Origin of the sequence: Aliihoeflea sp. 40Bstr573 (assembly GCF_024105655.1) — a bacterium.
GTDB lineage: Bacteria > Pseudomonadota > Alphaproteobacteria > Rhizobiales > Rhizobiaceae > Aliihoeflea.
Genome location: NZ_JAAAMH010000018.1, coordinates 1 through 54,647, shown reverse-complemented (window position 1 = coordinate 54,647; position 54,647 = coordinate 1). Strand labels below are relative to the sequence as shown.

Genomic DNA, 54,647 nt, shown 5'->3' with positions numbered 1-54,647 from the left:
AGTACGGCTCAATCCGGCGCATCTGCGCCGCCGTCAGCATCAGCAAATCACTCAAGGCAGCACCTCCTGCCACCTTGAATCACCCAACAGCCATCAACTCAACAAATTAATGGGTCCTGACCCTAGCCGCCCTCGCCGCATGGATGAGCCTCTGATGTCTGCTTTTGCTTCCCTTACGTTCCAGCCTGGTGAAATCCTGCTCAATAAGTATGAAATTATCCGGCCGCTAGGCAGCGGTCAGTTCGGCGAAGTCTTCCACGTCGTAAACCGAAACCTGAATCGCGAGTCCGCCCTGAAGCTAATCCGCGTCGCTAATCCCGTCGGCCATCGCGCCGTAGTTGAGGCGCAGGCACAAAGCCTTTGCGGTCATGATCACGTCGTGAAGGTACTCACAGCCGACGTCTTCGACGGCGCTGTACTCATCGAGATGGAGTACCTGGAAGGCGGTTCGCTGGCCGATCGGCTGCAACGGGAGTTCGTTCCAGTAATCGAAGTTATTGGCTACCTGAAACAGATCCTGTTTGCCCTGGAACACGCTCACAACCGCGGGATAGTGCACCGCGACGTCAAGCCGGGCAACATTATGCTGACGGGCGGGATCGCCAAGCTGTCGGATTTTGGCACCGTCATCCATCCGGAGAGTGGGGTTAGGGTAACTGACTACTTCTATCGTCCGCATGCCTCGCCCGAGGCCATCAACAACGAGGAGTTCTCGGCAGCCAGTGACGTGTTCGCCGCGGGAATGACCCTGCTCCGTGCCGTGAACGACATGACCGGGTGGGACGCAGTGCTGAACAACGCCACTTGGCCCACCCTCGTTATAGAAGGCAAGCTCGCAAACCTGATAGGCTACGCCGATCACATGCCACCTAAACTGAAGCGCATTATCAGGAAGGCGATCAATCCTGTCGTTGCCAGAAGGTATCCGACGGCTGCCGCCCTTCGGCAAGAGTTGGAGCGGCTTCGGCCGGCCCGGCGCTGGATCCGCTTGAACGATAATGAATGGATCTGCGCGTTTGAAGGAAGGGAGGAACGCGCCTTCTTCCAGCCACGCATCAAACCGTCAGTAGAATACATTATTGGAGGACGTCGACGTCGCCCGGACTGCAAGAGCTACAGAACTGAGTTAGAAGCGCGGACGCGTTTGGGAGAGTTGGTGGCACGGTCAACGTTGGCGTGACTGAACCAACCTGGCGAGTTCCGAAGTTGCTATGCCCAAGCATGTAGACGTAGCCTGTCATGACGGCCACGCTAGCACCGGCGACCCGAAAAACTTATCCCCCTCGCCCTAACCTCCCCCATACTCCCCCGCATCGCCCTCGTGGGAACCGGTGCGCACCGGGTGTCGGGAGGGCGGCGATGACCTCCCCCCGATGGGCGTCGGACCCCGCTGGGCACGTGAGGGCTGGGAACAGGCCGGCGCGGTCGTATGACCGTGCGGGAAAAGCCGCGGCGGCGACAATCTTCTGATCGTCTCTGCTGTGACCGGCCGAAAGCCAGACAGCCATCGGCGGGGTGCGCGGGTTCGCGCCACTCTCCTACATATCGGAAGGCACGGCCCGCGCGCCCCGCTTCCCGTTCTTCGACAATGGCCGGATGCCGAGAAGGCAGGCGCGGTGAGCGCGAGCTAATGCCTGCGCGCCTGCACGAGATAGGCGTCGATCGTCGTCTCGCCGAGAAACCTCATCGCCTCGAGCCGGTGCAGCCCCTCGACCAGAACGTAGCGCGCACCGTCCTCGCGCACCTGGATCGGCGTTTTCAGCCCGTTTTCCAGAATGTCCTCGGCGAGCACGCGCGCCGTTTCGGGATGAAGCGTCTTCTTGCGCGCCGTCGGCACGTAGACCGCGTCGATGGGGACGGGCTTGGAACGCAGCATGAAGTCTCCTCGCGGGCGCTGGGTGGACGTTGGACTAGATCAGTTCGCCCCCCGCGCGGCAAGACGAAGGAAAAGGGATGCGGCCGCCGTGGGCCGCATCCGGGCGGCGTCACAGCGTCGCGTTGATGGCGCCGCCGTCGAGCAGGATGTTCTGGCCGACGATGTAGCCCGCATACGCGCTGCAAAGGAACGCGCAGGCCGCGCCGAACTCTTCGGTCGTGCCGAAGCGGCCGGCCGGATTGGCCGCATAGGCCGCCTCGCGGGCCTCGTCGACCGTGATGCCCTTCTGCTTCGCAGTGTTGTTCATCAGCGATTCGATGCGCGCCGTCTCGTGCTGGCCGGGCAGCAGGTTGTTGATCGTCACGCCGTGCCGCGCAACCTGGCGCGAGGTGCCCGCGACGAATCCGGTCAGTCCGCTGCGCGCCGCGCCCGAAAGGCCGAGCGCCGGGATCGGCGCCTTGACGGAGCCGGAGGTGATGTTGACAATCCGGCCCCATTTGCGCTCGATCATGCCCGGCAGCACAGCGGTGATGAGGTGGATCGGCGTCAGCATGTTGGCGCGGATCGCGCCTTGCCACTCCTCCTCGCCCCACTCGTTCCACAGCCCGGGCGGGGGCCCGCCCGCATTGGTGACGAGGATGTCCGGCGCAGGCGCGACCTCGAGCAGCTTGGCGCGGCCCTCCGGCGTCGTTACGTCGGCCGCAACAGTCGTCACCTTGACGCCGTAGCGCTCGGCAATCTCGCCCGCCGTTTTCTCCAGCGGCTCGGCCGAGCGCGCATTGAGCACGATGTCGACGCCGGCTTCCGCCAGCTTTTCCGCCGACCCGCGCCCAAGCCCTTTCGACCCGCCGCAAACAATGGCCGTGCGGCCCCTGATTCCCAAATCCATCTGGCCCGTCTCTCCCGCTTGTCAATTGCGCCAAACATTCCGCCCTTCCCGAAAGAAGGTACACAAGCGCAATATACCGCCCGCGCCCGGAAGCACACCCCCCCGGCGTAAGGCGATTGGAGCAAACCTTTGCAGCCCCCCACGCCAGCTGCCCTTATGGCGGCTTGTGCGGGTGTGCTCACGGATTTGCTGAATGGATTGTGGGGGCAGGATCTGCCATTGCGTCCGTGCGTCTCATGGATCGCGGACCAAGAACTGCCGGATGCCGGATCGAGAGGCTGGCTCGGCGCGGCGCAAGTTGTGGGATTTGGGTGGTTTTGTTTGGTTGCGGGGGCTGGATCTAATCTTCACTTGCTGCCCGAACAAGTAAAGATGGTTGCGGGGACCGGCATCGATCACAACTTGCAATCAGCGCCGGTAAAGATGGTTGCGGGAGTACGCACCCATCTCTACTTGCTTTTCCAGACAGCGGCATAAGAGCCGATCCCCTTGCCAAGGTTGGAGGGCGAGGGTTCCAATACCGTTCACCAAGTTGCATCGGAACACTGCGCCGCCCCATTTACACGATCCAATAGATGCCGTTCGGCATGCACCGGCGCTCTCCGTCGCGAACGGTAAGCAGGGGCAACGGCAGTTCGAAGAGCAGACCGTCGATGACCGGCACCACCATGGCACCGATGGCGAATGTCAGGTCTGACGGATAATCGCAGCCGCGCGGTAGGAAGTCCGGCGGGCATCGAGGTCTTCAAATCATCTCCGGGTAAAGAATTGTCATCTTGCCCTCTCGCGGTTCGGTGCGGGAGAGCAAGCAGGAACACCATTCATGGGTGTTGTCACCGCAAATCACCGTTTGCCTAACGGCGTTATTCGCTGGTCTTTCCGTCGAAATGTTCATGAGCCGCGTCGGCTTCAGTCCTGGTTGGATGAACGACGCCGTCGACATGCTCGGGCGGGCTGTAGATCGTATAAAGCTTCAGCGGCTCATTGCCGGTATTCTTGACGTTATGCCGCGCCCCGGCGGGAACGATCATGGCCATATCGGCCTTGATCCTGCTCACGTTGCCCTCGATCAGGATTTCGCCTTCGCCATCCTCGACGCGGAAGAACTGGTCGCCGTCGTCATGAACCTCTTCGCCGATCTCCTCGCCGGGCTGAAGCGCCATCAGGACGAGCTGCATATTCTTTGCCGTATAAAGAACACGGCGAAAATCCGTGTTCCCTTCGGTCAGTTCCTCGATGTCATCAACAAATCCACGCATGATATACTCCTTTATTTAGTTCATTGCATAAATGTCGGCTCGTTTCGTCATCTCACTCAAAGCCGACCCATGAGATCTTCGCATGTGGCCATGTCGCCGATACGAATTCGGCGTGAATACGCAGGCCTCCCCTCCAGCAGCGGCGCATCTCACCATCAATGCATCCGCCAAGAAGTCGAAAATCGCTACCTGTGCATTCATGCACGGAAGTTCCTTTCGTTGGACAACAATTTCACCACAACTCCCAATGTGGTCGCCCGATGCACCAGAACCAAGGTAGCTTCCTGTGCATTCATGCAAGTTTGGCTTGCCGGTTTCGCCAATCGCAAGGCGGAGTCGAACCCTTAGATCAATGATGCAGGGACACCCCTCCCCATTATCGAAAGGAGCCCGATCATGACCCAGAAAACCATACTGCGCAGCGATGAGCTTTCCTGCCCATCCTGCGTGCCGAAGATCGAAAAGGCGCTCAACGCCCTTCCGGGTGTTGCAAAGGCCGAGGTGCGTTTCAACACCGGCAAGATCGAGGTCGAGCACGACCCCGCGCAATCGAGTGTCGAGGCCCTGGTCGAGGCGGTGCGCGGAACCGGCTACGAGGCGCAGCCTGCCGCCTTCTGATCGGCACTCCGCTTGTTTCGCCGCGCCGCGAGCCGGCGCGGCGGCCGTTTCCAGAGATCTGAATGAAAGGAGGATGAGATGACCAGTCTCGTCACCAGTATCAGGAGCGCCTTCGTGCATCCGGCACGGCGGCGCTTCTGGCTGACGGTCGGCAGCGGCGGGTTGATCGCGGCCGGCCTTCTGGCGCGCTACGGCTTCGGCATGATCGAGGCATGGACGGCTCTGATGGTCGCGGCGGCTTTTCTTGCCGGCTCCGACATCGCCATCCGCGCCTGGCGCTCGCTGCGTGTAAAGCATTTCAGCATCGAGCTGCTCGTCACCGTCGCGGCGGTCGGTGCGCTCATTATCGGCGAGGTCTGGGAGTCGGCGGCTGTCACATTCCTCTTCATGTTCGGCGGGTGGCTCGAGGCGCGCACCATGGGCCAGACCCGTGGCGCGCTGAAGGCGCTGCTCGATGCCGCACCCGCCACGGCAACTGTACTGCGCGACGGCGATCCCGTCGAAATACCAGCACATATGGTCGAAATCGGCGAGACCGTTCTGGTCAGAGCCGGTCAGCGCATCCCGGTGGACGGCGAGGTGACCGAAGGCACCGCCGCCGTCAGCGAGGCGGCGATTACCGGTGAGCCAATGCCCGCCGAAAAAGCGCCGGGCAGCCACGTTCATGCAGGAACGATCGCCGAGAACGGGTTGCTGCGCATCCGCGCCACCAATGTCGGCGCCGACACCACCCTTGCCCGCATCATCCAGCGCGTCGAGGAAGCGCAGGAGGAAAAGGCCCCGAGCCAGCGCATGATCGAGCGCTTCGCGCAATGGTATACGCCGTCGATCATCGGGCTCGCGATCGCCGCTTTCGCCATGACGCAGGATATCCGCCTGGCGTTGACGCTGCTGGTCGTCGGCTGCCCCGGCGCGCTGGTGATCTCGACGCCGGTTTCCATCGTCGCCGGCATCGGCCGGGCGGCGCGCAGCGGCATTCTCATCAAGGGCGGCCAGCATCTGGAAAGTGCTGGCCGGATCGACACGCTGGCGCTCGACAAGACCGGCACGTTGACGGAAGGCAAGCCGCAGCTTGCCTCTATCGTCGCGCTGGGTGGCGTTGCCGAGGCCGAGTTGCTGCATCTGGCCGCAACCGCCGAGGCCGGATCGACCCACCCGCTCGGCCGCCCGATTGTCGAGGCCGGCCGCAAGCAGGGCCCGCTTTCCACGCCCGAGGCGCTGGAGGAACATGCCGGCATGGGCCTCACCGCCCGCATCGACGGTCGGACGATTGCCGCTGGCAACCGCCGCTTGATGGATACGCTCGGCATCCCGCTGGGCCAGGAGGGCGAAGCTGCACTGGAGCGTCTGCTCTCCAACGGCCAGACGCCGATCCTCGTGGCGCGTGACGGGCAGTTGATCGGACTGCTGGGCATGTCCGACATGGCCCGCGAAGGCGCGGCGGAAGCCATCGCCCAGCTGCGCGAGATCGGCATAGGCCGCGTGGTCATGCTGACCGGCGACCAGCATGGCGCGGCCGAGGCCATCGCCCGCGAGGTCGGCATCGACGAGGTCCATGCCGGGCTGATGCCCGAGGACAAGCTGGAACTGATCCGGAAGATGAAGGCGGACGGCGCGCATGTCGCCATGGTCGGCGACGGCATCAACGATGCCCCCGCTCTCGCCGCCGCCGACACCTCGATCGCCATGGGCGCGGCCGGCAGCGACGTCGCCATCGAGACCGCCGACATCGCGCTGCTGAAGGACGATCTCGGCAAGATCCCGGAGGCGATGGCAATCTCGCGCGCCACGCTCGGCAATATGCGCCAGAACCTCGTTATCGCGCTGGTGACGGTGGCGGGATTGCTGGCGGGCGTGTTCTCCGGCAATGTCCACATGGCCGGCGGCATGCTGGTCCACCAGCTTTCGGTGCTGATCGTCATCGCCAACGGCATGCGCCTGCTGCGCGTACCGAAGGCCACCGCGCCCGGCGGGAGGGCTGCAAAAGCCGCCGCCCTTCCCGCGACCGAGGCCGCGCGCGGCTGAAGCCTCCTCGCAGACCCCGCTCCGATGCGGGGTCTGTTGTTCTTGCCGCGCCAACCCTGTCTCATCGCTGGCAACTGCCGGAAAGGATCGACATGGATACCAGCACCGCCCCATGGGCCAACGTTCTCGACTTCTGGTTTCCTGAAGGCCGCTCCTCACAGATAAAGGCCGAAACTCATCGCAATCACTGGTCGTGGCGGCTGCATGGCGGAGCGGATGACGCGATCGTCGCGCGCTTCGCCGACCTCACAAGCCGCGCAGCCTCAGGCGATCTCGACGACTGGGCCAGCGACCCCGCAGGCAGGCTGGCGCTCATTATCGTGCTCGACCAGTTCTCGCGCTCGCTGTGGCGCGGCACGCCGCGCGCTTTCGCGCAGGACCCTGCCGCGCTGTCGCTGGCGATGGAGGGGTTCTCGAACGGCCATTACGCATCGCTGCACGTGCCATGGTTCAAAATCGTCTACAGCCAGCCGCTTGGCCATTGCGAAGGCCCGGACCATCTCGCGCGCATCGACCTGCTCATCAGGCTTCGCGAGGAGATCGCAGCGCAAGCGCCCGCTTCCCTTCAGCCAACCTACCAGTCACTGGTGAAGCAGGCCGGCGACGTACGCAAGGTCATTGCCGCTTTCGGCCGCCACCCGCACCGCAATCAGGTCCTCGGCCGAGCATCGACGCCGGCGGAAGAAGCTTACATCGCCGGAGGAGATTTTCCGCACGAGAGGGCGTTTCGGGCCTGACGCCCGGCGGGCCTGGCCACAGGGGATGCTTTCGCCGGCGGTTCACGTAGACTACGGTTGTTGCGCATTCATATTCCTGGAAGGAAACATCATAGCTGACCCTTGGCTTCCCTCACTCAAGACAGTGACCCCGCAGGAGGGGTTCGACCTTGCCACCAAAATGGCGCGCGTCGGCGTCAAGGTCACCCAGCCTTCCGCCGAAATTCGCGACAAGCTGCGCGCGGCCTACGATCAGGATACCACCCAACTGATCGCCTCCTCGCAGGTGATCGCCATCCATTTCCAGACGGTCGCGGCCGCCAACAATTACTGGCGCGATTGACGCCACGGCGTTAGTCAAAGTTTCAGCCCCCGCAACCGCAGCGCGTTGGCGATGACGCTGACTGACGACAGCGACATGGCGGCCGCCGCGATGATCGGTGACAGGAGGAGACCGAAAGAGGGGTAAAGCACGCCTGCGGCAACCGGGATGCCGGCGGCATTGTAGATGAAGGCGAAGAACAGGTTCTGGCGGATGTTCGCCATGGTCGCCTCAGATAGCCGCCGCGCCTTGACGATCCCCATGAGATCGCCCTTGAGCAGGGTGACTCCGGCGCTTTCAATCGCAACATCGGTGCCCGATCCCATGGCGATGCCGACATCGGCAGCCGCCAGCGCCGGCGCGTCATTGACGCCGTCGCCCGCCATCGCCACCACCCGGCCTTCCGCCTTGAGGCGGCTCACCACGGCGCTCTTTGCATCCGGCAGAACGTCGGCCTCGACCTCGTCGATGCCCAGCTGGCGGGCGACGGCTTCGGCCGTTGTTTTATTGTCGCCGGTCAGCATGACGATGCGGATGCCCTCGCCATGCAGCGCGTTCAGCGCTGCTGTGGCTTGCCGTAGCGGACCACGTGGCCGGGGAACTGGCTATGAAATGGGAGCAGGCTCTCAATGAGACCGACGACCCTATCGATCGCGTCAAGGCGTTGATGGGCGCGCAACTGGGGCAGATCGTGGCCACACCGGCGCTGCCGATGCTGCTGTTCTCGCGCGAGCTGAATGTCGGTAACGAGGATCTGCGCGCCGCCTTTCGCGGCCTGTTGATGAAGTTTCAGGCGCTGATCGTCGCCGAACTGGCGCGTGGCCAGGACGCCGGCTCTCTTCGCCGCGAAGTTGTCCCGGAAGATGCCGCCGTTCTGCTGACGTCGCTGGTGCAGGGCATGGCGATCCGCTGGTCCCTTGGGGCGCGCAACTTCTCGCTGATCGGGGAAGGAAAGCGGCTCCTCGACGTGCAGCTGCGGCTTCTGGCCGCGAAGGAGGACTAAGTCATGCGGCGGCGGTGGATATACGGTGCGGTGGCGGTGGTTCTGGTGCTGGGCGCAGGCGTACTGTTCCTCACCGAGCGGCCACTCACGGTCAGTGTGGTGCAGCCCGAAGCTGATTGTAAAGATCGAGTGCATGAGCGGCGTTGTCGGGTGTGCCGACATCGAGCAGACAGGAGAAATGGGTGAAATAGTCGGCCATGACAGGCTCCTGAAACGACAAAGTCCGGCGCGAGGCCGGGCTGATTGAAGAAAGAAAAAGGGATCAGGCTGCTTGCGGCAGATGGAACAGCTCGGCGGCGGTCTCGCGCCAAAGCGGATCGACCAGCCGGGCTTCCAGCAGTGCCGCCCGGAACCGCAGGGCGCTGGCCGACGCATGATCGCCCCGCCCGGAGGCAGCGAATGCCAGGCCGCGCTGCCGGCTGGCTTCGATAACGATGCGGCGGGCCTCGCTGTCGCTGGCAACCGGCTGCTGCCAGAGGATGATCCCGGCACGGATTTCACCGGCGAGGACCAGGCCGAGCGCGCGGTCCTGAATGACAATAAGGCGCGGCTCGAAGCACAACCCGGTGTCGTCGCCACGGCCGATATCACCGCGCGAAACGCAGAGCCCGGCAAGAGCGATGGCACCTTCCGGCGATGCAGCCTCGCCGAGCAAGACGCTGCGGTCGCGATAATCGGCATCCGTGGCTCCGGCATAGCTGACGGCGCCAAGGCAGGAAATGCGCAATGGCAACTTCTGCGCCCGCTGATATTCGGGTAGTACCCGGCTGGCGAGAATCCGCCCGATCGGGGCCAAGGTGGATTGGCTGCTATGGATCATCTGGATCGCTCCGCGACGGGCGCCGAGAGCCTTTCTCTCAACATCCAACCCGTCACGGCCAAAGGCCCGACCTCTTCCTCTCATCTGCCGAAGGCGTCCGTTTCTGGCGATGGGCCAACCGTCGCATGGCGGAAGACCCGGATGCATCCTGCGCGTTCCGGGCCGGCGGGAATGAGGCGCTTTCGCGCCTCAGCTCCATGGGTCGAGTTCCAGTTCCACCATCTCGTCGTCGCCGTCGAATTCGTTGGCGGGCATGGCGCCGTGGGTTCCATCTCCGGCCTGGAACACGACAATCGGGACCATCAGCGTGGTGGCGAGGCTGGCGGCGAAGGCGGTGGCATCTGCATAGGACATGGGTTCCGGCTCCTGTCTTTGGGAGGCGGGGGACCATCCCCCGCGCGACAGGCGCCCGAAGTGTCTGACCGGATCTGCAATCACCCGAGGGCGTTCGGGCATGTCCCGAATCCGCGAGGGCGGCACGCTCGCGTAAGCCGACCCCTCTGGGGTTGATTGACGAAGAGACGGATCGGACCAAGGTTTGCGAATGGAAGCGGGGGTGGTTCATGGCATCTGACAGGTGCCGGACACCCGCCGCAGATGCTCTGCCACGCCAGCCTTTCCTCCGTGTCGGTCTCAACCGGACCGGTGTTTCTGGCCGGGGGAAACCAACTCTAAACAGCACCGCAAGGACGGCGGATGCGAGCATCTCCGGCATGTGCGCCTCGCTCAGGCCGTAGGCGGCCGCTAGTCCTTCCCAACTGCGCGCTGCCGGCCCGAGGGCACGGACGCGCTGGCGAAGGCGTTGCAGGAGCACTGCAAGGCGCTCACCGCTCCCTACAAATATCCGCGCGAGATCGCCTTTATCGAAGCGCTTCCAAAGACATTGACCGGAAAGATAAAGCGCAGGGAGTTGCGCGACAAAGTCGCGGCCCGCCGATCGACGTGGCCGTCGTAGTCGTCGCCGTCCGTCACCGCCGTGGTCCTGATGGAGGCGACGTCGGACCCCGCGCCGACCTCGGACACGCCGAGGCAGCCGACGAAGGCGCCGCTTATCGCCGGCGCCAAGAACTCCGCCCTCAACTCGGCGCTGCCGTGGCGGGCGAGCGCCGCCCAGCGGCGAACCGTGTCCGTGATCCGCTCATGGTCCGGCGTCAGCTTCATCGCGTTCCTCCTTGCATGGCGCGCCGGACGCTTGCCGGATAAAATGAGGCGGTCTCACTAATTCTCCCGGCAGGGAGTTGCGAAGGCCGAAATTTCATGCTTTCTAGGCGCATGACTATATCGCCACCCGATAGCGCGGGCAATCATTAATAAGGTGCACTCAATTGAGCGGCGACGTGGCAGGGAGGACATCGAGCTGGCAGCGGCGCAAGGATCATCGCCACGCCGAGATACTGGCCGCCGCCCTCGAGTGCCTGGAGGCCGGCGGCGGCGAGGATGCCTCCGTCGCGGCGATCGGCCGGCGCGCCGGCGTCTCGGAGGGCACGGTCTACAAATATTTCGGCTCGAAGGACGAGCTGATGGCGGCGGTGGTCGAGGCCTGGATGGGGCCGGTCACCACCGAATTGAAGGTCGAGCTGGAGGCGACGGTCACGCTGGAGGCGCGGCTCTTCATCCTGGCGCGGCGGCATCTGGCCGAGATGCGGCGCAAGCCGCGCCTTCACGAGCTGGTCTACCGCCAATGGCGCTGGACGAACTATCGCGGCTCGGCGTTCCATCGCCACAACCAGGCCTATGCCGGGCTTTTCCGCTCGGCGCTGGAGGAGGCTGACCGGCAGGGCGCGCTGGAACCGGGCCTCGATATCCCGATGTGCCGGGACATCTTCTATGGCGGCCTCGAGCATCTGGGAACGCGCACGGTGCTGGCGGGGCGCGAGATCGACCTCGACGAGACGGCGCGGGCCTATGTCGCGACGCTGCTGCGCGGCTGGGCGGCGCGGCGCGAGCCGGCGCAGCCGGACCATGCCGAGCGCCTGGAAAACGCGCTCGCCGCGCTCGAAAGGCTGATCGCCCGCCAGTCCCGCCCATGACTGTCGCTTGAATATCCACTGGCCCTTGAGGGGGAGGCAGGTTTGTCGGTTATCCAATCCAAGGTCATCGCGGAGAGCGCCCAGTTCAAGGCGAACCGCGAGGCCCATCTCGGCCTGATCGCCGAGTTCCGGGCGCTGGAGGCGAAGGTCAGGGAGCGGTCGCAGCAGTCGGCCGGCCGCTTCGCCGCGCGCGGCCAGCTCTTGCCGCGCGAGCGCGTCAACCTTCTGCTCGACCGCGATTCGCCCTTTCTCGAACTGTCGACGCTCTGCGGCCTCGGCATGCATGACGATGACGGCAAGGACGAGGTCTATGGCGGCGGCGCCATCGCCGGCGTCGGCTTCGTCTCCGGCGTGCGCGCGATGGTGCTGGCCAGCGATTCCGGCATCAAGGGCGGCGCCATGCATCCGCTCGGCGTCGAGAAGCTGATCCGGGCGCAGGAGATCGCGCTGGAGAACAGGCTGCCCTTCATCCAGCTGGTCGAGAGCGCCGGCGCCAATCTAGCGCGCCAGTCCGAGATTTTCGTGCGCGGCGGCAGGATGTTCGCCAATCTGGCGAAGCTCTCGGCCGCGGGTATCCCGGTCGTCGCCGTCGTCAACGGCTCGTCCACCGCGGGCGGTGCCTATCAGCCTGGCCTGTCGGATTATGTGGTGATGGTGCGCGGGCGCTCGCGCGTGTTTCTCGCCGGCCCGCCGCTGCTCAAGGCCGCGACCGGCGAGATCGCCGAGGCCGAGGCGCTGGGCGGCGCGCAGATGCACTGCGAGGTTTCGGGGCTGGGCGAATACATGGCCGAGGACGACGCCGACGGCTGCCGCATCGCCCGCGAGATCATGGCGAGCCTTGCCTGGAACGACAATCTGCCGCCGGCGGTCGAGCGCGCGTTCAAGCCGCCGCGATACGATGCCGCGGATCTGCTCGGCATCGTGCCGGTGGACTACCGCACGCCCTATGACGTGCGCGAGGTGATCGCGCGCATCGTCGACGATTCGCGATTCCTCGAGTTCAAGCCGGACTACGGTGCGATGACCGTGACCGGCCATGCGGCCATCGAGGGGCAGCAGGTGTCGATCATCGGCAATAACGGCCCGATCGACGCCAACGGCTCGGTCAAGGCAGCGCAGTTCATTCAGCTTTCCTGTCAGACCAACCGCCCGCTGGTGTTTTTGCAGAACACGACCGGCTATCTCGTCGGCATCGAGGCCGAGCGTGCCGGCATCGTCAAGCACGGCGCCAAGATGATCCAGGCCGTCACCAATGCCAGCGTGCCCAAGATCACGATCCAGATCGGCGCGTCCTTCGGCGCCGGGCACTACGGCATGTGCGGCCGCTCCTTCGACCCGCAATTCCTGTTCTCCTGGCCCAACAATCGCCTGTCGGTCATGGGCGGCGAGCAGGCGGCGAAGGTGATGACGATCGTCGGCGAGGATGCCGCCCGCGCGCAGGGGCGCGAGCCGGATCATGAGAAGCTGGCGGCCTTCGCGAAGAAGATTTCCGACGGCTATGCCCGCGAATCGACGGCGCTGTTCGCCACCGCGCGCCTGTGGGACGACGGACTGATCGACCCGCGCGACACCCGCCGCGTGCTCGCCTTCTGCCTGAAGACGGCGGTCGAGGGGCGGCGGCGCATCACCTATCCCAACAGTTTCGGCGTGGCGAGGATGTGAGCCTATGACGACCGATACCCCTTGCGTTCGGGCGAGCCGGGACAAGCATGTGCTGACGCTGGTGCTCGACGATCCGGCGACGAAGAACGCGCTCACCGCCGGACTGGCGGCCGAGCTTCGGGCGCGGCTTGAGGCGGCGCGCGAGGACCGCTCCATCCGCGCCATCGTGCTGCGCGGCGCCAATGGCGCCTTCTGCGCCGGAGCAGACCTCAAGGGCGCGCTGGCCGACCTGGCCGCGCCCGCCGCCAAGGGCGAGGCCGATCCGGTCTACCGCGCCAACCGCGCCGGCGGGGCGCTGTTTTCGGCGCTGAACAGCCAGCCGCAGACTGTAATCGCCGTAATCGAGGGTCCGGCCTTCGGCGGCGGCTTCGGCATGGTCTGCTGCGCGGACGTGGTGCTGGCCACGCCCGCCGCCCGCTTCGCGCTGTCGGAGACCAGCCTCGGCATCCCGCCGGCGCAGATCGCGCCCTATGTCGTCGCCCGCCTCGGGCTGGCGCGGGCGCGGCGGCTGGCGCTGACCGGCTCGCGCATCGACGGAAGCGAGGCGGCCAGAATCGGCCTTGCCGATTTCGTCTTCGAGGATGCGGCGGAACTGGAGGCTGCGCTGCGCGGCATCCTCAACGACATCGGCCGCTGCGCCCCGAAGGCGCTGGTGGTGACGAAGGAGCTGATCATGGCGAGCGGCGGCAGCGTGTCGCCCGACATGCTGGACCGGGCGGCGGCGGCCTTCACCGGCTGTATCCGCAGCGAGGAAGGCAGCGAAGGCATTGCGGCGTTCAACGAGAAGCGGCCGGCAGCATGGGTGGAGAAGATCGCATGAGCGGGCGCATCGAGAAGATCTTGATCGCCAATCGCGGCGAGATCGCATGCCGCGTGATCCGCAGCGCGCGGGAGAAGGGCATCGCCACGGTCGCGGTCTATTCGCAGGCGGATGAAGGCGCGCTCCACGTCGCACTCGCCGACGAGGCGGTGGAGATCGGCGCTGCGCCGGTCGGCGAAAGCTATCTCAGGGCGGACGCCATCATCGACGCGGCGCGGCGGACGGGTGCGGATGCCATCCACCCCGGCTATGGCTTCCTGTCCGAGAATGCTGGCTTCGCGCGGGCGGTGGCGGAGGTGGGGCTGATCTTCATCGGCCCGTCGCCGGAAGCCATCAGCGCCATGGGTGACAAGGCGGAATCGAAGCGGCGGATGATCGCGGCCGGCGTGCCCTGTGTGCCCGGCTATCAGGGCGAGGACCAGAGCGAGGAGCGCCTTCTCGACGAGGCGCGCGCGATCGGCTTTCCGGTGATGATCAAGGCATCGGCCGGCGGCGGCGGGCGCGGCATGCGGCTCGTCCATGACGAAGCGGCATTCACGCGCATGCTGCGCACGGCGAAGTCGGAGGCGCTGAACGCCTTCGGCGACGACCGCATGCTGATCGAGAAGGCGGTGATGCGCCCGCGCCATGTCGAGATCCAGGTGTTCGGCGACCGCCACGGCAACGTCATCCATCTGGCCGAGCGCGACTGCTCGATCCAGCGCCGCCACCAGAAGGTGGTGGAAGAGGCCCCGTCGCCGGCGGTCACGCCCGCCATCCGCGCGGCGATGGGCGATGCGGCGGTGACGGCGGCGAAGGCGCTTTCCTATGTCGGTGCCGGCACGGTCGAGTTCCTGCTCGACGGCGATGGCCGCTTCTACTTCCTCGAGATGAACACGCGGCTTCAGGTTGAGCATCCCGTGACCGAGTTGGTGACCGGGACCGATCTCGTCGCCATGCAGATCGACGTCGCCGAAGGCGCGCCGCTGCCGCTCTCGCAGGCAGATGTCGCCATTCGCGGCCACGCCATCGAGGTGCGGCTCTATGCCGAGGACCCGGCGCAGAATTTCATGCCGCAGACCGGCCGCATCGAGGGCTGGCAGGTGCCCGAGGGGCCGGGCATCAGGGCCGATCACGGCATCATCGAGGGCGGCGAGGTCAGCGCCTTCTACGACCCGATGCTGGCCAAGATCATCTCTTGGGGCGACACCCGCGAGCAGGCGCGCCGGCGTCTGGTGAAGGCGGTGGCGGACACGCGCATCTTCGGCGTCCGCACCAACCGGGCCTTTCTGTTGCAGGCGCTGGAAGCGCCGGCCTTCGCGGCCGGCGAGGCGACCACCGCCTTCGTCGAGGAGACATTCGGGGACGGATATGCGCCGCCGGCCGAGCCCGCGCTGCCGCCCGGCGCGCTGGCGGCAGCGTGGCTGTGCCGCGGTGGCAGATGGAGCAGCAGCCGCTGGACGGAGAGCCGCGTCAGGCTCGCGGTGGGTGAGGCACAGCCCGCTTGGTTCACGGTCGAGGGCGACGAGGGCGCTCTCACTGTGACGGACGCGGAAGGCGCGCGCCATGCGATCGAGATCGTCTCGGCCGAGGGCGGCGTGCTGCGCTACCGGGCCGACGGGGTCCTGCGCTCCGTGCCCTTTCATGCCGGCGACGAGGAGATCGTCTTCGAGGTCGATGCCAGCCAGTATGCCGTGCGCGACCTGACCATGGCGCCGCCGGAGGCGGCGGACGGCGCGGCCGCCGACGGGCTGGTGCGCGCGCCGATCACCGGCATGGTGATTTCCGTCGAGGTCGCCGAGGGCGAGCGCGTCGAGCGCGGGCAGGTGCTGGCCACGCTGGAGGCGATGAAGATGCAGCACATGGTGCTGGCCCCGGTCACGGGGCTGGTCGGGACGCTGGCCGTGGCGACGGGGGCGCAGATTTCCGCGCGAGACCTCATCGTCGAGATCGTGGAGGAAGGGGCATGAAAGCGATTCGTATCGGCGGGGCGACCGGCTTCTGGGGCGACACCACCACCAGCGTGCCGCAGCTCGTCAAGGGCGGCGGGCTCGACTATCTGGTGTTCGACTATCTGGCCGAGATCACCATGTCGATCATGGCGCGAGCGCGGGCCAAGGACGAGAATGCCGGCTTCGCCGCCGATTTCGTCTCGCTGGTGGCCGCGCATCTGCCCGAGATCGCGCGCCAGCGTATCAAGGTGATCAGCAATGCCGGCGGCGTCAATCCGCGCGCCTGCGGAAAGCTCCTCGAACGGGCGATCGGGAAGGCCGGGCTCGACCTCAAGGTCGCGGTCGTCACCGGCGACGACCTGATCGCGCGGCAGGAGGAATTCCGCCGTGCCGGCACGCGCGAGATGTTCACCGGCGAGCCCTTCCCGGAAAAGCTGTGGAGCTTCAACGCCTATCTCGGCGCCGGTCCCATCGCCGCCGCGCTCGATGCTGGCGCCGACATCGTGATAACCGGGCGCTGCGTCGACAGCGCGGTGACGCTGGGCACCTGCATCCACGCCTTCGGCTGGGGCGCGGACGAGTTCGACAAGCTCGCCGCCGGCTCGCTCGCCGGCCACATCCTCGAATGCGGCGCGCAGGCGTCGGGCGGCATCCATACCGATTGGGACAAGACCGGCGACTGGGCCAATATCGGCCACCCGATCGCCGAGATCGAGCCGGACGGCAGCTTCGTCGTCACCAAGCCGGCGGGCACCGGCGGGCTGGTCTCGGTCGGTACGGTGAGCGAGCAGCTGCTTTACGAGATCGGCGACCCGGCCGCCTATCTCCTGCCAGACGTCACCTGCGACTTCACCCGCGTCGAGATCGCGGAGCTCGGCCCCGACCGGGTGCGTGTGACGGGCGCGCGCGGCAGGCGGCCGACCGATACCTACAAGGCGAGCGCCACCTTTCAGGACGGTTTTCGCGTGGGCATGTACGTGACCATCGGCGGCATCGACGCCGTGGCCAAGGCCGAGAAGACGGCGGACGCGGTGCTGCGCCGCTGCGCCCGGCTGCTGGAGGATCAGGGCGTCGCGCCCTACAGCGAGACCAGCGTGGAAATCCTCGGTTCCGAATCCGCCTATGCCGAACGCTCGCGCGCCATGGGCGCGCGCGAGGTGGTGCTGAAGCTCGCCGCCAAGCATGCGGCCGAGGCGCCGCTCAACCTTCTCGTGCGCGAGCTGACCTCGTCGGGCACGTCGATGGCGCCGGGCACCGCCGGCATGGGCGGCAACCGGCCCAAGGTCTCGCCCGTGGTGCGCCTGTTCTCTTGTCTGGTGGCGAAGTCCGCCGTGCCGGCGACGGTCGAGATGGAGGGCCGCGCCTTCGACGCGCCGGCCCCAGCGGGCGGGCATGACGGTGCCTATGAACGGGACGATGCCTCGCCGGAGGAGGCCCCGGCCATGGACGATCCGGTAGCGGTGCCGTTGGTCGCGCTCGCCTATGGGCGCAGCGGCGACAAGGGCAACCACGCCAATATCGGCGTCAAGGCGCGGGAGGCGCGATTCCTGCCCTATATCCGCGCGGCGCTGATGCCCGATGTGGTCGCAGGCTATTTTGCCCATTTCGGCGTCGGCAAGGTCCGCCGCTACGAATTGCCGGGCATCCACGCCCTCAACTTCCTGCTGGAAGACGTGTTGGGCGGCGGCGGCATCGCCTCGCTGCGCAACGACCCGCAGGGCAAGGCCTATGCGCAGATCCTGCTCGACCTTCCGGTGCCGGTGCCGGCGGCATTGGCGCGCGAATTGGAGAGGCCCGACACCTGAACGGACCTCCGGTCGGCGCGGCTGACGAGGAGATGCGCCGGTTCATTTGAATGACAGGAGGAGATTGCCCGCATGGTGCACAGGCAGAACGACCCAATCGACTATCCTGATACCAGCGTCGCCGCGCTGTTCGAGCGTACGGCAGCACGGTTGCCGGATCACCCCTTCGTCGCCGTCCGCCGCGGCGGGGTCGGTGAGTTCACCGAAGTCACGTACCGGGATTTTCTGTCGGACGTCCTGGCCGCGCGCCAGGCCTATCGCGCCGCCGGCTACGGGGTCGGCACACGGGCCGCGATCCTGATCGGCAACGAGCCGGCCTTCCATCTCCACTATCTGGCGCTGAACGGCCTCGGTGTATCAATCGTCCCGCTCAACGCGGACGCGCGCCCGTCCGAGATGCTTTACCTGATCGAACACTCCGAGGCGACATTCGTCACCAGCTCGCGGCGCTGCCGTCCGATCCTCGACGAGGTCCTGGCGGGGACGTCCCTTTCCATCCCGGTGTTCGATGCCGACGATCTGCCGGCGCAGCTGCCGCCGGCATCGCGGGCGGCGGGACGTCAGCAGGCCGGCCGCGACGACGAAGCCGCCATCCTCTATACGTCTGGCACCACTGGCCGGCCGAAGGGATGCGTGCTCTCCAATCGCTACTTCCTCGAAGCGGCGGGGCTCTACGCCTCCTGGGGCGGCGGCCTCTCCCTGCGCGAGGAGACCGAGCGCCTGCTCAACCCGCTGCCGCTCTTCCACATGAACAATCTCGCGGTCACCACGACGGCGATGATCGCCAAGGGCGGTTGTAACGTCATGGTCGAACGTTTCTCGCCGTCGAGCTGGTGGGCGGATTGCCGGGATTCGAAGGCGACGCTGGTCCATTATCTGGGCGTCATGCCGGCCTTGCTTCTGGCGCGCCCGGTGGAGGAGGTCGAGCGGCAGCACACAGTGCGCGCCGGCATCGGCGCGGGCGTCGACCCCAAGCACCATTCTGCCTTCGAAGCGCGCTTCGGCTTCCCGCTTCTCGAGCTGTGGGGCATGACCGAGGTGGGGGCGGGCTTCATCGACAACCACGAGCCGCGCCAGATGGGCACGCGTGCTTTCGGACGCCCGGACAGCCTGCTCAAGGCGCGGATCGTCGACGAGAACATGAACGACGTCCAGCCCGGAACGCCGGGCGAGCTTCTCGTCCAGTCAGGCGATCCCAACCCGCGGCGCGGATTCTTCAGCGGCTATCTCAAGGACGGGAAGGCGACGGAAGCGGCCTGGCATGAGGACTGGTTCCGCACCGGCGACGTGGTGCGCCAGGACGAGACGGGCATGCTCTATTTCGTCGATCGCAGAAAGAACATCGTTCGCCGCTCCGGCGAGAACATTGCCGCGGCCGAGGTGGAGGCTTGCCTTCAGGCGCACCCGGAGGTCGTTCAGGCCGCCGTCATCGCCATGCCCGACGCGTTGCGCGAGGAAGAGGTCTTCGCCTGCGTCGTCCTGCGCGATGGCGTCGCGCAGGATCTCGCCACCGCGCGCCGGCTGTTCGACTGGGTGTTCGACCATCTCGTCTACTTCAAGGCACCGGGATATGTCAGCTTCCGTCACGCCCTGCCCACCACTGGGACGCAGAAAATCCAGAAGGGGCTGATCTTCGGCGACGGCGAGGACCCGCTCGCCCTGCCCACGACCTTCGATCTTCGCGAACTCAAGCGGCGGACCCGGACGGGGTCCGACACCGCCGCATCCGGCACGGAGCACATGCGATGAACCACTTTCTCAGGCTGGTGGACGGCCTCAACACATGGATCGGCCGCACGGTCGGTTGGGTGATGATCTTCATCATGCTGGTCACCGTCTACGACGTCGTTGCCCGCCGTCTGTTCAACGCGCCCGTCCTGTGGGCCTTCGACGTCTCCGTGCAGCTCTTTGCGCTGCACTTCATGATCGTGGCGGCCTACACGCTCCTCCACAAGGAACACGTCTCGATCTACATCTTCAAGGAGCGGCTGTCGGTGCGCAATCAGGCGCTTCTCGACATCCTCTCCTTCCTGATCTTCTTCTTCCCGTTCGTGATCGCGTTGCTGGTCTATGGATGGGAGTTCGCGGCCCGGTCATGGGCCTCGCGCGAGACGAGCTGGGGGGCGGTCGCCCTGCCTGTCTACTACATCAAGACGGTCATCCCCGTCACCGCGGCGCTGCTGATCCTCCAGGGAATCTGCACGATGATCCGCCTGGTCGACACCGTCCGCACGGGAGAAGCCAAGTGAGCAGCGAACTCCTTACCACCCTGATGTTCCTCGGCCTGCTGGCCGGGCTGTTCATGGGGCATCCCCTGGCCTTCGTGCTCGGCGGGCTGGCGATCATCTTCGCCTATCTCGGGCCCGGCCCGCAGATATTCGGCATCATCATCAACCGCATCTACAGCCAGATGGACAACTACATCCTGCTGGCCGTTCCGATGTTCATCCTGATGGCGCGGCTGTTGAGCGATTCCGGCGTGACGGAGAACATGTTCCATGCGCTGCGGCTGGTGCTCGGCCGCGTGCGGGGCGGCCTGCTGCTGGCCGTCATCGCCATCTCGGTGATCCTCGCCGCGACGACCGGCATCATCGGTGCGTCGGTCACCGTCATCGGCATGCTCGCCCTGCCGTCGATGATGCGCTACGGCTACCAGAAGGAACTGGCCACGGGCGCCATCGCAGCCGGCGGCAGCCTCGGCATCCTGATCCCGCCCAGCATCATGCTGGTCATTCTCGGCAGCTATTCGCAGATTTCGGTGGGCCAGCTTTTCGCCGCCGCGCTCATGCCGGGGCTGTTGCTGGCCGCGCTCTATGCCCTCTATGTCGGGGTGGTGACGTTCTTCAAGCCGGAATACGGCCCGCCGGTCTCGGAGGAGGAGCTCGCGCAGACCGACCGGCGCGAGATCATGCTTTCGCTTCTGAAGATGGCGGTGCCGCCGATCATGCTGATCCTCGGCGTGCTCGGCTCGATCTTCAGCGGCTGGGCCACGACCACGGAGGCCGCCTCGATCGGCGCGTTCCTTACCCTGGTCATGGTGATCGTCTATGGCAAGTTCTCGCTTTCCCTGCTTCAGGATGCCGTCATGGCGACGGCCCGCACGACCAGCATGGTCCTGTTCGTGGTGGTCGGCGCGACCGCCTTCACCGGCGTCTTCATCGCCATAGGCGGTCAGCAGGTCGTGTCGGGCTTCCTCGACGGAATGGGCCTCGGGCCGTGGGGCATCTTCATCGTGATGATGCTGATCGTCTTCGTGCTCGGCATGTTCCTCGACTGGCTCGGCATCGTGCTGATCTGCCTGCCGATCTTCCTGCCGATCGCCACAGCCGCCGGTTTCGAGCCGCTGTGGTTCGTCACCATGATCGCGGTGGTCCTGCAAACGTCGTTCCTGACGCCGCCCTTCGGCTACGCGCTGTTCTATCTGGAGGGAGTGGCGCCGAAGGAGATCACGCTCGGCCACATCTACCGGGGCATCATACCGTTCGTCATCCTCATCATCATTGGGTCCGCACTCTGTGCGATCTTCCCGCAGATCATCACCTGGTTGCCGAACCTGATCTTCGCACGCTGAGAGACGCTCCGGCCGGGACACCGGATGGAAAGGAGGGGAGCAAGCATGATGACCCAGCGCAGCCCCGCCGGCACCTGAAACCACACAACCAAGGGAGAAGACGCATGACAATTTCAAAAACCGTCAGAAACGGCCTGCTCGTAGCCGCGGGGCTGCTTGCCTTCACGGCCATCGCGCCGGCGCAGGAGCAGGAGGTCACCATCCAGATGACCTCCACCTGGCCGCCCGGGATCGACCTGATCCAGGCCGACCAGCATTTCGTCGAGATCGTCAATTCGCTCGGCGAGGGCTCGATCCAGATCCAGTTCTTCCCGGGCGAAAGCCTTATCCCGTCTACCCAGGTCTTCGACGCCGTGCGCTCGGGCAGCATCCAGGCTTCGGCCGACTGGCCCGGCTATTGGGCGGGAACCGACACGGCATTCTCGCTGATCGGCTCGTTCCCGATGTTCTTCGGCGTGGCCGACTACATATTGTGGATCCAGAGCTGGGGTGGGGCGGCCCTGTTCGACGAGGTCTACGGGAAATACGACATGAAGTACCTGCCGTACTCGCTGATCTCCACCGAATCCGGCCTGCGCGGCAACACGCCGATCGCCTCGCTCGAAGACCTCGCCGGCAAGCGCGTGCGCATGTCCGGCCGTCCGCAAGGCGCGATCCTGGCCGAGTTCGGGGCGTCGCAGATCATGCTGCCGGGCTCGGAGGTCTATCAGTCGCTCGAGCGCGGTGTGGTCGACGCGGCCGAGTTCTCAATGCCCAGCACCGATCTCGGCATGGGCTTCCAGGAAGTGACGAAGCACCAGATGTCCCCGGGCTGGCACCAGCCTGGCTCGATGAGCGGCGTCATGATCAACCAGGCGGTCTGGGACGGTCTCTCCGACAAACAGAAGAAGATTCTCGAGACCGCCGCCGCGGCGACGATGACCTGGTCGCTGGCCCACTACGAGAAGGCTTCCGTCGAGGCGGTCAAGAAGTTCGCCGAGGCGGGCACCACTGTCCACAAGCTGAGCGACGAGGACATGGCCAAGCTCCAGAGCCTGTCGAACAAGCTGCTAGTCGATGAAGCCTGCGCCAACCCGCTGTTCGCCAAGGTGGCGCTTTCGCAGCTCGAATATCTGGACGACTACTCGCAGTGGCGCGACATGCAGGGCGAGTTCTCGCTCGGCCGCAACCTGTCCGAGTTCCCGGACATCGAGGCCGTGCGCGGCTGCGCCGAATAGCACCTTGCGGGACGGCTCCGGCCGTCCCGCTCCCCTCGAACGATGCAAGGACGATGATCATGAAACCGAGCAACGATCATCCGGTCGACATCGATCTCGCGCGTCGCGCGTCCGGCCTGACGATCGGCTCCCTGTTCGCCCTGCGGGTGCGCTGCGGGCCCGAACGGGTCGCCCTCGAGCAGGGAGACCGGCGGATGACCTATGCCGAACTCGACCGGCGCGCCGACCGCCTTTGCAATCACCTGGTCTCCCTCGGCATCATGCGCGGTGACCGCGTCGCCATCCTCTCCGAGAATCGCATCGAATATATCGAGTTGCTGATCGCCGCCGCCAAGCTCGGCATCATCGCCGCCTGCCAGAACTGGCGCCTCGCCGACGAGGAGCTGCGCCATTGCCTGGGACTCGTGACGCCGAAGCTCATCCTCGCCTCGCCGCGCCACGCCGATGTCGCGCGCCGCCACGGCGAGGTTGCGCCCGTGCTGGTTTTCGGCCCGGACTACGAGCAGGCGCTCGACGCCGCTTCGGCAGAAAGGATCGAGGACGAATGCGATCCCGAGGACGGCGTCGTCATCCTCTATACCAGCGGCACCACCGGGTTGCCCAAGGGCGCGCTGATCAGCCAGCGGGCCGAGATCGCCCGGGCGATGATCCAGATGATCGACCTTCCGAACACGGCCGACGAGCATTTCGTGGCCTGGGCGCCGCTTTTCCATATGGTCTCGACCGACACGGTCTTCATGACCCTGATGCAGGGCGGCAAGGTGATCGTCACCGACGGCTTCGACGCCGACGAGCTCGCCGGGATCGTGACGCGCGAGCGGCTCGGGCGGCTGACGCTGATGCCGGGCATGATCACGCCGTTTCTTGCGGCCATGAAGCGCGCGGGCGCGTCGCCCGCCGGCGTCCGGTGGGCCGGCGTGATGGCGGACCTTGTGCCCCGCGAACAGATCGCCGAGGTCACGCAGTTGCTCGATGCGCCCTATCTCAACAGTTTCGGATCGACCGAAACGGGGCTGCCTCCGGCGTCGCTCGCCACCATCGCCGTCGGCGTCGTGCCGGCCGGCCTCGACAAGATCCAGAACTCGTTCTGCCGCATCAAGCTGGTCGATCCCGATGGCCGGGAGGTCGCGGACGGCGAGCCGGGCGAGCTTGCGATCCGCGGCCCCAGCCTGTTTTCCGGTTACTGGAACAATCCCGAGGCCAATCGCGAGGACCTCCGCGGCGGCTGGTTCCACATGGGCGACGTGTTCGTGCGCAATCCGGACGGGACCCTCTCCTTCGTCGATCGGCGGAAATACCTGATCAAGTCGGGCGGCGAGAACATCTATCCCGCCGAGATCGAGCGCGTCCTTCTGTCCGAGCCGCGCGTGGCCGACGCGGTCGTCGTGCGCAAGTCCGATCCGAAATGGGGCGAGGTTCCGGTCGCCTTCGTGGTGCGGCGCGACGAAACGCTCGACGCCGAGGCGCTGCTGACGCTCTGCCGTCGGCACATCGCCGGCTACAAGATCCCGAAGGACATACGTTTCGTTGAGGATGCCGAGCTGCCCCGAAGCACCACCGGCAAGATCAAGCGTCACGACCTCGAAAAGCGCATCGCCTGAAAATTCCGCTCCGATCTGTCGTTCGCGGCTCGAAATCCGTTCAACAGGAGAACCCAGTGTCGAAAATCCTCGTCGAAAGAAGTGAACACCTCGCGCTGGTCACTCTCAACCGGCCGGAAGTGCGCAACGCGCTCGATCCCGAGAGCATCTGCCTCCTGGCCGATATCTTTACCGAGTTGCGTGACGACGACGGCATCCGTGTCGTCATCGTCACGGGGACGGGATCGCAGGCATTCTGCGCCGGCGCCGACCTCGGCCGCCTGATTCCGCTAATGAGCGGCGCGCGTGAGCCCGAGGACGAGTGGGACCGGCGCTTCAGGGACGAGCCCAATCTGTTCAACCGCAGCATCCTGCGCGGCTACGACATCGGCAAGCCGGTGATCGCGGCGATCAACGGCGCGGCGATCGCCGGCGGGATGGAGCTCGTCCAGGGAACCGACCTGCGGATCGCTTCGGAAGCGGCCAGGTTCGGCGTTCAGGAGGTCAAGTGGGCGATATTCCCCGCCGGTGGCTCGACGGTGCGGCTGCCGCAGCAGATGACGATGCCGCGCGCCATGGAACTGCTTCTGACCGGCGATCTGATCGACGCCCGCACGGCGCTCGAATGGGGCTTCCTGAACCGCGTCGTGGCGGCCGACGACGTGCTCGACGCCGCGTTCGAGCTTGCCGGCCGCATTGCGCGCAACGGGCCGATCGCCGTCCGCGCAATTCGCCGCTCGGCGCGCGCCTGCGTCGGCTTTTCCGAAAACGAGGCGCTTGCCATGGAGCTCGAATTTGCCGCTCCCGTCTTCGCCAGCGAGGACGCCCGTGAAGGTCCCCGCAGCTTCCTCGAGAAGCGCCCGGCGGTCTTCCATGGTCGATGACAGGTTTCGGTAGGTGGAAAGCCACATGATCGAGCTCTATCACTGCGTCAACGCCCGCTCCTTCCGTCCGCTATGGACGCTGGAGGAGATGGGCCTGCCCTATTCGCTGAAGGTGTTGCCGTTCCCGCCGCGCGTATTCGCGCCGCAATACAAGGAGATCACTCCGCTCGGCACGATCCCGCTGTTCATCGACGGCGCGGTGCGGATGACGGAATCGAGCGCGATCAGCCATTATCTCGCCGTCCGCTACGGGCCGTCGCCGCTCAGCGTCGATCCGGCTGAAGAGGAGTATGGCGCGTTCCTCAACTGGACGCATTTCGGCGAGGCGACGCTGACCTTTCCGCAGACGCTGGTGCTGCGCTACGGTATCTTCGAGCCCGCCGAACGGCGGCAGCCGGCGGTGGCACAGGACTACGCGAAGTGGTTCCTGGCGCGGCTGCGCGCGGTTGAGGCCCGCCTCGACGGGCGCGACTATCTCTGCGCCGGGCGGTTCACCGTGGCCGACATCTCGGTCGGCTATGCGCTGGTGCTGGCCGGCATGATCGGGCTGTCGGAGGAGTTCGGGCCGAATGTGTCGGCCTATCGGGCGCGGCTGGAGGCCCGCGACGGCTTTCGCCGCGCGGTCAGGGCGCAGGAGGAAGCGGCCGCCGCCATCGGCACTCTCGACGGCTTCGGTCGCCCGCTGGAAGCGGAGGGCAAGCAATGAAGAACCCGTTCGAGACCGAGGCTCGCAGCGCCTTTCGCGATACCATGGCGCGCTTCGTCGCCACCGAGATCATGCCGCATGCCGACGCCTGGGACGAGGCCGGCGAGGTGCCGTGGGAACTCCACGCCAAGGTCGGCGCGCTCGGCGCCTTCGGCTTCGGCGTGCCGGAGGAATATGGCGGGCTGGGCTTCGACGATTGTTTCCTGCGGACTATCACGCTGGGCCGGCTCGCACACCCGTCGCCGTGCGTTTTGCTGACCTAGTGCTGACCCTGATTTTGGAACGCAAAAAGCCGCCCGATGGGGCGGCGTTTAAGTATCTGTATTCTTTGGGTTTATTTGGTTGCGGGGGCAGGCAACCAACGATACTTGCGATTGGTCGAACGGAATATCCCAAGACTTGCCGCTTAGCCTAACCTATTAAGACTCATAAGAAAATATCCAGTTCCGTACGTCGAACCTGCGCGCGTCCTTCGGGGCAAAACAAGGTAGCCGCAGCTAGGCAGCCTCCAATCGGCACAAGGCAGAGCATTCTTGCTATGTCTCGATTGCTACGCCCGCTGCTATCAGGTTCGCAAGCTCTGTTGCGATTGGTGTGATCAGGTCAACGTCGACATCCGGTGCCTCGATACCGACAACGAGCGCATATCGACTCTTGCTCTCGGCTCTTCCAAGCGCCTTGCGCTCGCGCCACCAACCTGAAATCGGAAACACATAGAGAAGGTCCCGCGCTGCAAGCTCAACGGCACTGCCCTCCCAAATATCCATGTGGACTGAACCGGCCGACACCGACTTCGGCCCAAAGAACCAACCATCGTTGTCTTCATTCACCGGCCGAAGATCGCCCTCATCCCGGTCGTCCTTATTGACCCGACGCATGAAATTGCGTTCTGTCTCACGCGCTCGCTTCAAGTCGAAACGCAGACCGAACGACTGGTATCGTGCAGGATCGATCGCGCTTGCGAAGCTCGGATTCGGCTCCACGAAATACGACAATGTCACCTTCAACCTGATGCGCTCGTTACCGAGGCTTTCCAGGACGTCTCGCGGCCAGGGCAAGCGGTAGACATGGGCATCACCAAACCGCACGTTTCCGCCGTCCATACGGAAGGGCTGGATGTTCCGCTGTGCGACCAGGGCAAGGTCGTCGCGCGCCGAAGCTATGCCGCGACGCAGATTGGGCACCCCATATCCATACTTTCTGGTCAGAGCCTTTCGTTCGGCCTTGCCCGCTGCTCCGGCAAACTCCGCGAGCATATGCGGCGTCCACCGCGCGCTGTGCACCATCAGGGCCCTGACGGCTTCCGGCCAGTAGTCGGGACGTTCGGCCATCATGCGCGCGGCCATCCGTCCCGCCTGGGCGGTTGCCGCGCTCGTCGCCCAGAAGGACACAATCGGCTCGGGAACAGCAGTTTTGGAAGTCGTCAGCAGAGAAAGAGACGGCAGCCCGGACACGGCCTCAATTCCTGACCTGCTGACCGCGCGGTTGCCAGCTTCAAACACGACCTCAGGTTTTATGGGGGACTGGCTCGACCGCCAGAGCGTCGTCGTCCGACTGTATGGACTCCGATCCCCCGGACGCGACCAACCGGACCAGTCCCGGTAGGCGTACTCGGCAATATCGGATTTCAGCGTGGTGCCGCCCACGGTAAGCACATTCCACGCCTGTGCCGGATCCTCGCCCGGGAAAGCGTCGGCATCGGCTATCTCGTCAGCGTGGGAACTGTCTCCAATGTTGCCGAGTGCCTGCACGAACAGTCGACGGATATGATCAGGCCCCTCCTCGACCGCATCGGCGCCGGAGGATATCTGGTCGAGTGCCGCGCTCCATCCCGTCGGCTCCGCTCCGGAACGATTCTCGTTGGTGACAGCCATGCAGAAAACTCTGGGACGCTCAGAAGCCGCGATCTCCGGCAATGCCGCCGCCGAGGTTGTGATTGCACCGTAGGAAAACGGATCATTCGGCTCAAAACTATCCGGCGGAAGGATTTTTACCGATTCCAAGCGGTGCGATAGGACTGGCCGTGATGCGTCCCCTAGTTGCGTGGTCAAGTCGCCGTGCAAAGCGAGACCAGCCATTCCTGAACCATGACCGATGTTGCTATGGTCATCAACGCCCCAGTCAGCAACCACCGTATGTAGATCACCACGGTCGAGCGCCGGCTCGATCAGGGCATGCCCGCGATTGATGCCGGTATCGAGCAGGCAGACGGCAGGCACGTCCCTGCCCGGCCAAGTGACACGCTCGGCGAGATTTTCAACGAAATCGCTTACCATACCGTGGAGCTCGTCAGTGAATACCGCAGGCGTGTCGGTCGCCCGGCGGATCTCAGCGATTCCCCCGGTCGAAAACAGCAACAACTCGATCACAGCCCGGCGGCCATGGACGGGGAGAACGATCACTTCCGGAAACCGCAATCGCGTATCGTCATCTCCGACGGTCAGCCCCAGGCGCTGCGCAAGGTCGTCAACGCGCTCGACCCGATCTCGAAAGCACCATAGTGCCCACCACATTTCCGCCTGCGGATCGTCAGGCAATGCATCCGGGTCGTCACGCCAAAAGGTCTGAAGGCGGGCAGTACGGACATGCTCGACCGGCTCGACACGGGATTTCTTCGGAATCTTCTCCCCGTCTTCCACCTCGGTGAACGCATAGTCACGAAAGACAGCGTCGAACACGTCGCGCGTATCGTCCGGCACAAAGAGCGCAATGCGCCGGGCGCCATTCGCGGTGACTGTTACGGCCCCCTGTCGCGTTCTCTCACGCTTCCGCTCGAGGGTCGTAGGTCCCACACCCGGCGCGAGTTCAACCTCAAGGTAAACCCCATCGGGGGGCGGTGCTCCATCGGGAAGATCGAGGACTTCTCGCCTCTGGTCCGTAAACTGAAGGGCGGCATTGAGTTCCCCAACCAGCCGACGACCATGCTCTTCGCGAATTCTCTGCAATGTCCTTTGGCGCGCGTTGCTGCCAGGGGATTTATAGTCGCGGACCACTCCCAATCCGCTGAGATCAATGTGACGATGCTCGTATTCAGCCAAGACGTTCTTTTTCCTCGGCGAACACAGTTTTCATGCTTTGCCGCTTGTTAAGTTGGCGGATCAAGTCAGCTGTAGAAACCTGCCCCCTTTCCGCGAGAATGGCTTCCTTGACAACTTCTTCCGCAGCATGAACAATTTCTGCCTGACTCAACCCTTCCGCCGCTGTCTCGATTGTTTTCCAGACGAGTTTAGGATACTTCATCGGCGCTAGATGTGCCTTGATGATTGCCCGCACCTCGTCAGGAGTCGGCATTTCGAACTGCAAAACCTCATCGAAACGCCGAAGCAGAGCGCGATCCAGCAGGGATGGGTGATTGGTCGCCGCCACCAGAACGCTATCGGTCGCGGATGGCTCTTCCATGAACTGAAGGAAGCTGTTCAGTACGCGACGCATCTCGGCCACATCGTTGGTTGCAAGCCGGTTGCTACCAACAGCATCAAACTCGTCGAACAGATAGACGCCCCTGCGCCGCTGTGCCTCATCAAAGACAAGTCGTAACTTGCTCGCCGTTTCCCCCATGAAGCGTGTGATCAGGCTTTCGAGTCGGATCACGAAGAGCGGCAGTCGCAGTTCCCCAGCCAGCGCCTCCGCAGTTATGGTCTTGCCCGACCCCGGCGGGCCAGCGAAAAGGATGCGGCGGCTGGGGGTCTTGCCATGTTCCCGCAACCAGTCCCGGCGTCGCTGTTGAAGCACCACAGCTTCGAGATGCCCCTTGATGTCCATGTTCAGGACGACGTCGGCGAGACGGATTCTCGCTTCCCGCAGGTCCAGCAAGTTGTCGAGATCGCCACGCGGACGCGAGAAAGAAATCGGGACCGAAGCTCTGACGCCACGCTGCGCGCGTACGGCATCTACCGCCGAACGGATTTCTTCGGCGGTCGCCCGGTGGCCCTGACGTGCTTCCCCGGCTGCAACCTGCAGCGCGATGGAGTAAAATTGCTCCTCATCGCCCTCTGCCTGGCTTCTCAGCATCGCCAGTATCTGCTTCGCATTTGACACCGCGCTGCCTCATCCGACCATGGTTTTCCTAGAATCGTAGTCTAGTCACACCGATTTGGGAAGTTTTCAATCGCTACTGGCGAGTCAGAATGGCCGGAGCGCTCACTGAAGCCGACAGAAGCCCAGAGGGCCTCCTCCGCCCAGATGTGTGCCCGACACTCGATGGGGAAGGTCGGGCACGAGAACCTCTGCATCAATCCCGCCCTTCTGGCACTGTTGTCGGAACGTGGTCAGGTAGATGCTTGCCCTACGAGGTGAGCGCCTGACGCCTATGTCCGGACCAGCCCGTACGGGCCCGAGATCTCAGGGCGCATCAGCCTTCATGCGATGCGGTGCGGCGGCTAACCGGCGCTTTTTCCGAAACGCTGCTTGACATACTCGGTGATAGCGTTCCCCTGTAGTTCTGCGGTAGCATTACCACCACGGACGAAGAAGCGCTGGAGGTTGCCATCCTTCAAGAAGGCCTCGCGCGGGCCAGGTTCAACGCGAACCATTAGAACACGAACACCATCTTGTTCTTCGAACCTCGGGTGAACGTAGGGACGGAAGATATCCCCCAATCGTGACGTGATCAGGTTCGCGAGATGAAGGGCCATCTTGTCTTCATCCGGAAAGCCATCGGCTTCGAGCCCGAGCACTTCGCCATTATCGGCGACCCCGAGAAGTAGCGTCCCACCCTTGGCGTTCAGAAAGCCGGCAATGGTTTTCAACGCTGACACATGAATCTTGTCGTCCTGCTGGCCGGTGTGGAGATTGACGCGCAGTGTAGACTTGAACTCGACGGCATCGGTTTCACCGGTCTCTATCAGCTCTGCGACGCTGATCTCCGCCTTCGCTACGCTCGGCCCATTACCATTGAGAAGCTTCCAAGCTGCCTCGATGACACGCGCCATGCGTTCCCGCCGCTCGACCAAGAAAGCTTCGTAAGGCATCTCCCACCACAGGTGCGGAAGCGCATGCCAGAAATAGAGCTCCGTTCGCTTCTCCGCGGAAAGCGCAGCGTCCAACGGTGGCACATAGGCTGACGGCGGCTTCTTACCGATGCGGATGTTTTCGGGCCATTCTACCGGCGCGAAATTTGCGATCTGATTGATCTTCTTCAGTTCCCGGATGCCAGTTTCCTCAAGATGGGCGCGTGGAAAAAGATGATGCCGTTCGAGGGCAACCTTGGTCCCCTTCACGGCAGGGTCGACAAGGCTTGCGATTTTCACCGGGCTATAGAGGGCGCAGGCATCAAGCTTGATCAGCGATGCGTTGTAGGCAAAAAGCGACGGGCTTTGGGAGGCAGAGGTCGCCAGCTGACTGGGCAGCGTGATGCTCCAGTAATCGGGCGTCAACGTCGTTGCGCAGATCTTGCGCAGCATCGCAAGGTACTCTGTACCGCCTGACAGATCCCGAACGAGAGCCAGATCCGCCTCAAACCGGGTTTCTGGGGAGTTCGTATAGCGGCCGGTCAAGGCCGCCATGAAGAAGAACTCGGCGATGGCCTGGCGCATTGACTGCTTGTCAATGCCATAGTCCACGATGCCGACCAAGTAGAGCACATAGCTGTAGATAATCGCCGTCTCGGAGCTGATCATCTTCTCCCCGCGATACCCAGCCAAAGTCAGCGCGCTAAGGAAATGGTGCCAGTTTGCCAGATTCAGTGCCTCCGCCTGTCCAGCCTGCATCTTTTGAAACTGCTCATCGCGCCTTTCGGGGTTGTCGATGCCGGTCTTGGCATCGCGGCCACGGAGGGCATTGTAGACGTTTTCAAGCCTTGCGCGCTTAAGGGCCAACCCAATCGTCGCTCTGAGCATCTGGTCGGGAGCGGGCTTGATGAAATGGTTGAACGGTGAGGCATGACCGTCGTGAGGCTTCGTGGCGGCACGGGCAAACGCCTCCAGTTCGGTGCGCCCCTCATCCCAGTATACCGACATTAGCGTCATGATGAAATCGGACTGGTTGAGTTGTTTACCCTCTCCGTTGATCCGCACGAATACATCTGCCACGGTCGCACCGTCGACCATGGCAGACAGAGTAAGGGCGGTAAAAGAGTACTGGTTCGTCAACCCGTGCAGCTTGCCAATGGCGTTCTGGATCCTTTTCTTGTCCGCATCCGATAACTCGCGCACCGACGACAGTTGATCGAGAAAATCGCCGGCGATCGAAAAGACGTTGGCCTCAGGTCGCCAGAGTTCCGAGATATCAGGAATGAATGACTTGTCCTTCACAATAGCAGCATCCCAAACCGCGAAGCGCTCAGTCAATGGATTGAAGGCGATACGAATACGCTCCTTCTTGAAGTTTCCCCGGATCACCTCCTCGCCCTTTACAACAGCATAAAGCGAGGTCAGTCGTTGCTGCCCATCGACGATGGCTAGTTTGGGGACGGCCTTGCTGTTCTTAGCGCCAATGCCTTTCAGGCCTCCCTCTGCCCCAGTGTCCCAGAACAGCAGGAACCCCGCCGGATACCCCTTGTAGAGCGAGTCAAACAGGTTGCGAACCTTCACATTCGCCCAGACGAAGGGGCGCTGCAGGTCGGGTAGCCCGACCTTGCCTAGATCAATATCGGCGATCAAGGCGCCCACGGGATAACTGGTTGTAGTGAAGATCGTCATTGGGGCACCTTGTCAGTCTAGAGAATTTGTCAGGTCTCTCAGGATTTCTTCCGGATTGTTTGCGTTTCCGGGTCGTATTCAATCTGGTGAAGGGTGCCGTCCTTGATTGCCTGGACCGCCCTGCTCACGTGCTCCGGCAAAACGTAGAACCACTCCCGCGGGTAGACCTTTCGGCCGAAACGGTCCGTGATCCACAGGTCACGCGGTCGGGCAGCATCAAAGAATCGGTGCAGGAGCCCCTCCACTTTTCGCCAGGACAGGTTGACCAGATCATAGGTGGCGACGACCTCGACCGGAGCCAGCAAGAAGGTCGGATCATTGCGCGCATCAGCAATCCGGCGGCGCACCTCTTGTGTCGTCACTCCAATCTTCAGGAGTATGTTACGCACTTCAACGATTTGAGGTTCGTTCGACTTGCTCCGGAGCACGTATACGGTCCCCGTCAGATCGATCCGGTCCGCCTCCCAATCGGGATCCAGCGCCCCCAGACCGTGCCTGTGGATTGCGCGGGAGGTAGGATCGTCTGCGAGCGCCTTCCGGAAGGACGACAAGAGCGGATCGCTTTCCGTGCCGTTTGAGAAGATGATGCGGAGCCTGTGATCGCGTTTTCCTGCGCGAGCGGTCATTTCCGCCTTCTCGGCGACATAGGTCAGCAAGCCCTTTCGAATGAAGAGGGAACCTTCGTCGACTCTGACCTCCTCATTTGGATTGATCGGGCGCACCTCACGCTCGCCGGTCTCCAGCGCGGCCTGGGTTCCCTCGAACATCGCGCGGAAGCGATCGAAATCGTGACAGGGGTAGAACTCGGCCCGGTGATCTGGAACCAGCCGTTCCTCCGCCGGGGTCACGTTTCGGATCACGGTCAACGCCTCTGAAACCTCGAGCTCCTCATCGTCAAAAATGTCATCAAGAGAAGCAGGTACTTCGTCGTTTTCCACATCGTCGCGCCAATCGGGTTCTGCAGCCAATGGTTCGGGCGTCAGCTCAAATCGTCCGCCAGACAAGAGGCCATTGCGATCGACATCCAGCAGATCTGGTGCATCCCCTTTGGCAACCAGCCGGCTCCAGATCATGCCAAGACGCATCTCATCATGATCTGCCGCCGCCGCATCCGGGACACGGCCATGCCGTTCAAAGAATGCGTTCACCTCGGTGACCAATTGGGCATCCCGCTCCCGTTCAGGCGATCGGGTGGCGCGGGGCCGCAGGGTTACGTTCAGAAGCCCCAGTTCGTCCTCTTCCTCAAGGACTTCTTCGATCGACCTGTATCGCCGCATCCGTCACGAACCCCCTTGAGCTGCGCGCATCCGCTCCGCCTTTTTCGTGCGGATGTAGGCATGGGCCTCTGCAAGGCGACGTTCCAGATCCTCGGGCGAGTTGGGGTTCGGGGGACGCCCTTCCTGGGCAGTGAACCGCTTGATCCGGGGCCAGAGGACCAGTGCCTCCTCTTCGGTCATCTGGACCCGCTGAGCGACCATGGCGCTCTGGATCTGCTGGAGCAGAGGGGTGTCCAGCGCTTTGGATGCGATATCGAACCCTTCCCGGAACGGATTGATGGAGTCGATAAGGTCGATGTCCAGTTCGCGCACGTTGATGAACTTCTTTACCATCCGGATCAGGTTCAGCGCATCCGGCGACCGCTCTTCGTCCGCGTCAGTATCCTCGACGGGCTCCTTCTCGCCGCTTTCCATCTCTTCCTGAGCCATTCGGCGCGCGATTGCGGCGATGTTCATCCGGGCCGCCAAGTCTTGCCGGATGGCTTCGGTTTCGTCGGGGGTCAAGTCTTCATACGTCTTCTCAATGATATTGGTCAGCACCAGCTGGGTCGCGACCTCTGGGGCCACGTCATCCGCGACGGTGCGCCGGTCCATCTGCTGGCATGCCTGCGCCACCAGCTCGTGCATGTCATTCTCGACGATCGCCCGCGCGCGGTCTGTCGGAGGGGCCATCAAGCCACCGATCCCGATATGAACCCGACCCTCGCCGTCCACCTCGACAGGAGGTCGGGTATCGCCATCCTCGCGCCTGTAGAACCGGAAGTTCGGTTGCAGGACCTGCTCCATCAGGAGAGCCCCCGAGATCGCCTTCAGCATGTCATTGACCGCATCCGTGACCACCCCGGTCTCGACACCGGGTTCCGCCACCAGATTGGTGAACTGGGCATGGCGCTTGCCGGGGGCATCGCGGGTCGCGCGCCCGATGATCTGGATAATCTCTGTCAGCGAGGAACGATAGCCGATGGTCAGCGCATGCTCGCACCAGACCCAATCGAACCCCTCTTTCGCCATCCCGAGGGCGATGATCAGGTCCACCTTGGCCCGGTCCGCATCATCGTCGCGCTTGCCGTCCGGCCCGACGATCTCGCGGATCAGCGAGGCCTTCACCAGATCGCGCTCCGGCCCGTCGTCCACCAGGTCCGCCACCTTCAGAACGCGCCCATCGGGGAGCCGGACCAGATCGAATCCGGTCTGCTCTTCCCGGCCGATCACCTCGCCGATGCAGCTCAGGATTGCCCCCACCTCGGACTGCTTGACGTCATAGGCCTCGGCCGAGCCGCGATGCGGGATATGGATGATGGTCTTCAGGTCCGGGTTCAGCACCTCGGGGATCGCGCTGATATACTGGTCCCGGTAGAAACTGTAGGAAATTCCAAGGCTTTTCAGGAACCGATACCCGTCCAACTGCTCGTAATAGCTGTAGGTGATCGACCGGAACCGCGCTTCATCCTCGGGCCGCAGGACCGGGATGCTGTCGCCCCGGAAATAGGAGCCGGTCATCGCCATCACATGCGCCTGACCCCGGTTCAGGATGCGGCGCAGGATTTCACCCAGCCGGTTGTCATCCCCGGCGCTGACATGGTGGAACTCGTCGATGGCGATCAGGCAATCGTCGAAGGCCGCTGTCCCCTCGTCCTCGGCGATCTCATCGAAGGCAAAGCGAAAGGTGGCATGGGTGCAGACCAGCACCCGATCCCCGGATGCCATGAAGTCGCGCACCGCGCGCACCTTGCCGCTGGTCACCCCATCCTCTGCGCCGCTCAGGCAAAGGTTCCAGCGCGGGTCCACCTGCCAATCCGCAAAGAACCCGTGTGAGGTAAGGTCGGTTGACCGGAACGAGGCGCCGATCGAAGTTTCGGGGACGCAGACGATGGCCTTGCCCACCCCCTGATTTTCCAGCTTGTCCAGCGCCACGAACATCAGCGCGCGGGATTTCCCGGCGGCGGGCGGCGCCTTCAGCAGGATGAACTGGGCCGCGCGGGCGTCATAGACTCGGGCCTGCATGGGGCGCATGCCCATCGGGTTCGGTTCCTGCGTCTTGCCGGTCTGGCCATAGGTGACGCGAACGAAATCGGACATCAGGCGGCCCCCTTCTTCAGCTTTTTCGCCCGCGCGGCATAGAGCTTGAACAGGTGCTCCAGCCGTTCGGTGTCATTGCGGAACGGGCGGCCGATATACATGCTTTCCAGCAGGTCATCGTTTGCCTTGTGGGCGGCGCGCAGATCGTCGGGCATCTTGTCGGGATCGTAAAGCTGGGCAATGGTCGCCGGGTAATGGCCATAGCGACAGCGCAGGATGGCCATGGCCGAGGCGGTCAGGGCAGCCAGTTGATCGCCGGTGAATTTCGGGACCGGGAAGGTGTTCCAGCCGAGGGTGTTGGAATAGCGGAAACGGGATTCCAGCCGCCCGCAGACCGTCCCGATCCAGACCAGATGCAGGCGCGAGGCGATCAGCGCCATGCACCAGTCGGGGGCGTCCAGTATGACATGGTTATTGTCTGACGACACAAAATCAGCGCCCACACGATCAAAGGGAAGATATGGTCGATTTTCAGAACTCGTTCGGGGGACAAGAATAGCGTGGCTCTTCGGCGCAACATGTTCGCGGAATTGGTGTGGTCGCTGCGCCATTCGACGTGTCCCAGAATCCTTGCTCGCAAGACGGTCGGTCTTTACAGCGTCGATCCGACGGCTAATTTCCGGAATTTTTCTCGCAACCTCGACCTCATGATCGTCTATCCAGAGGCAGAACCGCTGGAGGCCGTGGATCACCTCGCGTGAACCACCGAATTTTCTGATGAAGGGCGCAGCTTCCGGGGAAACATCCAGCATGGCATCCCTTTCCTCCGGCGACAGGATGAGGTGCCCGAAGTCGTATGGAAAATTCCCCGGCCCCATCTGCGGCATACCAAAAAGACTATTCCGCGTAGCGGCGACAAATATCTGTTGGCCCGCAATCAGGTAGGCATTGATTGCTTCGACAGTATGGGCTGTGCTTTCATCAAATAGGCGAACAGATCCCTGCTTGTGCTGCCGAAGCCCTACGATCACGCACTCAACTGCCGCGTTTCTCGCCGCGTTGTTTCGCCATTTAAACGATCGGTGGGCAAAGAAAATCTGGTTTCCGCCACTCAAAATCTCGGTCCAAAGCGGTTCAACAGATGCCCCCTGAACTGTGGAACTTGTTGCAAGTAGAGCTGCGACACCGGCATGATCGCGAACATAGTCGGCAGCCTTAAGCAGCCATGCCGATACGAAATCAAGACGCCCGCTCGAATCTACGCGACCGCTGAAAACATGATTGAAGTCCGCTTTCTGTTCGGCTGTCCGGTAGGTTGTTCCGACAAACGGCGGGTTCCCCGCGATGAACACCTCGCCGCCATCCTCCGGCGGCGGGCAGACCCGTTCCCAGTCAACCCGCAGCGCGTTGTCGCAGACGATATTCGCCGCGTCCCTCAGCGGCAGGTCGGCGGGCTTGCGGCCGAAGGCCTCCTTGAAGAGGGCGTTGGCCTGATACTCGGCGATGAACAGCGCCAGCTTTGCCGTTTCCACGGCAAAATCGGTCAGTTCGATCCCATAGAAGTTCCGGATCGGCACCGCCGACCACATTTCGGTCTGGGCGCCGCCGGTCAGTTCGGCAAGCCGCGTCAGAATCCTGATCTCGCGCTCGCGCAGGGACCGATAGGCGACGACAAGAAAATTCCCCGAGCCACAGGCCGGGTCGAACACCCGGATTTTCCCGATCCGCTCCAGCACCTGCCGCAAGGCCCGCTCGCGCCCCCAAGCCTTTTCGATTTCGGCATCAAGATCATCAAGGAACAGCGGCCCCAGCACCTTCATGATGTTCGGGACACTGGTATAGTGCATCCCCAGTTCCGACCGCAATTTGGCGTTCGCCACCGACTGGATCATCGAGCCGAAGATGTCCGGGTTGATCCCGGTCCAGGTCTCGCCACAGACATCCTTGAGATACCGGGTGGCGGTCACGTCGAACACCGGCGCGTCGATGCGGCCGGCAAAGAGGCCGCCGTTGACGTATTCGAACTCGCGCGTCGAGGCGGGCAGCCCGCCTCTGTCCGGCTTGGGCGTGTTCATCGCGGTGAAAGCGTTGATCAACACCTCACGCATCCCTTCACCCCGGTCGCCGGCATGGGTGAAGATCAGGCGGCTGAACTGATTTTCGGGGAAGATACCGACATCTTCGGCAAACATGCAAAAGATCAGCCGGGTCATCAGCTGGTTCATGTCATGCTGACGCGCCTTTTCTGCCCAGTCCGGGTTCTTGCGGATCAGCGCGTCGTAAAGCTTGGCCAGCTTGCCCGCGACCTTGACGTCAACCGGGTTCTCCTCGGCCGCGCGGTAGCGTTCCTTCCCGGCGGCGGGCAGGAAAAAGCCGAAGCGGTCGCCAAGTTCCGAAAAGGCGCAATAAAGGGTGTCGCCGGACTTTGGATGCTCGGCGGCGATTTCTTGTCCGTCTGTGGCGATCAGAATAGCGGGCCGGTGCTTCGCGTTTCGCTTGCTGGCCCGCAAGGCATCCAGACACGCCGCGCTCATGCCGGGCAGTGCCGGGGAAAAATGGAACTTCTGGTTCAGAAGCACCCCATCGGGAATGTCGGACTTGTTGTAGGTGCCGCCCTTGAGCTTCGCGATCGTCGCGGGTGCGTTGTCGGTCGCCAAGGCGAACTCGAAGGGAAATTCCGCAGCATCGAAGGGCTTGCTCGCAAGATTGGCCAAGGCCTCGTAAATTTCAGTGGGGTTCATGCGTAGACCTTTGGCAGGGAATTCTGGCTGATCAGTACAATTTGCTGGTCCTGCGGCCGCCGCGCCGCCGGGTCCGTGTCGAGGCCGAGACGCTTGAGCGCATAGAACAGCAGCGCCTTGCGCACAGGAATCTGCGCGCGCTCGTTCTCCATCCCATAATCCATCTCGATCGCACGACGTTGCGTTGGAGAAAGATCAGGATGCGGCCCGATTTCCAGGATGACCTCCGTGTGCCAATCGACATCACTCTGAGGGTCGGCCGTGACCGGCCCGTGCTTGCCTGTTTCGACAATCCGGGAGAGCAGGAAATCCTTGAACACCTGGTCATTCTGACAGAACGCACGGGCGTGCCAGCGAAACCCGTCGAAGGCCAGTGAGTGCGGCTCGATCCAGCGCGCGCTTGGCTCGGGGCGCGACATCGACTGGTAGGTTACCTCAAGAGCCGATGGCTCATGAATGGCGGTCAACACCTCGCGCAGGGTTTCGGACGCAATCCCCCGCGCGGGTGTCGGCGTGGTTCCATAGCCTGGAAACAGACAGATCCAGCTCTGCTCGCGCGAGACCAGGCCCTGATCGAGGGCACGCAGCTGAGCGAGATAGTCCTCGGCGGAAGGCTTTATGAAATGCGGCTTGAAGCTCCGACCCCGGACATAGGCACGCTGGCTCTTGTCATAGACGAGGTTTCGCTTCCACCGCTCTGCATAGCCCGTCAGGTCGAGGGATGCCTGCTGGAGTGAGATGCCGAAAGTTTCCATCAGGTCCGAGCGATTGATCCGGCCATGCCAGAACACCCGGAATTCGATGAACTCGTTACGCCGCTCCGCACCCCAGTTCAGCTGTTTGATCTGTCTGCGGGGCACACCGAGCCTTTCCTTCACCTGTTGCGAGTATAGAACCATAAATTAGTCCCTCGCAATAAAATGATTCTGGTAGCTGAACAGCCTCTGATCGTTAGCTTTCCGGCAGACCAAACTGTTGCAGGAATATCTCGATCTCGGCGACAAGTCCCAGATCGAGCCCTTCATCGGCCCGCATCTCGTCCAGAGCAGCGTGTGCGCGAACCGTGGTCATACATTCAGTCTCCCGGTCCTCCGGTGCAGACCAGCGCCCCCGCAACCATGCCTCGTATTGCCCGCGCTCTTCGGTCGAGAGCAGATCGGGCGCGTGAAACGCAACGAGGCGGCGGCCGAGCTGGCGCAGGCGGGGGTCTGCAAGACTGGACACGATCTCCTGCCGTCGACGCCAGTCCGCAGGCTGGAACTTGGCAAGGAGAGTCTTGTCCGCATGGCCGTAGAAGCCGTCATAGATCTGCTTTTCTACCGGAGGCAGCGGTGCCGCAGGATCTTTGGGGAAGCGGGCGGCCAGCGCCTGCGCGACCCGCGCCCGGAAGTCAGGAGCAGTAGCGATCACATGTGCCCGCTGCACCTGGATAGCGCTGGGCGTCGAGACCGAAAGTAAAGCGGGTGACTTATTGATCGAGAAGGCCCGGATGACCTTGGGTGTGGCATCGACGGCAGCAAAGAGCGTTGCGTCATCGACCGCAAGGAGATCTGCCGGATCAGTGGCATCAAGATCGAAGAAGGCCGCCTGATTGGCGTTGCTGGCCGACATGCCACAGAAGCAGCCGACGGTCGCGTGCGGCGGGCCGCCGCCAAAACGCTCCACCAGCGCCATGGGCTGGTAGGTTTCAAGGCTGGCTTGAACATGCGCCTTGTCCCGGTTGGCCAGCAATTCTGCCCAGAGCGCCGGGGCACGGTCGGCGATGCGGCGGGCGATGTGTATGGTCGCCTCGACATCGCCGAGCGCATCATGCGCATCGTGTGCAGCAAAGCCGTTCAGCGGCGCTATGCGGTCCAAATTGAAGCGTAACCTGCCATCCACCTCGACCGGCCACTCAAACAGGTCAGGCTGACGATACCAGACGGCATAGAGCGCGGTCAGCACATCGAAGCGCGTGTTGCCGTTGAACTGGGTGGCGAAGATGTCGGGCTGCAGGTTCTGATAAAAGGCCTGGCGCAGCATTTCCTCATCGAAGCGGACGCTGTTGAAACCGGTCCAGATCGCGGGAGACCAGCGCTTGATCAGCGCGCCGATTTGCTGCGCAAGCTCGAAGAACGTCGGCAAAGCCGGGTCTAGGAGCTGCGCCGGGCGCACCCCGGTAACTGCAAGCGCCCAAGGCGACGGAATGACATGCGGCGCGATGCGGCAACGCAAATTGACGCGCTCGATCTCCGCGAGCGCATCATCCGTCAAAATGGCAGCGAATTGCAGGGGCTGATCGAATGCAGGGGAAGTGCCGGTCGTCTCCAGATCGTAGAAGGCAAAGGTCATGGGGCACCATAACTTGTGGTCACCGTCGCGTCAGCATCGATGTTCCGGTCTGGACCTGTGGCCAACGACGACGGGTCGGACCTGTTCTGGGCCAATAAGTGCCGCTCTCAGTGCTCGCGTCGGTGACAATCCCACGGCCGGCGAATAGGCTGCGAAAAATATAAGGGCGCGATTCAGAAAGTGGGGATACGTGTCGGAAGGACCGATCGAGACAGCATTGGCGGAACTGTCGCGGCTGCAGGACGATGATAGTGCGCGCGGCGAGGTTCTCGACCGCGCAAGTTTTTCGATGCTGCATCGGCCAGCATTGGGTGGCCGTCTGGTCGCGAAGCTCTGCGCCACGAAGGAGAGTGCCCCGGAGCTGGAGCCACTCACCGAATTGCTGGCATCGGCACTGGATGCCGCACGTATCGCTAGGGAGAACCGAAAGAAGCGAGGTGATACCTTTCTAGAGGCCGTGGCAGATGCGGTCGAACTGGCTTCTGGCCAGGGGCGCCTGAGCCCCTTCCACCGCCTGCTCCTTGCAAGCGCATGGACCACGAACGGACTGCCCGCACCCACATCTCTGGAGGTTTCTGCCGCCGATATGATGCTCGCAGCGCCCAGTCCTGCCCCGCAGGATCGTGTCGCGGCGGAGGCGGCGCTGGAAGATCTGTTCCGCAGTCTGATCGAGCAGACCGAAGGCGATGCGCTCGCGCTGCATGCAGCGCTGACCGAGACGTTCCCAGCAATGCCGTCGGCAATGCGTCAGCATGTCATTGCATGGTCGGTTGGACGATCGGAGCCGATCCACGCGAAGCTGGCATGTTTCTGGCTGCTCGATCCGTCAGCGCAGATCCGCGCTGCGGCGGCGCACGCCTTGGGCGAACGCGCCGCGACAGGCACGCTCTCGCAGGAGATAGCGGGCAAGATGGTGATCCTGCGCAGCTGGATGCCTCAGGACGAGGCCCGCGCCTCGGTGGACAAGGCATTGAAACTCGCCATGCGGTCGGGTCTGGCGACCGGCGCGTCAGCCAAGCCGTGGACTATCCATTCGGTCATGGCCACACTGCCCGATGGCGGCGGCGCGCAAAGCCTCATGATCGCGCTGCAGTCGGGCGGCAGCCGCAAGACCGCGATGCTGCTCTTCAAGCAGGGCCACGGGGTCAAGGACGCCTACACCGTGCCCTGCAAATCGGCGAACGAACAGAAGGCGCTGTTAAGCCGCATCAGCCAGGAGACCGGCGCGGTCAAGGTGCCCCTCTCCTGGCTCGAAGGCAGCCTCGCCATGGCGCTGGCCGATGGCCTTGCAGCAGGGTTGCCCCCGGCCGCGGGCCTCATCGAGGTGGCGGAACTTTGCGGCCTCGATAAGCTGCGGCCGGAAGCGGTCACGACCGAGGCCCTGATCGCGGCGCTGCCCGTCGCGGAACGCATACGCGGTCTCTCGGCTCCGGCGCAAGGCAAGCTGATCAATGCCAGCGAGGGCTGGTGGGATCGCCATGAGATCGTCCAGAGTTGGTTCGAGGAAAGTGATCATGCGCATGAGGTGCTCGAGGGCCGCCACAACCCGCGCGCGCTGGACGCGGCGCTCTGGCGATGGCTCGAGACCCGGCGCGACTTCTGGGCGCGGCTTGTCGCGCGGGCGGCAGATGTGCTGGCCGCAAGCGACCACCCGGACGCCGCCAGCTTCACGGCCACGGCAATGGCGCTCCTCGAAGGACGCGATCTGAAGAAGATCCCGGTCATGGCCGATGTCCACGACCAGACAATCGAGGCGTGGGTGTTCGACGATCCTGACGTGGATCAGGACGCCACGCTTGAGGAATGGGTGGAAGAGGCGGAGGCAGATGCGCCAAAGCCGGAGCGGAAGGGCGAACTGGCGCGCCTCGTGAAAGGCTCGGCGATCACGGCGGACTGGATAGACGGGTTCCTGATGTCGGCCACCATCGCGCCGAAGGTGATCGCGCCGAACAGGTGGCTACCCGAGATCCTCGGCAGCGCCATTGGCAACCTCACGTCGGATAGTATCCAGCGCTTCGCCGATCTGATCCTGATGCGCGCGAACGCCTGCTTGGACCAAGCGAAAGAGGCTGCGGAGTTTTCAGCGGCGATGTCCGCGCGAAGCCAGATGGCCATGCGGGACTGGGCGGCCGGGTTCAGTTATGCCTGTGGGCATTTCCGATCATCCTGGCCCGCAAAGTCGACCGGCCCGGATGATCGGGCGATGATGCAGCGCGTTGCCGATGCGATGGCCACGGGCTTCAGCGCTGCCGAGGTGAAGGCGCTCAGCCAGTGGATAGCCGCGCGCCATAATCGAAACTGCGGTTCCTGAAGCCCGCGACTTCCGCCGAATTTCGTTCGGTGGGGGGAACGCAGGAGTTCTTGTGCCACGCATCCTGCGGAACTGAGGCTTCCCGTCGGCGCTGAAAGTGGTGCTGTATGAGAGGAATCGCAACAGAGGCACACATTTGGAACGCGACGATGTCCCCTCAGGCGTTCGGTTGTAATGCTGACGAGGTTTTCCCCATCGCTCGAGCCATGCTCAACAGGCGCCTGCAGGCCGGATTATCGTTTCTATCCGACCAGACCATGCTGAAGGGCAGCACTTCATCCGCCAGTTGCCGGAATGCGATCCCCGGAAACTGCCCAACGGTGGTGGCTTCGCTTGTCAGCGTTAGCCCCCGACCGACAGCTACCAGCGACAGGATATTGTCGCGGCCCACATGCTGGGATTGAATGTCAGGGTGATGACCGAGACCGGCAAGGTGAGCAACCAGATAGTCGTGGATCTCCTGGCCCGGTGCGACATCGCTCACGATGAAGCGTTCACCTGTCAGATCAGGCCATTCGAGTTCGGCTTTGGCGGCCAAGGGATGGCCAGCAGGCAGCACCACGAAGACCCGTTCGCACCAGAGATGCTCCGTTTCGCAGCCATCCCAGGGTGCCGTTCCGGTTATGAAAGCGATGTCCAGATCCAACTGCCGGACGGCAGCGACGTGCTCGGACGGATTTCCATCTATAAGATCGACCTGAACGGTCGGATGGCGCGTCCCGAACCGTCGCAGGAGGTTAAACAGAAATCCCGACGCCAGCGAAGAAAATATCCCGACCTTGAGCAGTCCCTGGTCAGCCCGACCGACCGCGGCAACCTTGGTCACGCCGATGTCGATCTGCCGAAGAGCATGCCGGGCGCTGCGCAGAAACTCCTGCCCGGCGACCGTCAGCCGCACCCCGCCCGAATGTCGTATGAATAGTGAGGCACCCAATTCATCCTCAAGGTCGCGGATCTGGCGGCTGACCGATGATTCATTGATGTCCAAGGCGATTGCAGCCTTGCGGAAGCTCCCGTGGTCGGCCGCAGCAAGGAAATGCCGCAACTGGCGCAACCGGATTGTGCTCTTACCAGCGCTGCCCTCGACAATACGCGCGAGGACGGAGCTACCAGATGGGGCGTCCCTGTTTCGGTGCATAGGCATGGCACATCATCCCGAACCGCAGTCGTCTTCTGGCCAGCGCTCGGTCGCGGCCTGCCAGCGAAGGCGATGGTGCGTGCCGTGATGGCCAGGTTCATACGCGACCATCTCCCGTCCTCCACACCTCAAACTTAATACCATTCAGTTCCCAGATGGTGCTGCTTGACATCGGCTCCGTCAACGAAAAAAATAAATCGTATTCAGTTTCAGCGGACAGTCGCAACAGGGATCTCGATGGCTCGCCCCCGAAAAGAGCAGGAACTTGATATTGCTCGCCGTGCGGTCGAGGAAACGATCCGTCTGCTGGCACAGCAAGGCGACTTCGATGTTCCACTGACCTCGGTGGCACAGGCCGTGGGCTGCACGGCGCCGGCCCTTTACGGCCATTTCCGCAACAAGAATGCTTTACTGCGCGCGGCGCGCGACGAAGGATTTGGACGCCTCTACAACGAGAAGTTCGCGGTTTTCGAACAGATGCGAGGCGATCCGTTCGGCTATTTGCGCGATGGCAGCTATGCCTATGCGCGCTTCGCCCTGGAGAACCCCACTCTGTACCGGCTGATGTTCTCACCGCCCCCGAAGCTTGGGGTGAGCGATGATCCGTGGTCAAGCGAAGCGGGTCGTCAGGTCCTGAGTCTGCTGCTGACAGGCCTGCGCTCATCTCAGGAGCATGGTTACTTGCCGGGTGCTGACCTGCAACGCTACGGCTTCATGTTCTGGTCAACGATCCATGGAGCGGTCAGTCTGAACATTCAGAACCGCCTGCTGGACCACGCGGCGAAGTGGGACTCGACGCAGAGCGTGATAGACGCGCTCATGGAGATGATCGCGGCAACCGGCCCGGCCAAACACCCGATCACGTCATGAGCGGATCTTTCGCGCCTTTGCAAAGCCACGATCCGTGGCGATGAACCGCTCCAACATCGGTACGATCAGCCTGACGGGATCGGCGGTGGGCTGGCCGGTCTCGCGGGCCAGTACCTCGGCATAGGCGACCAGATCGCGGTGAAGCGACGCGGGCAGTTCCACCGTCACCTTCACGGGCTTGTCGTCGGGGAGCGGGCCGAGTTTCAGCTTTGTCATGGTCAACCTCCTGCCGGCTCGAATACCAGATCGCGGGTGACGATGATCCTGACCGGGTAGCCAGGACGGATCGTCAGTGTCGGTACGACCTGCAACTGGCGCTGGACGATCTGCTGACCCGCCTGGTTGATGGTATCCTGCGCCCCGTCGCGTATGGCGCGGATCAGTCGATCCTCGTCGCTGCTGGCCAATTCCGCACCGACCGCAAGCAAGGTCGAGAGGCCAGCGGCCCGCATCAGATCCCACCAGTGGTAATCCACGCCATCCTCAAGCCCGGCGTAACCGGAAGCGTCCGCACCCGGCAGGCGCTCCAGGACGATGGAGCGGCCGCCGGGCAGGATCAGGCGATTCCAGACCAACAGGACGCGGCGCTGGCCGAAGGTCACACCGTCATCATATTGGCCGATGATGCGCGTTCCCTGCGGGATCAGCAACAAGCTGCCGGTCGGGCTGTCATAGACGTTCTCGGTCACTTGGGCCGTGATCTGGCCGGGCAGATCGGAACGGATGCCGGTGATAAGCGCCGCCGGGATCACCGCCCCGGCCTGAAGGATATAGGGCGATGCCGGTGGTGCGACGCGATCCGGGGCGACGGTTTGCCGGTCCACAGGCCCGTTGAGAAAAGCGGTATGGCGATCCTGCGCTGGAGCCTGACCACCGAGATCGAGACCCGCGAGGCCGGGCATGGTCGTTCCCGGCGTCGCTCCAGCCCGCGGGCCAGACTGGAAGAACACGCCGCTCAGACGAGCGGCTTCTTCCTCGGCGAGACGACGCTGCTCATCTGGATCAACGGCGGGCGCCGTGATGGTCGGTGGCGCGACCGGCTGCCCCCGATTCTGCGCCTCAAGTATCGGGCGACCGAGATCGCCCGGCAACGCCGGTCCCAGGACCGGGCCGGTATAGTCGCGCGGCAGGCCGGCAAGCCCATCTGCTGTGGGGCGGTTCTCGGTCGAATAGAGTTCGCCGCCGCCCGGCCCGGCATCGCGGGTCTGGAGAGCGTAGATCAGTGCCCCGCCAATGCCGAGAAGGGCAACGGCTCCGGCGCCTGCCAGCACCTTGCGGGACAGGCGGGTGACGCGGGGCGGCTCGGCGCGCAACCGCATGGGGGCTGCGGTGTCGGTATCGCTCATGAGGGTGATCCTCCCGTGGTCGCACCGGCTGGCTGGGCTGCGGCCCGCGTCTGCTCGACGCGGACGATCCTGACGACCTGCTGGCGGTCGCCGCTGCCGAGGCGAAGTTCCGCTGCGCCGAACAGGCGGTCCACGATCAGGACGTTCCGATGGATGCGGGAATTGACGATCTGCGGTTCGCCGTCCGATCCAAGGACGAACAGAGGCGGCATCTCTCCCTGCACGATGCCACGCGGGAAGACGACATAGACGCGCCTGCCGTCGTCGAAGACGGAAACCGGCCGCCATGGCGGGCTGCTGCCCTGCACCTGCAAGCCGTAACGATAGTTGCGCGCGGTCTCGGCCGGGATGACGGGGGCTGAGGGCGTGGTCACGCGGCTTCCCGGCGGTGGTGTCGGATACGCCCATGCCACGGCAGGCATATAGAGAGCTTCGCGGGCGCGGAGTTCGATCATGTAGATGCGCCGGTCGGTGGTGATGACGAGGTTGGTCGAAATGTCCGGTCGGGTCGGCTTCACCAGCACATGCACCCGGCGGGTCGGGCCGCTGCCGCTCTCCGTGTCACCGATGATCCAGCGGGTGGTGTCTCCGGCGGCAATCGGCCCCGCGCCGGTCAGGCTTTCGCCCGGCTCCAGCGCGATGGTGGTGATTTGCCCGACTGCGGCATAGACCTGATAGAGCGCGCCTTCCGACCAGGGATAAATCTGGATGGCATTATAGTAGCCTTCCCGGCGCGGCTCGACGCGGGCGGCGGCATTGGCGTTCTCGACGCGGGCCGTCGCCGTGCCGGCAGCCTCGCCGCCCCGCGCCACAGTCCAGGCGGGCGGGACGTGCAGCGGCCGGGGCGTTGTGTCGGCTGCGGCGGCCTGCACGGTCGGCACCGGCGGCACATCGGCGTCGTAGCTGAACTGCGGCGTCCGGTTGGTGGCGCAGCCGGCCAGCATGGTGGCGGAAAGCAGCAAAGCCGCGAAGGCGGGTTTGCGGAAAACCGGAAGCCCGGCTTTGCGGAAAGTCGTGGCGGTCATTGGCTCATCTCCCGCGACCAGTTGATCGCGTTGACATAGATTCCGAGGGGATTGGAGCGCAGCCGCTCGGCATTGCGCGGGGTCTGGATCACGACCGTCAGGATCGCGGTCCATCGCTCGGTGGTGGAGAGTTGGCCGTTCTCGTAGTGCCGCTCAGACCAGGCCACACGGAAACTGTCCGGCGACGCCCGGATGATGCTCGATACTTCGACGGCTACCTGCTGGCGGCCGACGCGCGTGAAGGGATCGTTGGAGCGGGCATAGTCGTTCAATGCGGCCGCGCCCCGGTCGGTGGTGAACTCGTAAGCCCTGAGCCAGTTCTGGCGGACGACGATGGCGTCGGCCGGGAGCGCGCGCACCTGTTCGATGAAACGGCCGAGGTGAAAGGCGATCTGCGGGTCGGTCGGCCGATAATCGGCTGCTGCCGGCGCGACGGCTTGCGCCTGGCCGAGATTGTCCACCTGAACGACCCATGGCACGATGCTCCCACGCGCCGATTGCCAGACAAGAGCGCCGGCGAAACCTGCCGAGAGGATCAAGGAGCCGAACGCCATGTAGCGCCAGTTCCTTGCCTGGACCCGGGCCGAGCCGATGCGGTCGTCCCAGACCTGCGCGGCGCGCTGATAGGGCGTTTCGGGTTCCGGCATCTTGCCGTAATGGGTCGTCGGTCGTTTGAAGATGTTCATGTGCGGTTACTTTCGGAAAGGCTGACGGAGGAGCCGCCACCATGGCTGTCGCCGGACCGGACGGCATGGGCGGCAGCGGTGACGCCATGGCTCATCGCCCGGCTGCGGCGCATGTTCTGCGCCCAGGCCGGCGGGCTATCTGCGGCTGAGGGCGTTGACGGATCAGGCGATGGGGCGCCGCCGATCGTGCCCATTGAGGAGCTGCCGCCGGACGCCGCGAACCCCGCTTTTGCGCCGTCGGAATAGCTGGATTTCATACTGTCGGCGGAGCGAGACGCGGCACGCTTGAGGGGCGAGATGGCTGCGGATGCTCCGGTGCGCGCCACGCCACCAAGGCCGGACGCGACACCGGCTGCACCGGACCCGCCCATGGAACTGAGCGTATAGGCCGACGAGGCCGCACCGGCGGCCGAGGCCCCGCCGCGGGCAAGTGCAGCACCGCCCGAAAGTGCGGCACCGCCACCACGCGCCGCAAGCATGGTCACGCCACCGCCCGCGACAGCAGCACCGCCGACCGCGAGGCCGGTTCCAACCGCCGCCCCTGCGCTGAGTTGCGGGCCGCCCGAGACGAGGCCGGTGGCGATACCGGGACCGAAGATACCGAGGCCGAGAAGAGAAAGGGCGGCCAGCACGATGGCCATGGCGTCGTCAATGGTCGGGGTCGCACCGCCGAAGCCTGCAGTGAATTGGCCGAAGAGCGTCGAGCCGATGCCGATGATGACGGTCAACACCAGCACCTTGATGCCGGATGAGACGACATTGCCCAGGACCCTTTCAGCCATGAAGGCGGTCTTGCCGAAGAGACCGAAGGGGATCAGCACGAAGCCTGCAAGCGTCGTCAGCTTGAACTCGATCAGGGTGACGAAGAGCTGGATCGCCAGGATGAAGAAGGCGAGGATCACCAGTGCCCAGGCGAAGAACAGGCAGAGGATCTGCACGAGGTTTTCAAAGACCGCGATCCAGCCCATGAGATCGGAAATGGATTCGAGCAGCGGGCGCCCGGCATCGAGGCCGATCTGGGCGACGCGGCCAGGGCGCAGGAGATCGGCGGCAGAAAACCCCGTGCCCGAGGCCATGAGGCCGAGGCCGGCGAAGCTCTCGAAGACGATGCGGGCGAGATTGTTCCAGTTGGCGATGATATAGGCGAAGACGCCGACGAAGATCGTCTTCTTCACCAGGCGCGCGATGATGTCGTCGTCGGCGCCCCAGGCCCAGAACAGGGCGGCGAGCGTCACGTCGATGACGATGAGCGTCGTGGCAATAAAGGCAACCTCACCGCCGAGCAGGCCAAAGCCCGAGTCGATGTAGCCGGTGAAGATGCCGAGAAAATTGTCGATGACCCCCGTCCCGCCCATGATTATCGCCCCTCATCCGGGCCAGGCGTCGACGGCGCGGGTGTCCGGCCGAGAAACCGGTCGCGGGTCTCGGCCCAGATGCCCAGGCAGGCGGCATCATTGGCTGCCGCCTCTCCCATCTCCTGACAGCGGCGCTGCCCTTCGCGCAGGGGATCGACCTGACGCGAAAGCGCAGGAGCGGAAGGTGCTGGCGCGGGGGCTTCCTCGCGGGTCATCTCGATGATCGCCGCGGTGATCGCGACGGCGACGAACACGATGGCGGCAATCCGGACCAGCACCTTCCCTTCCATGATCTGCCCTCCCCGGCTCAGTTGAACATCTGCGCGTTGCCGGGCTGGTAGCCCGAACCCGGGTTGAGGAACCGCTCGCGCTGGATGCGGCCCTGCTCGGCGGCGGTCGCGCGTTCGGCCTCCATGAGGGCCTCGGCCCGGCCATTGGCCGAGATGACCGCGATCAGGTCGGAAAGCTGCTGCGACTGGAGGGCGAGAAGCTGGTTGCCGGCCTGAGTGGCCTGAAGCGCGCCGGTCGCGCCCTGGCTTTCGCCGACGAGCGCGGACATCTCGGCCCGGTTGCTGTCGATGTTGCCGACAACGCCGGCCTGCACCCGCATGGCATCCTGGAGGCCCCCGACGGTATTCTCCCAGCGGGACCGGGCATCGGCAATGAGCTGCTGGTCGGTCGCGGTCAGGGACAGATTGCCGTAGTCCTGCTGGAACATCTGGTCGATGTTCTGCACATCGAAGGCGATGTTCTGGGCCTGACCGAGAAGCTGCTGAGTGCGCTGGACGTTCTGCTGAAGCTGCTGGAGCGACGAATACGGCAGGCTCGCGAGATTGCGGGCCTGGTTGATCAGCATCTGTGCCTCGTTCTGGAGCGAGGTGATCTGATTGTTGATCTGTTCCAGCGTGCGCGCGGCGGTCAGCAGGTTCTCGGCATGGTTGGTCGGGTCATAGACGATCCGGCCGAACCCGCCGAAGAAGGCATGGGCCGGTGTCGTGAACACCGGCGCCAGAGCCAGCGGCACGGAGAGCGCAAGCAAGAGCGTCGAGGCGCTGGCCATGCGGATGAACCGGGGAATTGCGCGCTTCATGGGGTAATCTCCTCTTCTTCCAGGATGATGCCGAATTCGTTTTCATCGACGACTGGCGGCAGGTGTTCGCTTTCGGTCGCGAGATTGGTGAGGTCCGGGATGAGATCGGCCGCCCAATCGACGCCGCGTACACGTAGCCAGGCGGCGAGAAACCCGTTGCTGCCATACTCGGCGAGGATGTCGCTGATCAGGGCCTGATCGGACTTGGCCGATGCCGCGCAAAGCGCCAGCCCGACTTCTGACAATCCGAGGTCGAACAGGCGGTTGCCGCGCCGCGACTGGCAGTAGTAGTCCCGCTTGGGCGTGGCCCGTGCGAGGATCTCGATCTGGCGATCGTTGAGGCCGAAGCGGCGATAGATCGCGGTGATCTGCGGCTCGATGGCGCGCTCATTTGGCAGCAGAAGCCGTGTCGGGCAGCTTTCGATGATCGCGGGTGCAATGGCCGAATTGTCGATGTCCGACAGCGACTGCGTGGCGAAGATGACGCTGGCGTTCTTTTTGCGCAGGGTCTTGAGCCATTCTCTGAGCTGGTCCGCGAACCCTTCGTCATCGAGCGCCAGCCAGCCCTCGTCGATAATCAGCATCGTCGGCCGGCCATCGAGCCGGTCGCCGATACGGTGGAACAGGTAAGAGAGGACGGCGGGCGCCGCGCCGGTGCCGACCAAGCCTTCGATCTCATATGCCTGCACATCCGACGAGCCGAGATGCTCGGCCTCCGCATCGAGCAGCCGACCATAGGGACCGCCGACGCAATAGGAGCGCAGCGCCTGTTTCAGGTCATTGGACTGAAGCAGCACGGCGAGGCCGGTGATGGTGCGTTCCCCGACCGGAGCCGAGGCAAGTGAGGTCAGCGCGGTCCAGAGATGTTCCTTCACCTCGGGCGTGATCTGGATGTTCTCGCGCATCAGGATCGCCACGATCCAGTCGGCGGCCCAGGCACGTTCGGATGTCTCGTGGATGCGGGCCAGCGGTTGCAACGAAACCGACGTCTCGGAAGCGTCGGTCAGTTCACCGCCGAGATCATGCCAGTCACCCTGCATCGCGAGTGCGGAGGCGCGGATGGAGCCGCCGAAATCGAAGGCGAAGACCTGTGAGCGCGCGTACCGACGGAACTGCAAGGCCATCAGCGCCAGCAGCACCGACTTGCCGGCGCCGGTCGGTCCGACGACAAGGGTATGGCCTACGTCGCCGACATGAAGGGACAGCCGGAACGGGGTCGATCCTTCGGTTCTGCCGTAAAGCAGCGGGGGTGCGCCGAAGTGATCGTCCCGTTCCGGCCCCGCCCACACAGCGGACGAAGGGACCATGTGGGCAAGGTTGAGCGTCGAGACCGGCGGCTGGCGGACATTGGCATAGGCATGTCCGGGCAGGCTGCCGAGCCAGGCGTCGACGGCATTGACCGTCTCGACCATGACGCTGAAATCGCGGGACTGGATGATTTTCTCGACCAGCCGCAGCTTTTCGTCGGCGCGGCGGGCGTCCTCGTCCCAGACGGTGACGGTCGCCGTGACATAGGTCATGCCGGCCATGTCGGCGCCGAGTTCCTGCAACGCCATATCCGCGTCGGCGGCCTTGTTCGCGGCATCGGTGTCCACGAGCGCGGATTGCTCGTTGGTCATCACCTCCTTGATGATCGCCGCGATGCTCTTGCGCTTGGCGAACCATTGCCGGCGGATTTTGGTCAGCAGCCGGGTCGCGTCGGTCTTGTCCATGAGGATGGCGCGGGTGGACCATCGGTAGGGAAAGGCCAGCCGGTTCATCTCGTCGAGGAGGCCGGGGGTGGTCGTGCCGGGAAAGCCGGTGATCGTCAGCACCCGGAGATGCGACAAGCCCAGGCGCGGCTCCAGCCCGCCGGTCAGCGGCTGATCGGCCAGCAGAGCGTCGAGATACATCGGCACTTCCGGCACGCGGACGCGATGCCGATTGGTCGAGATGGTGGAATGGAGGTAGGTCAGCGTGCCGGCGTCATCGAGCCAGCTACATTCCGGCATGAAGCCGTCGAGCAGCGCCAGCACGCGGTCGGTGCGGTCGATGAAGCCGCGCACCAGCTCCCACGGGTTCACGCCCGAGGTCTCGCGGCCCTCGTAAAGCCAGGACTCCGATCGTGCGGCATCTTCGGCGGGCGGGAGCCAGAGGAAGGTCAGGAAGTAACCGGAGACGAAATGGCTGCCCTCTTCCTCGAAATCGGCCTTGCGCTCGGCATCGACCAATGCCGAGGCGGGATCGGGGAAGCGGTCCGCAGGATAGGTTGCGGCCTCCGAACGCTGTGCTTCCACGAAAATGGCCCAGCCAGAGCCGAGACGGCGGAAGGCGTTGTTCAGCCGTCCCGCGACCGCAACCAGTTCGGCCGCGACGGCGGAATCCAGATCGGGGCCACGAAACTTCGCCGTCCGCTGAAACGAGCCATCCTTGTTGAGGACAACTCCCTCCCCGACCAGCGCCACCCAGGGCAGATAATCGGCCAGGCGGGAAGCGGTGCGGCGGTATTCTGCGAGATTCATCATGGATCAAACCTCACACCGAGAGATGGCCGGGGATGCGCAGATGGCGGCGCGCGACCTCGACGAAGAGCGGATCGCGCTTGGCGGCCCAGACGGCGGCGATGTGACCGACCGCCCAGATCAGGATGCCGGCGAGCCAGAGCTGGAGGCCGAGGCCGACTGCCCCGGCCAGCGTGCCGTTCAGGATCGCGACGGATCGCGGCGCCCCACCGAGCAGGATCGGCTCGGTCAGGGCGCGGTGGACCGGGACAGCGAAGCCCGGCACCGCGTCGAGCGCCTCGAAACTCACGGCCATCAGACCAGCGCTCCGCCGCCGAAGCTGAAGAACGAGAGGAAGAAGGAGCTGGCGGCGAAGGCGATGGAGATGCCGAAGACGATCTGGATCAGTCGCCTGAAGCCGCCGCCGGTGTCGCCGAAAGCCAACGTCAGGCCTGTGACGATGATGATAATCACCGCCACGATTTTCGCCACCGGCCCTTCGACGGATTCGAGGATGGATTGCAACGGCGCTTCCCAGGGCATCGAAGAGCCGGAGGCAAAGGCCGGGGATGTCATCAGGCTCACCCAGGCGAAGGCGGCGGCGGTTGCGATATGGTGACGGATGCGGAAGGCGCGACGGATCATGCAGGTTCTCCAGTGTTGCGAGTGGTGCCGGGTTCTGAAAAGGCGGGGAAAATCCGGTAGTCGCCGTCGGGACCGAGACCATCGACGCGGGCGAGTTCGACAAGCCGCCGTGCGGAACCGCGACCGGCAAGGACGGCCACGAGGTCGATGGTTTCGGCGATCATGGCGCGCGGGACGGTGACGACGGCTTCCTGGATCAATTGTTCGAGGCGGCGAAGCGCGCCGATGCCGGAACCGGCATGGATGGTGCCGATCCCCCCGGGGTGCCCGGTGCCCCAGGCTTTGAGGAGATCGAGCGCCTCGGCGCCACGCACCTCACCGATCGGAATACGGTCGGGACGCAGCCGCAGCGAGGAACGGACCAGATCGGACAGAGTGGCAACGCCATCCTTGGTCCGCATGGCGACAAGGTTGGGTGCCGCGCATTGCAGCTCGCGGGTGTCCTCGATGATGACGACGCGATCCTGCGTCTTGGCCACCTCGGCCAGCAGCGCATTGGTCAGCGTGGTCTTGCCGGTGGACGTGCCACCGGCGACGAGGATGTTCGCACGCGACTGGACGGCGGCGCGGAGCGTTTCCGCTTGACCGGCGGACATGATGCCGGCCGCCACGTAGTCGTCGAGTGTGAAGACCGTGACGGCGGGCTTGCGGATGGCGAAGGCGGGTGCGGCGACGACCGGCGGCAGCAGGCCCTCGAAGCGCTCGCCGGTCTCCGGCAGTTCGGCCGAGACGCGGGGGCTGCGGGCATGCACTTCCACACCGACATGGTGGGCGACCAGCCGCACGATGCGCTCACCATCGGCAGCCGACAGTATCTCGCCCGTATCGGCCAGTTGATCAGCCCCCACTGACGGGTCCGGCTGGAATGTTAGTGCATTGACGGTCTTGTTGCCAGCGCGGGCGGCATCGCTGGTTGGGTTTGCAGGGCCGTCCGCGCGGCGAAGGCTGGGATGAAGACCTC

Annotated in this window: 47 protein-coding genes and 2 pseudogenes; 22 read left to right on the top strand and 27 right to left on the bottom strand. The window is 64.0% G+C overall.

Annotation, left to right across the window (positions count from 1 at the left end):
- The coding region (locus GTK01_RS17290; RefSeq protein ID WP_252928320.1) for a serine/threonine-protein kinase at positions 1 to 1,180 on the top strand (1,180 nt) is incomplete at its 5' end.
- A 447-nt stretch (positions 1,181 to 1,627) separates the two neighbouring features.
- On the opposite strand, the gene GTK01_RS17285 is transcribed toward GTK01_RS17290, so the two are convergent.
- The 3 genes from GTK01_RS17285 to GTK01_RS17275 form a co-directional block, all read right to left on the bottom strand.
- Positions 1,628 to 1,876: a ParB N-terminal domain-containing protein gene (locus tag GTK01_RS17285; RefSeq protein ID WP_252928318.1), complete on the bottom strand. Its 249-nt coding sequence runs from the start codon at positions 1,874 to 1,876 to the stop codon at positions 1,628 to 1,630.
- Between the two features lie 109 nt (positions 1,877 to 1,985).
- The gene (locus GTK01_RS17280; protein WP_252928316.1) at positions 1,986 to 2,765 is read right to left on the bottom strand and encodes an SDR family oxidoreductase; all 780 of its coding nucleotides are present in this window, start codon (positions 2,763 to 2,765) and stop codon (positions 1,986 to 1,988) included.
- Positions 2,766 to 3,628: 863 nt separating this feature from the next.
- The gene (locus GTK01_RS17275) at positions 3,629 to 4,024 is read right to left on the bottom strand and encodes a cupin domain-containing protein (protein WP_252928314.1); all 396 of its coding nucleotides are present in this window, start codon (positions 4,022 to 4,024) and stop codon (positions 3,629 to 3,631) included.
- 396 nt (positions 4,025 to 4,420) lie between these two features.
- Between GTK01_RS17275 and GTK01_RS17270 the strand changes: the two genes are divergently transcribed.
- The 4 genes from GTK01_RS17270 to GTK01_RS17255 all read left to right on the top strand — a co-directional run bounded on the left by GTK01_RS17270 (position 4,421) and on the right by GTK01_RS17255 (position 7,726).
- Positions 4,421 to 4,642: a heavy-metal-associated domain-containing protein gene (locus GTK01_RS17270; protein ID WP_024845349.1), complete on the top strand. Its 222-nt coding sequence runs from the start codon at positions 4,421 to 4,423 to the stop codon at positions 4,640 to 4,642.
- A gap of 78 nt (positions 4,643 to 4,720) precedes the next feature.
- The gene (locus GTK01_RS17265; protein WP_252928313.1) at positions 4,721 to 6,667 is read left to right on the top strand and encodes a cation-translocating P-type ATPase; all 1,947 of its coding nucleotides are present in this window, start codon (positions 4,721 to 4,723) and stop codon (positions 6,665 to 6,667) included.
- 92 nt (positions 6,668 to 6,759) lie between these two features.
- A complete protein-coding gene (locus GTK01_RS17260; RefSeq protein ID WP_252928311.1) occupies positions 6,760 to 7,404 on the top strand; it encodes a DUF924 family protein in 645 nt (214 codons plus the stop codon).
- A 91-nt stretch (positions 7,405 to 7,495) separates the two neighbouring features.
- The gene (locus tag GTK01_RS17255; protein ID WP_252928322.1) at positions 7,496 to 7,726 is read left to right on the top strand and encodes a hexameric tyrosine-coordinated heme protein; all 231 of its coding nucleotides are present in this window, start codon (positions 7,496 to 7,498) and stop codon (positions 7,724 to 7,726) included.
- A 14-nt stretch (positions 7,727 to 7,740) separates the two neighbouring features.
- Here the strand turns inward: GTK01_RS17255 and GTK01_RS17250 are convergent.
- Positions 7,741 to 8,274, bottom strand: a pseudogene (locus tag GTK01_RS17250) (HAD-IC family P-type ATPase); the annotation flags it as partial.
- Positions 8,275 to 8,312: 38 nt separating this feature from the next.
- Between GTK01_RS17250 and GTK01_RS17245 the strand changes: the two are divergent.
- A complete protein-coding gene (locus GTK01_RS17245; RefSeq protein ID WP_252928309.1) occupies positions 8,313 to 8,708 on the top strand; it encodes a TetR family transcriptional regulator C-terminal domain-containing protein in 396 nt (131 codons plus the stop codon).
- Between the two features lie 262 nt (positions 8,709 to 8,970).
- Here GTK01_RS17245 and GTK01_RS17240 read toward each other — a convergent pair whose 3' ends face one another.
- Positions 8,971 to 9,528 carry a hypothetical protein gene (locus GTK01_RS17240; RefSeq protein ID WP_252928307.1) on the bottom strand — a complete coding sequence of 186 codons (558 nt, stop codon included), beginning with the start codon at positions 9,526 to 9,528 and terminating at the stop codon, positions 8,971 to 8,973.
- Positions 9,529 to 9,717: 189 nt separating this feature from the next.
- Entirely contained in the window at positions 9,718 to 9,882 is a 165-nt protein-coding gene (locus tag GTK01_RS17235) for a hypothetical protein (RefSeq protein ID WP_009451523.1), read from the bottom strand.
- A 448-nt stretch (positions 9,883 to 10,330) separates the two neighbouring features.
- On the opposite strand from GTK01_RS17235, the gene GTK01_RS17230 reads away from it, so the two are divergent.
- A complete protein-coding gene (locus GTK01_RS17230; RefSeq protein ID WP_371924384.1) occupies positions 10,331 to 10,483 on the top strand; it encodes a hypothetical protein in 153 nt (50 codons plus the stop codon).
- Here the strand turns inward: GTK01_RS17230 and GTK01_RS17225 are convergent.
- A pseudogene (locus tag GTK01_RS17225) lies at positions 10,480 to 10,635 on the bottom strand (acyl-CoA dehydrogenase); the annotation flags it as partial. The gene GTK01_RS17230 and the pseudogene GTK01_RS17225 overlap by 4 nt on opposite strands.
- A 230-nt stretch (positions 10,636 to 10,865) precedes the next feature.
- On the opposite strand from GTK01_RS17225, the gene GTK01_RS17220 reads away from it, so the two are divergent.
- The 13 genes from GTK01_RS17220 to GTK01_RS17160 all read left to right on the top strand — a co-directional run bounded on the left by GTK01_RS17220 (position 10,866) and on the right by GTK01_RS17160 (position 25,997).
- Positions 10,866 to 11,558, top strand: coding sequence for a TetR family transcriptional regulator (locus GTK01_RS17220; protein WP_252928305.1), 693 nt, complete (start codon positions 10,866 to 10,868; stop codon positions 11,556 to 11,558).
- Positions 11,559 to 11,600: 42 nt separating this feature from the next.
- Positions 11,601 to 13,220: an acyl-CoA carboxylase subunit beta gene (locus GTK01_RS17215; RefSeq protein ID WP_252928304.1), complete on the top strand. Its 1,620-nt coding sequence runs from the start codon at positions 11,601 to 11,603 to the stop codon at positions 13,218 to 13,220.
- Positions 13,221 to 13,224: 4 nt separating this feature from the next.
- Positions 13,225 to 14,040 carry an enoyl-CoA hydratase/isomerase family protein gene (locus GTK01_RS17210; RefSeq protein WP_252928301.1) on the top strand — a complete coding sequence of 272 codons (816 nt, stop codon included), beginning with the start codon at positions 13,225 to 13,227 and terminating at the stop codon, positions 14,038 to 14,040.
- Positions 14,037 to 15,989, top strand: coding sequence for an acetyl-CoA carboxylase biotin carboxylase subunit (locus tag GTK01_RS17205; protein WP_252928291.1), 1,953 nt, complete (start codon positions 14,037 to 14,039; stop codon positions 15,987 to 15,989). Before GTK01_RS17210 ends, GTK01_RS17205 begins: the two co-directional genes overlap by 4 nt.
- Positions 15,986 to 17,776 carry an acyclic terpene utilization AtuA family protein gene (locus GTK01_RS17200; protein ID WP_252928289.1) on the top strand — a complete coding sequence of 597 codons (1,791 nt, stop codon included), beginning with the start codon at positions 15,986 to 15,988 and terminating at the stop codon, positions 17,774 to 17,776. Before GTK01_RS17205 ends, GTK01_RS17200 begins: the two co-directional genes overlap by 4 nt.
- 72 nt (positions 17,777 to 17,848) lie before the next feature.
- Positions 17,849 to 19,525, top strand: a complete 1,677-nt coding sequence (locus GTK01_RS17195) for an AMP-binding protein (RefSeq protein ID WP_252928287.1) — start codon at positions 17,849 to 17,851, stop codon at positions 19,523 to 19,525.
- Complete coding sequence (locus GTK01_RS17190; protein WP_252928284.1) at positions 19,522 to 20,025, top strand: TRAP transporter small permease subunit; 504 nt, start codon at positions 19,522 to 19,524, stop codon at positions 20,023 to 20,025. The genes GTK01_RS17195 and GTK01_RS17190 overlap by 4 nt, the downstream gene beginning before the upstream one ends.
- Positions 20,022 to 21,347 carry a TRAP transporter large permease subunit gene (locus GTK01_RS17185; protein ID WP_252928282.1) on the top strand — a complete coding sequence of 442 codons (1,326 nt, stop codon included), beginning with the start codon at positions 20,022 to 20,024 and terminating at the stop codon, positions 21,345 to 21,347. Before GTK01_RS17190 ends, GTK01_RS17185 begins: the two co-directional genes overlap by 4 nt.
- 104 nt (positions 21,348 to 21,451) lie before the next feature.
- Positions 21,452 to 22,564, top strand: a complete 1,113-nt coding sequence (gene dctP, locus GTK01_RS17180) for a TRAP transporter substrate-binding protein DctP (protein WP_252928280.1) — start codon at positions 21,452 to 21,454, stop codon at positions 22,562 to 22,564.
- A 59-nt stretch (positions 22,565 to 22,623) separates the two neighbouring features.
- Positions 22,624 to 24,165, top strand: a complete 1,542-nt coding sequence (locus GTK01_RS17175; RefSeq protein ID WP_252928279.1) for a class I adenylate-forming enzyme family protein — start codon at positions 22,624 to 22,626, stop codon at positions 24,163 to 24,165.
- A 56-nt stretch (positions 24,166 to 24,221) separates the two neighbouring features.
- Entirely contained in the window at positions 24,222 to 25,028 is an 807-nt protein-coding gene (locus GTK01_RS17170) for an enoyl-CoA hydratase-related protein (protein ID WP_252928278.1), read from the top strand.
- A gap of 25 nt (positions 25,029 to 25,053) precedes the next feature.
- The gene (locus GTK01_RS17165) at positions 25,054 to 25,734 is read left to right on the top strand and encodes a glutathione S-transferase family protein (RefSeq protein WP_252928277.1); all 681 of its coding nucleotides are present in this window, start codon (positions 25,054 to 25,056) and stop codon (positions 25,732 to 25,734) included.
- On the top strand, positions 25,731 to 25,997 hold the full coding sequence (locus GTK01_RS17160) for an acyl-CoA dehydrogenase family protein (RefSeq protein WP_252928276.1): 267 nt from the start codon (positions 25,731 to 25,733) through the stop codon (positions 25,995 to 25,997). The genes GTK01_RS17165 and GTK01_RS17160 overlap by 4 nt, the downstream gene beginning before the upstream one ends.
- 273 nt (positions 25,998 to 26,270) lie before the next feature.
- On the opposite strand, the gene GTK01_RS17155 is transcribed toward GTK01_RS17160, so the two are convergent.
- The 8 genes from GTK01_RS17155 to GTK01_RS17120 all read right to left on the bottom strand — a co-directional run bounded on the left by GTK01_RS17155 (position 26,271) and on the right by GTK01_RS17120 (position 40,740).
- Positions 26,271 to 28,772 (bottom strand): S8 family peptidase, encoded by a 2,502-nt coding sequence (locus GTK01_RS17155; protein ID WP_252928275.1) that lies wholly within the window; start codon positions 28,770 to 28,772, stop codon positions 26,271 to 26,273.
- Positions 28,765 to 29,745, bottom strand: coding sequence for an AAA family ATPase (locus GTK01_RS17150; RefSeq protein ID WP_051481130.1), 981 nt, complete (start codon positions 29,743 to 29,745; stop codon positions 28,765 to 28,767). The genes GTK01_RS17155 and GTK01_RS17150 overlap by 8 nt, the downstream gene beginning before the upstream one ends.
- A gap of 368 nt (positions 29,746 to 30,113) precedes the next feature.
- Positions 30,114 to 32,372, bottom strand: coding sequence for a DUF262 domain-containing protein (locus tag GTK01_RS17145; RefSeq protein WP_143794958.1), 2,259 nt, complete (start codon positions 32,370 to 32,372; stop codon positions 30,114 to 30,116).
- A 38-nt stretch (positions 32,373 to 32,410) separates the two neighbouring features.
- The gene (locus tag GTK01_RS17140; protein ID WP_143794959.1) at positions 32,411 to 33,649 is read right to left on the bottom strand and encodes a GIY-YIG nuclease family protein; all 1,239 of its coding nucleotides are present in this window, start codon (positions 33,647 to 33,649) and stop codon (positions 32,411 to 32,413) included.
- A 3-nt stretch (positions 33,650 to 33,652) separates the two neighbouring features.
- Complete coding sequence (locus tag GTK01_RS17135; protein ID WP_252928274.1) at positions 33,653 to 35,728, bottom strand: DEAD/DEAH box helicase; 2,076 nt, start codon at positions 35,726 to 35,728, stop codon at positions 33,653 to 33,655.
- Positions 35,728 to 38,409 (bottom strand): DNA methyltransferase, encoded by a 2,682-nt coding sequence (locus tag GTK01_RS17130; protein ID WP_143794961.1) that lies wholly within the window; start codon positions 38,407 to 38,409, stop codon positions 35,728 to 35,730. Before GTK01_RS17130 ends, GTK01_RS17135 begins: the two co-directional genes overlap by 1 nt.
- Positions 38,406 to 39,308: a WYL domain-containing protein gene (locus GTK01_RS17125; RefSeq protein ID WP_252928273.1), complete on the bottom strand. Its 903-nt coding sequence runs from the start codon at positions 39,306 to 39,308 to the stop codon at positions 38,406 to 38,408. Before GTK01_RS17125 ends, GTK01_RS17130 begins: the two co-directional genes overlap by 4 nt.
- A 52-nt stretch (positions 39,309 to 39,360) precedes the next feature.
- On the bottom strand, positions 39,361 to 40,740 hold the full coding sequence (locus GTK01_RS17120) for an exonuclease domain-containing protein (protein WP_143794962.1): 1,380 nt from the start codon (positions 40,738 to 40,740) through the stop codon (positions 39,361 to 39,363).
- Between the two features lie 190 nt (positions 40,741 to 40,930).
- Between GTK01_RS17120 and GTK01_RS21120 the strand changes: the two genes are divergently transcribed.
- The gene (locus tag GTK01_RS21120) at positions 40,931 to 43,051 is read left to right on the top strand and encodes a UPF0149 family protein (RefSeq protein ID WP_143794963.1); all 2,121 of its coding nucleotides are present in this window, start codon (positions 40,931 to 40,933) and stop codon (positions 43,049 to 43,051) included.
- A 157-nt stretch (positions 43,052 to 43,208) separates the two neighbouring features.
- Here GTK01_RS21120 and GTK01_RS17110 read toward each other — a convergent pair whose 3' ends face one another.
- Positions 43,209 to 44,189 carry a LysR family transcriptional regulator gene (locus GTK01_RS17110; RefSeq protein WP_185968618.1) on the bottom strand — a complete coding sequence of 327 codons (981 nt, stop codon included), beginning with the start codon at positions 44,187 to 44,189 and terminating at the stop codon, positions 43,209 to 43,211.
- 237 nt (positions 44,190 to 44,426) lie between these two features.
- On the opposite strand from GTK01_RS17110, the gene GTK01_RS17105 reads away from it, so the two are divergent.
- Positions 44,427 to 45,059 carry a TetR/AcrR family transcriptional regulator gene (locus tag GTK01_RS17105; RefSeq protein WP_143794965.1) on the top strand — a complete coding sequence of 211 codons (633 nt, stop codon included), beginning with the start codon at positions 44,427 to 44,429 and terminating at the stop codon, positions 45,057 to 45,059.
- Here the strand turns inward: GTK01_RS17105 and GTK01_RS17100 are convergent.
- From GTK01_RS17100 to trbB, 11 genes are all read right to left on the bottom strand, one after another.
- A complete protein-coding gene (locus GTK01_RS17100) occupies positions 45,054 to 45,275 on the bottom strand; it encodes a DUF2274 domain-containing protein (RefSeq protein ID WP_035746465.1) in 222 nt (73 codons plus the stop codon). The two genes, GTK01_RS17105 and GTK01_RS17100, sit on opposite strands and share 6 nt — an antisense overlap.
- A 2-nt stretch (positions 45,276 to 45,277) precedes the next feature.
- Complete coding sequence (locus GTK01_RS17095; RefSeq protein WP_143794966.1) at positions 45,278 to 46,405, bottom strand: TrbI/VirB10 family protein; 1,128 nt, start codon at positions 46,403 to 46,405, stop codon at positions 45,278 to 45,280.
- Complete coding sequence (gene trbG, locus GTK01_RS17090) at positions 46,402 to 47,430, bottom strand: P-type conjugative transfer protein TrbG (RefSeq protein ID WP_035746463.1); 1,029 nt, start codon at positions 47,428 to 47,430, stop codon at positions 46,402 to 46,404. Before trbG ends, GTK01_RS17095 begins: the two co-directional genes overlap by 4 nt.
- Entirely contained in the window at positions 47,427 to 48,116 is a 690-nt protein-coding gene (trbF, locus tag GTK01_RS17085; RefSeq protein WP_252928272.1) for a conjugal transfer protein TrbF, read from the bottom strand. The genes trbG and trbF overlap by 4 nt, the downstream gene beginning before the upstream one ends.
- On the bottom strand, positions 48,113 to 49,471 hold the full coding sequence (trbL, locus tag GTK01_RS17080) for a P-type conjugative transfer protein TrbL (protein ID WP_143794967.1): 1,359 nt from the start codon (positions 49,469 to 49,471) through the stop codon (positions 48,113 to 48,115). Before trbL ends, trbF begins: the two co-directional genes overlap by 4 nt.
- A gap of 2 nt (positions 49,472 to 49,473) precedes the next feature.
- Positions 49,474 to 49,761 carry a putative entry exclusion protein TrbK-alt gene (gene trbK-alt / locus GTK01_RS17075; protein ID WP_143794968.1) on the bottom strand — a complete coding sequence of 96 codons (288 nt, stop codon included), beginning with the start codon at positions 49,759 to 49,761 and terminating at the stop codon, positions 49,474 to 49,476.
- Positions 49,762 to 49,778: 17 nt separating this feature from the next.
- Entirely contained in the window at positions 49,779 to 50,561 is a 783-nt protein-coding gene (gene trbJ / locus GTK01_RS17070; RefSeq protein ID WP_252928271.1) for a P-type conjugative transfer protein TrbJ, read from the bottom strand.
- Positions 50,558 to 53,065, bottom strand: a complete 2,508-nt coding sequence (trbE, locus tag GTK01_RS17065; RefSeq protein ID WP_252928270.1) for a conjugal transfer protein TrbE — start codon at positions 53,063 to 53,065, stop codon at positions 50,558 to 50,560. The genes trbJ and trbE overlap by 4 nt, the downstream gene beginning before the upstream one ends.
- A 10-nt stretch (positions 53,066 to 53,075) precedes the next feature.
- On the bottom strand, positions 53,076 to 53,357 hold the full coding sequence (locus GTK01_RS17060) for a VirB3 family type IV secretion system protein (protein WP_035746452.1): 282 nt from the start codon (positions 53,355 to 53,357) through the stop codon (positions 53,076 to 53,078).
- Positions 53,357 to 53,686: a TrbC/VirB2 family protein gene (locus GTK01_RS17055; protein ID WP_035746450.1), complete on the bottom strand. Its 330-nt coding sequence runs from the start codon at positions 53,684 to 53,686 to the stop codon at positions 53,357 to 53,359. The genes GTK01_RS17060 and GTK01_RS17055 overlap by 1 nt, the downstream gene beginning before the upstream one ends.
- The coding region (gene trbB / locus GTK01_RS17050) for a P-type conjugative transfer ATPase TrbB (RefSeq protein WP_252928262.1) at positions 53,683 to 54,647 on the bottom strand (965 nt) is incomplete at its 5' end. The genes trbB and GTK01_RS17055, both read right to left, overlap by 4 nt.

Excerpts from the sequence above, each read along its gene's own strand:
- GTK01_RS17285 (WP_252928318.1), bottom strand. The coding sequence starts at position 1,876 with ATGCTGCGTTCCAAGCCCGTCCCCATCGACGCGGTCTACGTGCCGACG.
- GTK01_RS17280 (WP_252928316.1), bottom strand. The coding sequence starts at position 2,765 with ATGGATTTGGGAATCAGGGGCCGCACGGCCATTGTTTGCGGCGGGTCG.
- GTK01_RS17275 (WP_252928314.1), bottom strand. The coding sequence starts at position 4,024 with ATGCGTGGATTTGTTGATGACATCGAGGAACTGACCGAAGGGAACACG.
- GTK01_RS17270 (WP_024845349.1), top strand. The coding sequence starts at position 4,421 with ATGACCCAGAAAACCATACTGCGCAGCGATGAGCTTTCCTGCCCATCC.
- GTK01_RS17265 (WP_252928313.1), top strand. The coding sequence starts at position 4,721 with ATGACCAGTCTCGTCACCAGTATCAGGAGCGCCTTCGTGCATCCGGCA.
- GTK01_RS17260 (WP_252928311.1), top strand. The coding sequence starts at position 6,760 with ATGGATACCAGCACCGCCCCATGGGCCAACGTTCTCGACTTCTGGTTT.
- GTK01_RS17245 (WP_252928309.1), top strand. The coding sequence starts at position 8,313 with ATGAAATGGGAGCAGGCTCTCAATGAGACCGACGACCCTATCGATCGC.
- GTK01_RS17240 (WP_252928307.1), bottom strand. The coding sequence starts at position 9,528 with ATGATCCATAGCAGCCAATCCACCTTGGCCCCGATCGGGCGGATTCTC.
- GTK01_RS17235 (WP_009451523.1), bottom strand. The coding sequence starts at position 9,882 with ATGTCCTATGCAGATGCCACCGCCTTCGCCGCCAGCCTCGCCACCACG.
- GTK01_RS17210 (WP_252928301.1), top strand. The coding sequence starts at position 13,225 with ATGACGACCGATACCCCTTGCGTTCGGGCGAGCCGGGACAAGCATGTG.
- GTK01_RS17205 (WP_252928291.1), top strand. The coding sequence starts at position 14,037 with ATGAGCGGGCGCATCGAGAAGATCTTGATCGCCAATCGCGGCGAGATC.
- GTK01_RS17200 (WP_252928289.1), top strand. The coding sequence starts at position 15,986 with ATGAAAGCGATTCGTATCGGCGGGGCGACCGGCTTCTGGGGCGACACC.
- GTK01_RS17195 (WP_252928287.1), top strand. The coding sequence starts at position 17,849 with ATGGTGCACAGGCAGAACGACCCAATCGACTATCCTGATACCAGCGTC.
- GTK01_RS17190 (WP_252928284.1), top strand. The coding sequence starts at position 19,522 with ATGAACCACTTTCTCAGGCTGGTGGACGGCCTCAACACATGGATCGGC.
- dctP (WP_252928280.1), top strand. The coding sequence starts at position 21,452 with ATGACAATTTCAAAAACCGTCAGAAACGGCCTGCTCGTAGCCGCGGGG.
- GTK01_RS17175 (WP_252928279.1), top strand. The coding sequence starts at position 22,624 with ATGAAACCGAGCAACGATCATCCGGTCGACATCGATCTCGCGCGTCGC.
- GTK01_RS17165 (WP_252928277.1), top strand. The coding sequence starts at position 25,054 with ATGATCGAGCTCTATCACTGCGTCAACGCCCGCTCCTTCCGTCCGCTA.
- GTK01_RS17160 (WP_252928276.1), top strand. The coding sequence starts at position 25,731 with ATGAAGAACCCGTTCGAGACCGAGGCTCGCAGCGCCTTTCGCGATACC.
- GTK01_RS17150 (WP_051481130.1), bottom strand. The coding sequence starts at position 29,745 with ATGCTGAGAAGCCAGGCAGAGGGCGATGAGGAGCAATTTTACTCCATC.
- GTK01_RS17145 (WP_143794958.1), bottom strand. The coding sequence starts at position 32,372 with ATGACGATCTTCACTACAACCAGTTATCCCGTGGGCGCCTTGATCGCC.
- GTK01_RS17140 (WP_143794959.1), bottom strand. The coding sequence starts at position 33,649 with ATGCGGCGATACAGGTCGATCGAAGAAGTCCTTGAGGAAGAGGACGAA.
- GTK01_RS17135 (WP_252928274.1), bottom strand. The coding sequence starts at position 35,728 with ATGTCCGATTTCGTTCGCGTCACCTATGGCCAGACCGGCAAGACGCAG.
- GTK01_RS17130 (WP_143794961.1), bottom strand. The coding sequence starts at position 38,409 with ATGAACCCCACTGAAATTTACGAGGCCTTGGCCAATCTTGCGAGCAAG.
- GTK01_RS17125 (WP_252928273.1), bottom strand. The coding sequence starts at position 39,308 with ATGGTTCTATACTCGCAACAGGTGAAGGAAAGGCTCGGTGTGCCCCGC.
- GTK01_RS17120 (WP_143794962.1), bottom strand. The coding sequence starts at position 40,740 with ATGACCTTTGCCTTCTACGATCTGGAGACGACCGGCACTTCCCCTGCA.
- GTK01_RS17110 (WP_185968618.1), bottom strand. The coding sequence starts at position 44,189 with ATGCACCGAAACAGGGACGCCCCATCTGGTAGCTCCGTCCTCGCGCGT.
- GTK01_RS17105 (WP_143794965.1), top strand. The coding sequence starts at position 44,427 with ATGGCTCGCCCCCGAAAAGAGCAGGAACTTGATATTGCTCGCCGTGCG.
- GTK01_RS17100 (WP_035746465.1), bottom strand. The coding sequence starts at position 45,275 with ATGACAAAGCTGAAACTCGGCCCGCTCCCCGACGACAAGCCCGTGAAG.
- GTK01_RS17095 (WP_143794966.1), bottom strand. The coding sequence starts at position 46,405 with ATGAGCGATACCGACACCGCAGCCCCCATGCGGTTGCGCGCCGAGCCG.
- trbG (WP_035746463.1), bottom strand. The coding sequence starts at position 47,430 with ATGACCGCCACGACTTTCCGCAAAGCCGGGCTTCCGGTTTTCCGCAAA.
- trbF (WP_252928272.1), bottom strand. The coding sequence starts at position 48,116 with ATGAACATCTTCAAACGACCGACGACCCATTACGGCAAGATGCCGGAA.
- trbL (WP_143794967.1), bottom strand. The coding sequence starts at position 49,471 with ATGGGCGGGACGGGGGTCATCGACAATTTTCTCGGCATCTTCACCGGC.
- trbK-alt (WP_143794968.1), bottom strand. The coding sequence starts at position 49,761 with ATGGAAGGGAAGGTGCTGGTCCGGATTGCCGCCATCGTGTTCGTCGCC.
- trbJ (WP_252928271.1), bottom strand. The coding sequence starts at position 50,561 with ATGAAGCGCGCAATTCCCCGGTTCATCCGCATGGCCAGCGCCTCGACG.
- trbE (WP_252928270.1), bottom strand. The coding sequence starts at position 53,065 with ATGATGAATCTCGCAGAATACCGCCGCACCGCTTCCCGCCTGGCCGAT.
- GTK01_RS17060 (WP_035746452.1), bottom strand. The coding sequence starts at position 53,357 with ATGGCCGTGAGTTTCGAGGCGCTCGACGCGGTGCCGGGCTTCGCTGTC.
- GTK01_RS17055 (WP_035746450.1), bottom strand. The coding sequence starts at position 53,686 with ATGATCCGTCGCGCCTTCCGCATCCGTCACCATATCGCAACCGCCGCC.